The sequence below is a fragment of the Saccharothrix sp. S26 genome (genome assembly GCF_021390395.1).
Lineage (GTDB): Bacteria > Actinomycetota > Actinomycetes > Mycobacteriales > Pseudonocardiaceae > Actinosynnema.
In genome coordinates, this window is sequence record NZ_JAJUWT010000004.1 from 340,383 (window position 1) to 397,876 (window position 57,494).

Genomic DNA, 57,494 nt, shown 5'->3' on the forward strand with positions numbered 1-57,494 from the left:
GAAACCGACGGCTTCTCGCCGGAGCTGCACCTGGACGTGCTGTGCGAGCACGCGCCCGCGCTGCGGGTCGACGCGGTGATCGCGGACGTCGACGCGGTGCCCGTGCCGGACCGGCTGCGCAGGGCCGCCGCAGCTCTCGGCGCTGCGGCGCACCTCGCGCCGATCGCCGTGGCCGGCGCGCCGGACCGGCACGACCCGGCCGCGCTCGCGTCGAGCATCACCCGGGCGTTGGCCGGCCCTGGTGACGGGACCGGCGGGGCGTCGAGTACAACCCTCCAGGAAGACCGGACGAGCAGGGGAGGCGAGGCGCCGTGGCGATGACGTCGGCGGTGAAGGACGAGCTGAGCAGGCTGGCCGTCTCCAAGACCTGCTGCCGCCGCGCGGAGGTGGCCTCGCTCCTGCGGTTCGCGGGCGGCCTGCACATCGTCGGCGGCCGGGTGGTCGTGGAGGCGGAGCTGGACCTGGGCTCCACGGCCCGGCGGCTGCGGCGGGAGATCCACGAGCTGTACGGCCACCAGTCGGACGTGTTCACCATCACCTCGAGCGGCCTGCGCAAGGGCACCCGGTTCGTGGTGCGCGTGGTGAAGGACGGCGAGGGCCTTGCCCGGCAGACGGGCCTGCTGGACCCGCGCGGCCGCCCGGTGCGCGGCCTGCCCGCCCCGGTTGTGTCGGGCGGGGTGTGCGACGCCGAAGCGGCGTGGCGCGGCGCGTTCCTGGCGCACGGCTCGCTGACCGAGCCGGGCCGGTCGTCGTCGATGGAGGTGACCTGCCCGGGCCCGGAGGCGGCGCTGGCGCTGGTCGGCGCGGCGCGGCGGATGGGCATCGGCTCCAAGTCGCGCGAGGTGCGCGGCGCGGAGCGCGTGGTGATAAGGGACGGCGACGCGATCGGCGCGATGCTGACCAGGCTCGGCGCGCACGACAGCGTGTTGGCCTGGGAGGAGCGCCGGATGCGCCGCGAGGTGCGCGCCACGGCCAACCGCCTGGCCAACTTCGACGACGCCAACCTGCGCCGCTCGGCCCGCGCCGCCGTCGCCGCCGCCGCCCGGGTCCAGCGCGCGCTGGAGATCCTGGGCGCCGAGGCCCCGGACCACCTGGCCGCCGCGGGCGCGCTGCGCCTGGCCCACCGCCAGGCGTCCCTGGAGGAACTGGGCCAGCTCTCCGACCCGCAGATGACCAAGGACGCCGTCGCGGGCCGCATCCGCCGCCTGCTGGCGATGGCGGACAAGCGGGCGAAGGAGCTGGGCATGCCCGACACCGAGTCCGCCGTGACGGCGGACATGCTCGACGCCGAGGTCTGATCCCCGGTCAGCGCAGCCCGAGGGCGACGACGAGCGGGTCGACCAACGACCTGACGTAGGTGGCGGTGAGGTGGTTGTCCCGGAAGACCACCACGTTGCCGACCACCGCCGGGCAGGTGTCGGCGCGGCAGATCCAGTCGGTCAGGTCGACCACCCGCACGCCCGGCAGCCCGGTCGCGGCGACGGCCAGCGGGTCGGCCGACGAGCCGACGGCCGTCGATCGGGGCGTGTCGCACTCGCTCGGCCGGTCGGGGTGCCGTTCCAGGCAGGGCAGGACCGGGCGTCCCGGCCGGGGCAGTGCGCGGATCACCGCGACCGGGATGGCCGCGTCGGCCAACGCGCCGAGCACGGTCCGGTAGCCGTCGACCATGCGGGCCGTCGACTCCCACGTCCACTCGAGGTCCTTCAGGTAGGACTGCCGCGACATCGCGGCGGTGAGCACCAGGTCGGGTTTCAGGTCGCGGATGTGGTCCAGCTTCTTGAGGTTCTCCTCGGAGCACTCCGTCAGCGGCGTGCCCGCCTCCGACGGCGGCACGGCCGAGAACGGGCAGCCGTTGCGCACCATCAGGTGCACCTGCCACTGGTCGCCGTCGCGGCGGGCGAACTCGGCCAGCGCGGTGCTGAACTGCGCGGCGTGCGAGTCGCCGACGACGACCAGGGTCTTGGCGGCGTCCGGGTTGCCGATCACGCACGACGCGAGCCCGTCGCCCAGGTCACGGGTGGTGCAGTCGTCGTGCGGCCAGTCCTCCGCGGCCACGGCGGGCACGGGCGCGAGCGGGACGCCGGCGGGCACGGGCAGCGGGCGGTTCGGGTCGAGGGCCAGCGCGCCGGGGTGGTCGGCGTCGATCACCGACCGGCCGCGCAACGCCGCCAACGTCGACTCGGCCGCCGCCCAGCCGCCCGCCGCGACCGCGACGCTCACCGCGACCATCGCCACGCCCAGCCCGTAGGTCGTGCGCCTGCGGTCGGGCTTGCGGCGTCGGAACGGGTCCTCCACGAAGTGCTTGGACAACGCCGCCAGCACCAGGCTCGCCGCGGCGGCGGCCAGCGCCTCGGGTCGGGCCAGGGAGTCGCGCCCGGTCACCTCCAGCACGAACACGATGACCGGCCAGTGCCACAGGTACAGGCTGTAGGAGATGTCGCCGACGTAGGTCAGCGGCCGCAGGCCGAGCACGCGGGCCAGCGACTCCTCCCCAGCGAGGAGCATCGCGGCGGCCCCGGCGGTCGGCAGCGCCGCGACCCAGCCCGGGAACGCCATGCCGGTGGTGAACCGGAACGCGCTCACCAGCACCGCGGCCAGCCCGCCCCAGCCCAGCAGCAGGCGTGCCACCCGGCCGGGCCGCAGCCGGTGCAGTGCCATCGCGGCCAGGCCGCCGACGCCCAACTGCCACATCCGCGTCGGCGTCACGAAGTAGGCCGCGCCCGGGTCCACCGGCGTGTACCAGACCGAGAACGCGAACGACGCGACCGTGATCACGCCGACCGCCACCGCCGCGTACCGCACCGGACCGCCACCCCGCCGGGCCGCCGGCACGGCCGAGGCGAGCAGCACCACCGGGATGACCAGGTAGAACTGCTCCTCGACGGCCAGCGACCAGAAGTGCTGCACGGGCGACGCGCCGACGCCCGCGTGCGCGTAGTCGTTCGACAGCACGGCCAGCAGCCAGTTCTGCGCGTTGGCGGCCGAGAACACCACCTCCCGCAGCACACCCGGCCGGCGGGACTGCGGCAGCACCGCGAACACCGCCGCCGTGACCGCCAGCAGCACGACCGTGGCCGCCGGCAGGAGCCTGCGGATCCGCCGCGCGTAGAAGTCGAGCAGCCCGACCCGCCCGGTGCGCCGGATCTCGCCGGTGAGCGTGCCGATGATCAGGAAGCCGGAGATCACGAAGAACACGTCGACGCCGACGAACCCGCCGGGCAGCCACCCGGGGCGCAGGTGGTAGACGACCACCAGCCCCACGGCCAGCGCGCGCAACCCCTGGATGTCGGCCCGGACGGCGGGCCTGCTCGCGACCCGGGCGGGCGCGAGCGGCGGTTCGTCGGTCACCAGCGCCACTGCCCACCACCCACGGCTCGAGGGAAAAAGCGGCGCAGCTTAACCCGTCCGTGCGCGAGTCCTACGTTCAGAACGCGAGAGTCCTACGCTCAGAACCCCCGAGTTCAACGCTCAGAACGTCACGCTGAGTAACACCCCACGCGCCCTGCACCCCGGTACGCGGCGTCATACGCTGGCGGTGGGCGGGCTCGGCGTCGAGGTGGCATGCGGCCGCACTCCGGGGTCACGAAGCCGCGTGACCGAGTTACCGCCAAGTAACAAGCCGGTCAAGCTGGATTTTCTTGTTCGATAAAGAGATGCTGGTGGTCCACGTGACCAGGGACGCAGGCCGGAGGCTAGGCTGACTCTCGGCTGCCTGGTCAGCCCATGACTGCACGCCCCTGGCGGACAACGCCAGTCGAGTACCGAGGAGACTCACCGTGACGGTTCGCGTAGGTGTCAATGGTTTCGGCCGCATCGGTCGCAACTTCTGGCGCGCCGTTCAGGCCAGCGGGCACGACATCGAGATCGTCGCCTTCAACGACCTCGGTGACGTCAACACCATGGCCCACCTGCTCAAGTACGACTCCATCCTCGGCCGTCTCGACGGCGAGGTGACCGTGACCGACGAGGGCATCGCGGTCGACGGCAAGGTCATCAAGGCCCTGGCCGAGCGCGACCCGGGCAAGCTGCCCTGGAAGGACCTCGGCGTCGACGTCGTCGTGGAGTCGACCGGCTTCTTCACCGACGCCTCGGCCGCGCGCAAGCACGTCGACGAGGGTGGCGCGAAGAAGGTCATCATCTCCGCCCCGGCCAAGGGTGAGGACCTCACCGTGGTGCTCGGCGCGAACGACGACCAGTACGACGGTTCGCAGACCGTCATCTCCAACGCCTCGTGCACCACGAACTGCCTGGCCCCGCTGGCCAAGGTGCTGCACGACAGCTTCACCATCGAGCGTGGCCTCATGACCACGATCCACGCCTACACCCAGGACCAGAACCTGCAGGACGCGCCGCACAAGGACCTGCGCCGCGCCCGTGCCGCCGCGCTGAACATCGTGCCCACCAGCACCGGTGCCGCGAAGGCGATCGGCCTGGTCCTGCCCGAGCTCAAGGGCAAGCTCGACGGCTACGCGCTGCGCGTGCCCGTGCCCACCGGCTCGGCCACCGACCTGACCGTCACCGTGGGCCGCGAGGTCACCGTGGACGAGGTCAACGCCGCCTACAAGGCCGCCGCGGACGGCCCGCTGAAGGGCTACCTGCGCTACAACACCGACCCGATCGTGTCGGCCGACATCGTCACCGACCCGGCGTCGTGCATCTACGACGCGCCGCTGACCAAGGTCATCGGCAACCAGGTCAAGGTCGTCGGCTGGTACGACAACGAGTGGGGCTACTCCAACCGCCTCGCCGACCTGGTCAACCTCGTCGCCAGCAAGCTCTGACCGAACAGGCGGATCACTCGCTGTGAAGACTCTCGACGATCTGCTCAGCGAGGGTGTCTCGGGTCGGCGCGTCCTCGTGCGCGCCGACCTGAACGTCCCCCTCGACGGCGACCGGATCACCGACGACGGCCGCGTCCGCGCGTCGGTGCCGACCATCAAGGCGCTAGTGGACGCGGGCGCCCGCGTCCTGGTCGCCGCCCACCTGGGCCGCCCCAAGGGCGAGCCCGACCCCAAGTTCTCCCTCGCCCCCGTGGCCAAGCGGCTCGGTGAGCTGCTCGGCCAGGACGTCGCGATCGGCACCGAGACCGCCGGCGACGGCACCGTCGTGCTGCTGGAGAACATCCGCTTCGACGCCCGCGAGACCAGCAAGGACGAAGCCGAGCGCGCCGCCCTCGCCGACGAGCTCGCCGCCAAGGCCGACGCGTTCGTCTCCGACGGCTTCGGCGTCGTGCACCGCAAGCAGGCGTCGGTCTACGACGTGGCCAAGAAGCTCCCGCACTACGCGGGCGGCCTCGTGCTGGCCGAGGTCGAGGTGCTGCGCAAGCTCACCGACGACACCCAGCGCCCGTACGTCGTCGTGCTCGGCGGCGCGAAGGTGTCCGACAAGCTCGGCGTCATCGCGAACCTGCTCACCAAGGTCGACCGGCTCCTCATCGGCGGCGGCATGGCCTACACCTTCCTCAAGGCCCAGGGCCACGAGGTCGGCGGCTCGCTGCTCCAAGAGGACCAGCTCGACCAGGTCCGCGGCTTCCTCGCCGAGGCCGAGAAGCGCGGCGTGGAGCTCGTGCTCCCGGTCGACGTGCTCGCCGCCGTCGACTTCGCGCCCGACGCGGAGTTCGAGGTCGTGGCCACCGACGCCATCCCCGCCGACCGGCAGGGCCTGGACATCGGGCCGAAGACCCGCGAGCTGTTCGCCTCCAAGCTCGCCGACGCGCAGACCGTGTTCTGGAACGGCCCCATGGGCGTGTTCGAGTTCGAAGCCTTCTCCGGCGGCACCCGCGCGGTGGCCGAGGCGCTGGTCAAGAGCGACGCGTTCACCGTGGTCGGCGGCGGTGACTCGGCCGCGGCCGTGCGCGCGCTGGGCCTGCCCGAGGACGGGTTCTCGCACATCTCCACCGGCGGCGGCGCGTCCCTGGAGTACCTCGAGGGCAAGGAACTGCCCGGCGTGTCTGTGCTGGAGGCGTGATGGCTCAGCGTCAGCCCCTCATCGCGGGCAACTGGAAGATGAACCTCAACCACCTCGAGGCCATCGCCCTGGTGCAGAAGATCGCCTTCTCCCTGCCGGAGAAGTACTTCGCCAAGGTCGAGGTGGCGGTGCTGCCGCCGTTCGTCGACATCCGGTCCATCCAGACCCTCGTCGACGGCGACAAGCTGCTGCTCAAGTACGGCGCGCAGGACCTGTCGCCGCACGACTCGGGCGCCTACACCGGTGACGTGTCCGGCCCGATGCTGGCCAAGCTCGGCTGCTCCTACGTCACCGTGGGCCACTCCGAGCGGCGCGAGTACCACAACGAGGACGACGCGGTCGTCAACAAGAAGGTCAAGGCAGCCCTCAAGCACGGCATCACGCCCATCTTCTGCCTCGGCGAGCAGGTGGACGTGCGCGAGGCGGGCGGGCACGTCGAGCACTGCACCGACCAGCTCGTGGCGGGGCTGAAGGGCCTCACCGCCGAGCAGGTGCGCGACGTCGTCGTGGCCTACGAGCCGGTGTGGGCGATCGGCACCGGCAAGGTCGCCTCGTCGGCGGACGCGCAGGAGGTGTGCGCGGCCATCCGGGTGAAGCTCGCCGAGCTGTACGGCGAGGACGTCGCTTCGGCCGTTCGGGTGCTTTACGGCGGCTCGGTCAAGTCCGGCAACATCGCCGAGCTGATCGCCCAGAAGGACGTCGACGGTGCTCTGGTGGGTGGAGCGAGCCTGGACGCGGACGAGTTCGCGAAGCTGTGCGCGCTCGCCGCGGGCGGACCTCTACCCTGATGTGATTGACACGCACCTTACCCGCGGTGGTCCACGGTCGGCAGTCGACCGGGTACTCTGTGGCGTCACCTGCCTGACAGCGAGGAAGAAATGATCCTGTTCCTGCAGATCCTGTTGATCGTCTCCAGCCTGCTGCTGATCCTGCTCGTGCTGTTGCACCGCGGGCGCGGCGGCGGTCTGTCCTCGTTGTTCGGCGGCGGCATGCAGTCCAGCCTGTCCGGTTCCAGCGTGGTCGAGAAGAACCTCGACCGGCTGACGTTGTTCGTCGGTGCGGTCTGGGTGATCGCCATCGTGGGCATCGGGCTGCTGATGAAGGTCAGCTGACACAGGGAAAACCACGTGGTGGGGGTGTGAGGGTCGATGGCTGGTGGTAACGCGATTCGCGGTACCCGCGTCGGCGCAGGCCCGATGGGCGAATCGGAGCGCGGCGAGTCCGCGCCCCGACGTCGGGTGTCGTACTGGTGCGCGAACGCGCACGAGTCTCGGCCGTCGTTCGCGGTCGAAGCCGAGATCCCGGAGAACTGGGACTGCCCCCGGTGTGGTCTGCCGGCCGGGCGCGACGAGCAGGCTCCCCCTGCTCCGCCGCGCAACGAGCCGTACAAGACGCACCTGGCGTACGTGAAGGAGCGCCGCTCCGACGCGGACGGTGAGGCGATCCTCGAAGAGGCGCTCACCAAGTTGCGCAAGCAGCGCGAAGAGCCCTGACCGGCTCGGGAACCAACGGCACGACGGCCCTCGCGGGATCACCGCGGGGGCCGTCGTCGTCTCACGCGCGCTTGGCGAACAGGCCGCTGAACTGGCGTCGCACCAGGATCGCGCCGACCAGCAGGAAGAACACCAGGATCACCAGGGTGGACGTCGTGCCGCCGGTGGAGCTGGTCAGCGCCACGTCCACGCTGCCGACCAGCACCACGCCGCAGTCGGCGCGGATCACGTGGCGGCCCGGGTGGATCGTAGTGAACTCGACCCGGGTGCTGAACGTGCCCGAATCGTCCGCCTTGGCCGTGCCGACGTTCTCGCCCAGCGAGCTGAGCCGCACCGGCGAACCGGGGTCGCAGCCCGTGCCCGTGGCGGTCAGCGGGTCGCCCGGCTGGATGTTGTCCTTGTCCAGCGTCAGGGCCCCGTCACCGTCGAACGGCGTCGTGGTGGTGGGTGCGGTCGGTGCGGAGCTGTCGGTCGTGGTCGTCGTCGTGGTTGTCGTGGTGGTGGTCGTTGACGACGTCGTGGTGGTGGTGAGCGGCGGGCGCGTGGTGGTCGTCGTGGTCACTAGGGGAGCGGTGGTCGTGGTGACCGGGGCAGCGGTGGTGGTCGTGGTCGGCCTCGGCGTGACCGTGAAGCCGTCCGTGGGGTTCGACGTCGCCGCGCACACCGGCCGTGCCGTGACCCGGTGCGCGCCCACGCCCGCGTCCGACGGCACGGTCGCCGTGCCCGACCCCGCGCCACGACCCGCGTGCCGCCCGCTGCCGATCACCTTGCCGCCGTCCCAGATGATCCGGACGGTGTAGTCGGAGCAGTCCGGGTCGAGGTACACGCCGGTCCAGCTCAACGTGAACGTGCTCCCCGGCGGACCGGTGTCCGGGTTCGCGGTCGCGACGCCCTGCTGCTGCGCCGATACCGGTGCCGCTACGAGCGCCGTAACGGCATAGGTCAGGGCACCGAGTAGAGCTAATGTTCCTGCCGATCGCATACCCGACTCCCGGACCAGTCCGCCACCCACCGATGAGGTGCCCTTGTGAGACGCATTATGAGCAGCGTCGGTTTACTGCTCCTGTGCGGGATCTTCCTCGGCGTCGCCCCGGCCGGCGCGGCCGGGGACGCGGTCACCATCGACGCCGCGGTGGACGGAACCCAGGTCGGCGAGGGCGAGCTGCTGCTCGACCCGACCCGCGCCTCCCGGATCTCCGTGACCGTCCACAACGGAACGGACACGGTGCGGCACATCAAGACCGTCCGGCTGTCCGGCACCGCGCTCGCGCTGACGTTCTTCTCCTACGACACCACCGTGCCGTTCGACGTGCCGGCCAAGCAGAGCGTCACCCGCGGGTTCGTGCTCGACCTCGGGCAGCTCGGCGCGCAGGCGACCGGCCTGCTGCCCACCGAGATCGAGGTGCTCGACACCAACCGGGACGTGATCGCGTCGATCGGCGTGACCGGGGACGTGCGCGGGTCGGTGTGGTCGGTGTACGGGGTGTTCGGGCTGGCCGTGTTCGGGCTGACGCTGCTGGCGTGGGCGGGCGCGTTGATCGCGCTGGCCCGCCGCCGGCTGCCCGCCAACCGGTGGCAGCGGGCGATGCGGTTCCTGCCCGCCGGCGTCGGCACCGGGCTCGTCGCGGTCATCTCGCTGTCGGTGCTGCGGGTCGTGGCGCCGTCACCGGCCGCGGAGGTCCCGTTCCTGCTGGGCGCGGCCGCGGCGGCGTTCGCCCTCGGCTACCTCACGCCGCACCCGGACGCGGACGACTTCCCGGGCGACCCGATGGGACCCGGTCCGGTCGACCCGGCCGACCCCGAGAGCACGCAGCGCATCACGCGGCCGTTGCCCGGCGGTGTGGCGTGACGGTGTCGGCGAACGTCGTCGCGGCCTTGCCGCAGTACGACATCGGCGCCGAGGTGGGGCGCGGCGGCATGGGCGTCGTGTACGCGGCCGTGCACCGGCCGTTGGGGCGGGCGGTGGCGGTGAAGCGGCTGCCCGGCGTGCTGGCGTCGGACGAGCGGATGAGCGCGCGGTTCGCGCACGAGGCGCGGCTGCTGGCTCGGCTGGACCACCCGCACATCGTGCCCGTGTACGACTACGTCCAGGACCGCGGCGAGCACCTGCTGGTGATGGAGAAGCTCGACGGTGGCACGGTGTGGTCGAAGTTCACCGGTTCAGGTGTCACGCCGGCGCTGTCGTGTGCTTTCGGCCTGGCGATGCTGTCCGGTCTGCACGCCGCGCACGAGGCCGGGGTGCTGCACCTGGACGTGAAGCCGAAGAACCTGCTGTTCACCGCCGGCGGGGTGCTCAAGGTCGCCGATTTCGGGATCTCGCAGGTGGTGAGCGAGGGCGCGACGCTGGTGACGCACGGCGGGCAGGTGCTCGGGACGCCCGCGTACCTCGCGCCGGAGCAGGCGTTGGGCAACCCGCTCAGCCCGGCGGCCGACGTGTACGGGGCGGCGACGGTGCTGTACGAGCTGCTGAGCGGCCGGTTGCCGTTCGACAGCGGCGGTGGGGCGTTGGCGATGATTCAGCGTCACGTCTACCAGCAGCCGCGTCCCCTGACCGAGGTACCGGATCCACTCGCCCGAGTGATCATGCGGGGGATCGAACGCGACCCTCAGTCCCGGTACCGCAACGCGGAGACGTTCGCGGTGGACCTGGCCGGCGCGGCGGCCGAGGTGTTCGGCAGGGACTGGCTGCTGCGCCTGGGCACCCCCGTCCACCTGACCCCGCAGGTCGCCGCCGCGAGCACTCGCCCCGCCGCCGGCCCCGCTGCCTTCGCGGCACGCGAAACCCTCGCTCTCCCGGTCCGCGCGACGCTCGCGGACACCCCGCCGACGCCCGTGCGGCTGGGCGCGGACACCCTCGTCCCGGCCGCCCAGGTGCTGACCGCCCAGGTTCCGGCCGCCCAGGTTCCGGCCGCCCAGGTTCCGGCCGCCCAGGTGCCGGCCGCGCCGAAGCCCACCACCCGGTGGTTCGCGCCGGCGGCCGCCCTGGCCGCGGCGCTGATGATCGCCACCCCGTTCGCCGTGCCGGGCCGCGCCCTGCCGGTCCTGGCCGCCGACCTGAGCAAGCCGGTCCCGGTCGGCGAGGGCGACCCGACCACCGCGCGCCTCACCGTGACCGCCGCCGGCATCACGCTGGCCGACGTCCCCGCCCTGTCCCCCGACCCACCGACCACGTCCCCGTTGACCTTCGAACTCCCGGGCGCGAGCCGCTGGGTCGTGGGCGGCGCGGCGGTGGCCACGGTGACGGCCGACGGCAAGTCCACCGACTACTCCCTCCAGCCGCCCACCCACCCGCTGATCAGCATCATGGGCGCGGGGAGCGCGGTGCTGCTGCTGTTCGCGCTCGCGTACCTCGAGTCGATCCTGCGGTCGCTGCGACGGCGTCCGACGGGCACCGGGGCCGGCGCGTTCGCCATGGCCGCACCGCTGGGGTTCGGGCTGGGGGTCGCGGTGTGGCTGCTGCTGTCCGTGCTGCTGCGCCACACGCCCGACCTGTGGCCGGCGCTCGTGTGCGGCGGGCTGGGTGCGGTGGCGGCGGTGTGCACGGCCGTGGCTGCCCGGCGTTCCGCTGCGCGTTGATCGCGTTCGGCTCGCGCCGGGGGCGTTCCACTCGCGCTCACGGCTGTCGGCTCCGGTCTGTCGGCTCCGGTCTGGCGGGAGGGTTGGCGGCTCCTGGGGTTGGCGGGCTCCGAGTCGGCGGCTCCTCGGGTTCGGAGTCGGCGGGGTTCGCGGTTGGCGGGCTCCCGCGGGTTCGGGGGGTTGGCGGGGTTCGGGGGTTGGTCGGCGGTCCTCGTTGTTTCAACCGACGTTCGAGGTCCAGGATAACGGCGTTTTGGTTGATGGGAGTTCGACAATCACCCGATAGTGGTCCTGGTTGGTCAGTGTTCCAGGGTTCTGACCAGCGGGAACGTTACCTTGACCGCGAAGCCGCCGCTGTCCGTCGGGCCGGCTTCCAGCTCGCCGTCCAGCAACGCCGCCCGCTCCCGCAGCCCCACCAGGCCGTGCCCCCCGCTGGGCAGCGTCACGCCATCCACCGACCCACCGTCCACCGCCCCCACCGGGGCCTCGTTGCGCACCTCCACCCGCAGCTGGTCGGCGTCGGCCACCACCAGCACCGCCGTCGGCGCGCCGCCCGCGTGCTTGCGCACGTTCGTCAACGCCTCCTGCACCGCCCGGTACGCCGCGCCCGACACCGGGGCGGGCAGGTCGGACACCGGACCCCGCACGGTCAGCGTCGCCGGGATCCCCGCGCTGCTCACCAGTTGCGCCAGGTCCTCGACGCGAGGCTGGGGCGAGTCGTCGCCGTTGGTCGTCCGCAGCACGCTCACGAGCTGCCGCAGCTCGTCCAACGTCCTGGTGCTCAACATCCGGATCGTCCCGGCGACCTGCTTGGCGTCCGGGTCGGCCGCCGCCATCCGCAGGGCACCCGCCTGCATCGCGATCAAGCTCACCTGGTGCGACACGACGTCGTGCATCTCCCGCGCCAACCTGGCCCGCTCGTCGGCCCGCACCGCGTGCGCGTGCAGCATCCGCTCCCGCTCCCGGCTCGCGGCCAGCTCGGCGATCCGCGCCGACAACTCCTCCCGCGCGTGCGCGAGCAACCCGATCGCGATCGGCATCCCGGCCACGATGCACCCGTAGATCGCGTTGTGCACGTGGGTCTTCCAGCCCAACGCCACGAACTCGTCCGGCGGCCACACGAAGAACCGGCTCAACCACACCAGCGCGGCCCCGGTGTAGGTCGGCGCCGACAGCAGCTTCTGCCGCGCCAGCACACCGAGCGCGATCATCGCCGCCAACTGCGCCCACCCGGCCAGGAACCCGGGCACGGTGACCAGCACGACCAGGAACGGGAACCGGCGGCACCACGCCACGGCCGCCACCGAGATGACCGACAGCACGTAGTTGTACGGCTCGGCCTCGGGCACGACCCGCAGCCACACGTCCAGCGCCGAGACCCCGACGGCCGCCACGTCGAACGCCAGCCGCCGGTGCCGCGAGGAGAACCGCCCCGACAGCCACCCGACCACCCGCCCGAGCGCCCCGAGCCCGAGCGCCCCGAGAGGGGCAGCACGACGCACCCGCTCGGTCGGAACGCCGTTGACCCGACCGCTCGGCAGCCTTTCGACAGCGTCGCCGGTCAGGGTCCGACCTCCCGTGTCAGCCATCCGCCGGTCCTCACCGTACTGCGCTGCCATCACGCTTGGCATGACCCGCCTTTCCGCCCCGACGTGCGCCGCTCCCACCCGATCACCCTTCGAGATGCTCTGATTACCCGAAAGGGACGGCCGGCGGCAGACAAAATTGCGAGCGCGAACGTCCGGTGAGCGGACAACGTGCGTGTCAGGCGGTCGGGAGTGCGCCACATCACCCCCGGAACGCCGACTGCCGCCGTCCCGGACGACGGGACGGCGGCAGCGGGAGCCGGGTGGCGGTCAGGCCAACGGCGGGGTGAACAGGTCGGGCACCTTCGCCGCGGCGGTCGAGTCGAGCAGCCACAGCGTGCGCCGGCGACCGCGAGCGCCCGCGGCGGGCAGTTGTGCCTCGCCCGCGCCGGTCAGGGCCATGGCGACGGCGGCGGCCTTCGCCGCACCCGTCGTCATCAGCCACACCTCCTGCGCCGCGCGGATCGCGGGCAGGGTGAGGCTCACCCTGGTCGGCGGCGGCTTGGGGCAGTTGCGCACCGCGACCACGCGGCGCTCCTGCTCCCGCACGGCCGGCGACTCGGGGAAGATCGAGGCGACGTGCCCCTCCTCCCCGACCCCGAGCAGGCACACGTCGAACGACGGCACGGAGCCGTGGTCCTCGGGGCGCGCGGCGGCGGCGAGGACGTCGGCGTACGCCTCGGCGGCGGCCTCCGGGTCGTCACCGAACCGCCCGTCCGACGGCTCCATCACGTGCACGCGCGACGCCGGCACCGGCACGTGGTCGAGCAGGGCCTCCCGCGCCTGGGTCTCGTTGCGCTCCGGGTGCCCGGCGGGCAGGAACCGCTCGTCGCCCCAGTACAGGTCGACCCGGGTCCAGTCCACCGCGTCCCGGGCGGGCGTGGCGCGCAGGTGCTCCAGCACGGCGATGCCGGTGCGCCCGCCGGTCAACACCAGCGACGCCGACCCGCGCGCGGTCTGCGCGTCCACCAGCCTGGTCACCAGGCGGGCGGCCGTGGCGGCGGCCAGCAGGTCGCCGTCACGGTGCACCACCACTTCGGGACGGCTCACGAGCCGGCCTTCGCCTTCGCGGCCTTCGAAGCGGCCCGGGGAGCCTTCGGGGACGCCTTGGCGGCGGCCTTCGCACCGGACGCCTTGGCCGCGGCGGCAGCCTTGGCCGGAGTCTTGGCCGGGGCCTTCGCGGGCTTGCCGTCCCCCTTGCCGTCGGTCGACGCCTTGGCCTCCACCGCGGCGTCGGCCTCGACCTTCGCCTCGACCTTCGCCGCGGGCTCGCCGTCCGACTTCGCCTTGGCCGCACCGGACGCGGCACCCGACGCGGCCCGCGCGGGCTTGCGCGTCGCGGGGGCGGGCTTCGCCGGGGTCCGGCCGCGCACGACCTTGCCCAGCGACCGCAACGCCGCCTCGTACACCTCGTCCGGGTCGAGCCGGCGCAGCTCCTCGGCCAGGCAGTCGCGCACCTGGCGGCGCTGCAACGCCACCCGCCGCTCCGGCTGGCCCGGCTGGGTCAGCGCGCCGACCTTGCCGTCCGGGCGCGACAGCTCCACCGGGCCGGACCGGCGCTCCAGCCGCACGTCCACGATGCCCTCACCGCTGGTGGCCTTCAGCCGCTTCACCGGCACCCGCAGGCACCCGGCGAGCCACGCGGCCAGCAGGTCGGTCGACGGCGAGTCGCTCTCCCCGCTCACCTCGGCCTCGGTGACCTTCTCGTACGGCGGCAGGTCGAACGCCGACGCGAGCATCGCCCGCCACAGCGTCAGCCGCGTCCACGCCAGGTCCGTGTCGCCGGGCCGGTAGCCGGACCGGCGCTGCTCCAACGCCCTGATCGGGTTCTTCTCCGCCGCCGTGTCGGTGATCCGGCGCTGCGCGAGCTGACCGATCGGGTCCTCCGCGGGCACGGGGGGCGCCTCGTTGGGCCACCACGCCACCACCGGGGTGTCCGGCAGCAGCAGCGGCACGACGCACGAAGCGCCTTCGTTGGCCAGCTCGCCGTACAGCCGCAGCACGACGACCTCGGACGCGCCCGCGTCGCCGCCGACGCGGATCTGCGCGTCGAGCCGGGGAGCGGCCTTGCGCGCGCCGCGCGCCACCACGATCACCCGGCAGGGGTGCTCGCGACTGGCGTCGTTGGCCGCGTCGATGGCCTCCTCGGTCTTGGTGCCGTCGTCGGTCACGATGACCAGCGTCAGCACCCGGCCGAGGGTGACCGCGCCGCCCTCCTCGCGCAGCCGCACGAGCTTGCTGTTGACCTGCGACGTGGTGGTCGAGGGCAGGTCGATGATCACGGACGCCTCCAGTGCCTGCCGGTGCGGGCCAGCATCTCGTCCGCCGACGCCGGTCCCCAGGTGCCTGCCTTGTACTTCTCCGGCGCGCCGGTGGCGCTCCAGTGCCTGATCACGGGGTCGAGGATCTCCCAGGACAGCTCGACCTCGTCGTTCTTCGGGAACAGCGACGGCTCGCCGAGCAGCACGTCCAGCAGCAGCCGCTCGTAGGCCTCGGGCGAGGACTCGGTGAACGCGTGGCCGTAGCCGAAGTCCATCGTGACGTCCCGCACCTCCATCGAGTTGCCGGGCACCTTGGACCCGAACCGGATGGTCACGCCCTCGTCCGGCTGCACCCGCACCACCAGGGCGTTCTGCCCCAGCTCCTCGGTGGCGGTGTCGTCGAACGGCAGGTGCGGCGCGCGCTTGAACACCACGGCCACCTCGGTGACGCGGCGGCCCAGGCGCTTGCCGGTGCGCAGGTAGAACGGCACGCCCGCCCAGCGGCGCGTGTTCACCTCGCACGTGATGGCCGCGTAGGTCTCGGTGACCGAGTCCTTGGCGAACCCGCCCTCCTCCAGCAGGCCGGGCACCTTCTGCCCGCCCTGCCAGCCGCCGGCGTACTGGCCGCGCGCGGTGGTCTCGTCGAACGGCCCGATCGCCCGGGTCGCGGAGAGCACCTTGACCTTCTCCGCGCGCAGGTCGCTCGGCCGGAACGACACCGGCTCCTCCATCGCGGTCAGCGCGAGGAGCTGGAGCAGGTGGTTCTGGATCACGTCACGCGCCGCGCCGATGCCGTCGTAGTAGCCCGCGCGACCGCCCAGGCCGATGTCCTCGGCCATGGTGATCTGCACGTGGTCGACGTAGTTGGCGTTCCAGATGGGCTCGTAGAGCTGGTTGGCGAAGCGCAGCGCCAGGATGTTCTGCACCGTCTCCTTGCCGAGGTAGTGGTCGATGCGGAACACCGCCTCCTCGGGGAAGACCTCGTTCACGATCCGGTTGAGCTGCCTGGCGCTGGCCAGGTCGTGGCCGAACGGCTTCTCGATGACCACCCGCCGCCACTGGTCGGGCTGGTCGGTGGGCGGCGTGGCCAGGCCCGCGCGCTTGAGCTGGTTGACCACCGTGGTGAACGCGCTGGGCGGCACCGACAGGTAGAACGCGTGGTTGCCGCCGGTGCCGCGGACGCGGTCCAGGTCGGACAGGGTCGCGGCGAGCGTGTCGAACGCGGCGTCGTCGTCGAAGGTGCCCTGCACGAACCGGATGCCCTCGGAGAGCTGGTTCCAGACCTCCTGCCGGAACGGCGTGCGCGCGTGCTCCTTGACGGCGTCGTGCACGACCTGCATGAAGTCCTGGTCGGCCCAGTCGCGGCGGGCGAAGCCGACGAGCGCGAAGCCCGGCGGCAGCAGGCCGCGGTTGGCCAGGTCGTAGATGGCGGGCATGAGCTTCTTGCGCGACAGGTCACCCGTCACGCCGAAGATCACCAGGCCCGAGGGGCCGGCGATGCGCGGGAGCCGCTTGTCCCGCGGGTCCCGCAACGGGTTGCGCTTCGTAGGCGCGCTCACGAACCGTCCTCCTGGATGGCCTCGACGAGCTGCGCGAGCCCGGCGACGCGGTCGGTCAGGTGCAGCCGCAGCACCGGGCGGCCGCGCTCGGCGAGCACCTGGCCGTCACCCAGCGCCTGGGCCAACTGCAACGTGCTGAGGTCGTAGGGCCTGCCCGGCACGTCCAAGTCCTGCTCGGACGCCCCGGTCAGCTGGAGGAACACGCCGTTCTGGTGACCGCCCTTGTGGTACTGGCCGGTCGAGTGCAGGAACCGCGGTCCCCACCCGAACGTGGTCTGCAGGTGTGAACGCTGCGCCAACTCCGGGCGAACGAGGGCGAACGAGGCGTCGTCGACACGGTCGAGGTACGCCTGCACGGACAGGTAGCCGTGCTCGGGCGCGGCGGCGACGAGCGCCCGCAACGCCTCGGCGACCGTCTTCACGTCCGCCGGCAGCCAGCCCTCGCTCGGGTAGGCCTCGATCGGACCGTCCACGAAGGCCGGTTCGACCGACGCGGCGGTGGGCGCGTCCAGCAGCGACCGGGCCGCCTTCTTCGCCGCCTCGACGTCGGGCTGGTCGAACGGGTTGATCTCCAGCACGCGGCCCACCAGCGCCGTCGCGTACTCCCAGACCAGGAACTGCGCGCCGAGCGTGCCCTCGACCGACAGCGTGGACGAGCCGGTGGCCGGTCCGATCGCGACGGTCGTGGCGTCCGTGCGGGCGTCGACGAAACCGGGCGCGCCCGGACCCTCGACGACCACCGGCAGCAGGCCGGTGCCGTTCTTGCCGGTCGACTCGGCGATGAGCTGCTCGGCCCAGTCGCCGAACCCGGCGATGCCGGACCCGGTGTCGGCGAACACCACCTTCTCCGCGCCGTGCGCGTGCGCCACCGCGAACGTGGCCGCCAGCACGACCGCCGGGTTGTCCGGCGAGTCGGCCGACACCAGCGGCGCGGCCGCGGCCGCCTCGTCCAGCAGCGCGCCGATGTCCGCGCCCGCCAGCCCCGACGGCACCAGGCCGAACGCGGTCAGCGCCGAGTAGCGGCCGCCGACGTGCGGGTCGGCCAGGAACACCTTGCGGTAGCCGGCTTCCCGTGACGCGGCCTCCAGCGGCGAGCCCGGGTCGGTCACCACGACGATGCGCGACGCCGCGTCGATGCCCGCCGCGGTGAACGCCGCCTCGAAGATCCGCCGGTGGCTGTCGGTTTCGACGGTGCCGCCCGACTTGGACGACACCACCACCACCGTGCGCTTCAGGTCGCCCGCCAGCGCCTCGGCCACCTGGCCGGGGTCGGTGGTGTCGAGCACCACCAGCGGCACGCCCGCGGTGCCCGTGATCACCTCGGGCGCGAGCGACGAGCCGCCCATGCCGGCGAGGACCACGCGGTCCACGCCCTCGGCGAGCAGCTCGTCGCGCAGCGCGGTGATCTCCGCGACCAGCGGGCGGGACGTCTCGTGCAGCGTTGTCCACGCCAGGCGGATCGACGCCTCCGGCTCCGCGTCAGGGCCCCACAGGGTGGCGTCCCCGGCGGTGAGCCTGCTCGGCGCCGAATCCCGGACCAGGTCGCCGATCACGGTGTCGACCTGGTTCTGGTTGGGTGTGCGGACGATCTCCACGGAGATCACCTCGGTCATGTCAGTCCTGTCCCGTTCTCGGCTGTCAGCCCTTGGCCTGGTTCAGCTGTCCGGTCACCGTGTCGAGCAGTTCGGCCCACGACTTCTCGAACTTGTCGACGCCTTCGGTCTCCAGCGCGACGAACACGTCGTCGAGGTCGATGCCGACCCCGACCAGCCCGTCGAAGACCTCCTGCGCCTCGGCCGCGCGACCGGTGACCTTGTCACCCTCGATCTTGCCGTGATCGGCGACCGCGTGCAGGGTCTTCTCCGGCATCGTGTTGACCGTGTCGGCCACCACGAGCTGGTCGACGTAGCGGGTGTCGGAGTACTGAGGATCCTTCACGCCGGTGGACGCCCACAGTGGACGCTGCGCGCGGGCCCCCTCGGCGGCCAGCGCCTCCCACCGCTCACCGGTGAACGTCTCCTCGTAGGCGGCGTAGGCCAGCACCGCGTTCGCGATGGCCGCCTTGCCGCGCAGCGCGGCCGCCTCGGGGGTGCCCAGCGCGTCGAGCCGCTTGTCGATCTCGGTGTCCACCCGGGACACGAAGAACGACGCCACGGAGTGGATGCCGCGCAGGTCGTGGCCTCCTGCCTTGGCCTGCTCCAGGCCCGCGATGAACGCCTCCATCACGAGCCGGTAGCGCTCGACGGAGAAGATCAGCGTCACGTTCACGCTGATGCCCTCGGCGAGCACCCGGGTGATCGCGGGCAGGCCCTCGACCGTGGCGGGGATCTTCACCAGCAGGTTCGGCCGGTCCACGGCCTTGGCCAGGTCCAGCGCCTCGGCGACGGTGGCCTCGGTGTCGTTGGCCAGCCGCGGGTCGACCTCGATCGACACGCGGCCGTCGACGCCGTCGGTGGCGGTGTAGAGGTCGCGGAACAGGTCGCACGCGTTGCGCACGTCCGTGGTGGTGATCTCCCGCACGGCGGCGTCGGTGTCCGCGCCGCGCGCGGCCAGCTCGCGCACCTGCTCGTCGTAGACCGAGCCGTTGGACAGGGCCGTGGCGAAGATCGTCGGGTTGGTGGTGACGCCGACCACGTGCTGGTCGGCGATCAACCCGGCGAGGTTGCCGGTGTTGAGCCGCTCGCGGGACAGGTCGTCCAGCCAGATCGACACGCCCGCGTCGCTGAGCGCGGCCAGCGGATTGGTGCTCATCTCGTCAACTCCCTGAAGTCTCTACTTGGTCCGGGACAGCGACCGGCGGGCCGCCGCGACGACGTTCTCGGTCGTGAACCCGAACTCGCGGAACAGCGTCTGGTAGTCGGCCGACGCGCCGAAGTGCTCGATGGAGACGATCTCGCCCGCGTCGCCTGCGAACCGGTGCCACGGCTGCGCGATGCCCGCCTCGACCACCACGCGCGCCTTCACCGACGACGGCAGCACCTGCTCCTGGTAGCTCTTGTCCTGCGCGTCGAACCACTCGACGCTCGGCATGGACACCACCCGGGCGGCGACGCCCTCGGCCGCCAGCACCTTGCGGGCCTCCACCGCGATCTGCAGCTCCGAGCCGGTCGCGATCAGGATCAGCTCCGGCTCCTCGTCGCCCTCCAGCACGTAGCCGCCGCGCGCCACGCCCTCGACGGCCTTCTCCTTGGTGCCTTCGAGCACCGGCAGGTTCTGCCTGGTCAGCGCGATGCCCTTCGGGCCCTCGGCGTTCTCGATCACAGCGCGCCACGCGGCGGCCGTCTCGTTCGCGTCGCCCGGGCGCAGCACGGTCAGGCCCGGGATCGCGCGCAAGGCCGCCAGGTGCTCGATCGGCTGGTGCGTGGGACCGTCCTCGCCCAGGCCGATGGAGTCGTGCGTCCACACGTAGATGACCGGGGACTTCATCAGCGCCGCCAAGCGGACCGCCGGCCGCATGTAGTCGCTGAACACGAGGAACGTGCCGCCGTACGGGCGGGTCGGGCCGTGCAGCGCGATGCCGTTGAGGATCGAGCCCATGGCGTGCTCGCGGACGCCGAAGTGCAGCGTGCGGCCATACGGGTTGGCGTTCCACATCTTGGTGGAGATCGACTCGGGGCCGAACGAGTCGACGCCCTTCATCGTGGTGTTGTTCGACTCCGCCAGGTCCGCCGAGCCGCCCCACAGCTCCGGCAGCACGTCCTTGAGCGAGTTCAGCACCTCGCCGGAGGCCTTGCGGGTGGCCACGCCCTTCGGGTCCGGGTCCCACGACGGCAGCGCGTCGGCCCAGCCCTCGGGCAGCTGGTTGTTCACCAGGCGGTCCAGCAGCGCCTTGCGCTCGGGGTTGGCCTGCGCCCACGCGTCGAACGAGCGCTGCCACTCGGACTTGGCCGCCTCGCCGCGCTTGATCACCGCGCGGGTGTGCTCCAGCACCTCGTCGGCGACCTCGAACGTCTGCTCGGGGTCGAACCCGAGGATGCGCTTGACCTCGGCGACCTCGTCCGCGCCCAGGGCCGCGCCGTGCGCCGCGCCGGTGTTCTGCTTGTTCGGCGCGGGGTAGCCGATGATCGTGCGCAGCAGGATGAACGACGGGCGCTCGGTCTCGGCCTTGGCGTTCTCCAGGGCCTCCAGGATGCCCTTGACGTTCTCGCCGCCCTCGACGACCTGCACGTGCCAGCCGTAGGCCTCGTAGCGCTTCGCGGTGTCCTCGGACAGCGCGATGGTCGTGTCGTCCTCGATGGAGATCTTGTTGTCGTCGTAGATGACGGTCAGGTTGCCCAGCTTCTGGGTGCCCGCCAGGGACGACGCCTCGGACGTCACGCCCTCCTCGATGTCGCCGTCGGAGGCGATCACGAAGATGTGGTGGTCGAACGGGCTCTGGCCGGCCGGGGCGTCCGGGTCGAACAGGCCCCGCTCGCGGCGCGCGCCCATGGCCATGCCGACGGCGGAGGCGAGGCCCTGGCCCAGCGGACCGGTGGTGATCTCCACGCCGTTGGTGTGCCGGTGCTCGGGGTGGCCGGGGGTCTTCGAGCCCCACGTGCGCAGCGCCTTGAGGTCGTCCAGCTCCAGGCCGTAGCCGTTGAGGTACAACTGGACGTAGAGCGTGAGGCTCGAGTGGCCCGCGCTGAGCACGAACCGGTCGCGGCCGATCCAGTCCGCGTCGGCCGGGTCGTGCCGCATCACGCGCTGGAACAGCGTGTACGCCAGCGGCGCGAGGCTCATGGCGGTGCCGGGGTGGCCGTTGCCGACCTTCTGCACGGCGTCGGCGGCGAGCACGCGGGCGGTGTCGACCGCGCGCTTGTCCAGGTCGGTCCAATCCTCGGGCAGGTGGGCTTCGGTCAACCGGGCGATGTCATCGGTGACGGACACTGACTTCCAGCTCCAAACTCACTAGGCGGCGGTTGTGACGGCCGGCGTGAACTTAATCGATCCCGTCAGGCCCGATCCGCGGCTACCAAGGTCCGCCGGCCAGCCTAGTCCGACTCGCGGACCCTCGTAGCACTCACGCTCTGTGGGTGTACGCACAGGCGTGGTTGGTGCGTTCAGGGAGTACCCGAACGGGCTGCTCGAACCACCCGCGGTTACGATCGGCACCATCCCCGACCTGTTGAGGAGCGCGACGCGATGAGTGCCGTCACCGAGGCTCCGGCGCGGTCGCCCCGGCAGGTCGTCGGCGCGTACGTGGCGCTGACCAAGCCCCGGGTGATCGAGCTGCTGCTGATCACCACCATCCCGGCGATGCTCCTGGCCGCCCGCGGCCTGCCGCCGCTGTGGCTGATCGCGTGCACCCTGGCGGGCGGCACCCTGGCCGCGGGCTCGGCGAACGCGCTCAACTGCTACGTCGACGCCGACATCGACTCGGTCATGAAGCGCACCAGCGCCCGACCGCTGGCCAAGGACGCCATCCCGCCGCGCAACGCGCTGATCTTCGGCATCGTGCTCGGCGTGGTGTCGTTCGGGTTCCTGTGGCTGACCACGAACCTCATCTCGGCCGTGTTCGCGGTGGCGACGATCCTGTTCTACATCTTCGTCTACACCCTGGTGCTCAAGCGTCGGACCTCCCAGAACATCATCTGGGGCGGCATGGCCGGCTGCATGCCGGTGATCATCGGCTGGTCCTCGGCGACCGGCACGGTGGCGTGGCCCGCGCTGGTGATGTTCGGCGTGATCTTCTTCTGGACGCCGCCGCACACGTGGGCGCTCGCGATGAAGTTCAAGGAGGACTACGCGCGGGCCGGCGTGCCGATGCTGCCGGTGGTGGCCACGGCGCAGCAGGTCACGCGCCAGATCGTCATCTACTCGTGGATCACGGTCGCCTGCACGCTGCTGCTCGCGCCGGTGACGTCGTGGATCTACGTCGTGGTGGCGGCCGTGTCGGGCGTGTGGTTCGCGGTGTTCGCGCACCGGCTGCACGGCGTCGTGCGGCGGGGCGGGTCGACCAACACGATGAAGTTCTTCCACCTGTCGAACCTGTACCTGATGCTCGTGTTCTGCGGCCTGGCCGTGGACGCGGTGATCGGGCTGCCGGTGCTCGGCTGGCCGTTCTGAGCTTGATGCGCTTTCCGCATATTTGCGGATAGCTAGCCTGATCGACATGGCTGTGCAGGGGGATGGACCGCCACCCGATCGGGGGTCGTTCGACAAGGCGACAGTGGACCGCTGGCAGGTCTTCGGAGGCATGGCCGGCGTCGCCGGGCTGGTGCTCTCCGTGCTCGGCGGCATCAAGGACCAGGTGCCGCTGTCACTGCTCGCGGCCGGTGCCGTCACCCTGGTGGGCGTCTGGCTCCTCTACCGGTGGGGTCGCCGACCGGACCAGCAGCTGACCAAGCACTTCGTGGTGCCGGTGCTGCTGACCGTGGTGGGCGCGGTCACGGGCGGCGTGCTCGTCGGCCTCGAACTGCGTCCGACCGATGGCTCCGCCCAGCCTGCCACCACCGGCACCACGACCACCACGACCGCAGGGGACCGCGAGTCCTCCCCGGCCGCGACCACGACCGCAGCGGCTGCCCGGACGACCACAACCACCACTACCACTGCGGCTCCGGTCCCCGAGGGGCAGCTCCGCCGCGGCCAGGTGACGATGAACTACGACTACTCCATCGAGCTGGACTCGACCACCGAGCAGAACGGCGGGGTCACCGCCAAGGCGACGCAGCGGACCGACCTGAAGTACGAAGGCGGCTTCCGGGCCGCGCAAGTCGTCCTCGTGGCGGAGAAGCTCGCCGAGGCGCCGCCCACCTACCAGGAGTGCGTGGCAGCCACGGCCGTGGACGACTACATCGACAGCGACTTCGTCCGGCAGGGCGCGTCCTTCTGCGTGAAGACGACAGAGGGCCGCTGGGCCGGTCTGGTGGTGGTCGACGTCGACTCGTACCGCTGGGTCAAGTTCGACCTCGCCGTGTGGAACACGCCCGGGCAGTGACGCGTCAGGACACCGCGGACAGCAGCTCGTTGACCGTCGGGTCGTCCAGCGACTCCACGATGCACGACCACAGCTCCAGGTTCGCCGTGGCCCACCGCGAGTAGGTGGCCGCCGCCTCCGGGTCGTAGAAGTAGTAGCCGTCGTCGTGCTTGTCCCGCTGCTCGCCGACGATCTTGTGCGCCAGCTCCCTGAGCGTGATCCCGTTCTCCTCCAGGTAACGGGGCGCGAGCACCACCGGCGTCACCGGCAGGGCCTTGAACAGCGTGTCCGCGTCGGACAGCGCCTGCGCCTCCGGGGAGATGTCGCGGTGGCGGGTGCGCATCTCGGCCTCCTCGACGATCGCGTCCACCCGCGCCGCGACCTCGTCCGGCACGCCCGCGCGGGCCAGGATGTCCAGCCGCAGCCACCGGCCGTCCACCGGCAGCGAGTTGCGCCGGACCATGTAGTTGACGTCGTGGACCAGGGCCGCCACCTCGACCAGCGCGGCGTCCGAGCCGTTGCGCCGGGCGAAGTGGACGGCCTTGTCGCGCACGAAGCTGACGTGGTGCCAGCCGTGGAACTGCAGTTTCGCGGCCAGGTCGCGGCACAGCCGCCACACCTCGGCCTCGACCTCGGAGATCGCCTGCGCCGTGACTGTCCTGGTGACAGTACTCATTGGACCCTCCCGTGCCGGGTGGGCCGATGGTAGGCGCGCGCGAAGATCCTTGGCGCGGGTCACAAGTTCTTCGTCAGGTCCTCCAACCTCGCCTCGACCGGCACGTGCCGGTGGCTGGTCCGGGTGTCGGGGTCGAAGCTGAGGCTCCACGGGCTGACCGCCCGCGACTTGACAAGGAACGTCATGGTGTCGTCGGCGGCCTTGGGGATGCGGTGGAACTCGTGGGCGAGCATCGTGCCCGAGGCGCCCTCGTGGGCCTCGGCGCTGCGCAGCAGGGTGGTGGACACGATCTGCGTGCCGCCGTCGGCCACGTCCGCGGTGAAGCGCTCGTGCAGGTAGGAGCCCGACAGGATGGTGGTGCAGAAGTGGTAGCGGTGGTTGTGGATGGAGTCGGCGTAGCCCGGTCGCCAGTCCCGCTGCGGCTTGTACTCGTGCAGCCAGAACGTGAACGGCTCGGCCGGCTCGTCCCGCAGGCACCACGCGAAGTGGGTCGTCGTCTCGCGGGACTTGGCGACCACGCGCATCTCGTCCTGCGGTGAGAGGGCGCGCAGGTGCCCGCGCAGCCTCTCCCGCAGGCCGGGTCGGCCCGCCCACTCGCGGAAACGCCTCTCGACGTGTCCCCAGTGGTCGACGACAGGGGGGTCGGCCACGGTGATGAGCGTGGCGAGCTCCGCGAGGGCGGAGAACCCGGTGAACTCGGTGAGCACGGCTTATCAGCTCCCCAGCTGAGCGGAGGCGGAGAATTCTTTGCGGAATCGGTGGAACTTCTCCTCGAGTGCGCGGAACCCGTCCTCGGTGAGCGGGTTGCCGGTGATCTTCTCGAACAGGGCGAGGAAGTCCGCCCGACTGGTGCCCGGGGTGATGACGACGTGGAGCCCCGCCTTGGAATTGCTGATGCGCAGGAACTCGGCGCGTTCCATCCCGTAGATGAACGAGCCCTCCGCGAACCGCACCGTGCGCGGGTAGAGCCGGATGACGCCCGCGCTGGTGTTGCTGTAGAGGGTGAGCCACACGCTGTCGTCGAACAGCTCCAGCCGGTCCAGCGGCGGGTCCGACACCATCGTCAGGTCGATCCGCGAGCACCGGCCGCGGGCCAGGAACAGGCCGACCAGGCCGATCGAGATCTGCTCGCGCAGCCTCGCCGCGATCGCGTCGTAGTCGCCGTCCGCGCCTTCGTTGCGCAACAGGTAGCGGGCCCGCCCGCTGATCGCGTCGTCGTCGCGCGGGTCGGCCAGCACGGCCCTGAGCTCGCACTCCGACTGCGACAGCAGCAGCCTGCCCGCCGCGTAACGGCCCGCGAAGCCGCGGAACACGTACAGCCGGGTCCGTTCCAGGTCCTGCATCATGACCTGGTTGAACGCCGGGTCGGGTCGTGCGGTCGGCTCGAACACGTGAGTGGGGAAGAACTCGCGGTCCAGCGCCCGGTACTCGGCGGTGAGCTCGCGCAGCGCCCTGCGGCTCTCCTCCACGACCGGGGTGACCAGCGCCCGTTGCGCGGCCGAACTGGTGATCAACGTCTGCCCGAAACCGACCACGGCCGAGATCAACGTGCCGGTGCCGACCGACGTCAGGAACGTGCGCAGCGCTCCTTGATCCATTGTGCTGGAAATGGCCAGGCTGCCGCCGGCAGTGACGACCAGGATGAGCAGGAGCAAACCTGTTCTGGTCCAGAACAATTCCTGCAACAGGTTGCTGCGGACGCCCTCGGGCTCCGCGGACACGATGTCACCTCCTTGGTGGGCACTCGATCGGCCGAATGCTCTCGGTATACGATCAAGTGCGCGCAGTTACTGTACGCGCGAGTACGCAACGGCGGTAGCGGTAATTAGTGGCACATTTGCGGATTGTTTCGTAGATCGACAGCAGCGCACCGTGATCGGCGTTGGGCTGCTGGTGGGGCCGTGGCGCGGCGCGCGGGCGTGAACCCTAAGCTCGGCAACCATGCGTACTGTCGGCCGTACGGCCCTGGCTCTCGTCTCCTTGTTGTCCGCCGGTCTGGCGCTGACCGCGTGCACCGCTAGCGACCGGCCGTCCACCCTCACCAACACCCCGCCCACCACCGCCGCCCAGCCCGAGGCGCAGGAGCCCACCGCGGCCGACCTGCCCGAGCCGAGCGGTCCGCCGTGCGAGGTGTCGCAGTACCAGGTGACGGGCGCGGCGGGGGAGAAGCCCACGATCACCGTCCCGACCGGCTGCACGCCGCAGGACGGCCTCGTGGTCAAGGACCTGACGGAGGGCACGGGCCCGGAGATCAAGCCCGGCTCCACCGCCGAGCTGCACTACGTGCTGGCCACGTTCCGCGACCAGAAGACCCGTGAGGCGTCGTGGGACAGCGGCCGGGCGTTCCCGCTGGAGAACATCGGCCAGGCCCAGGTCATCAAGGGCTGGAACGAGGGCCTGATCGGGCTCAAGGAGGGCGGCCGCCGGCTGCTCGTCGTGCCGTCGGACAAGGGTTACCCCAACGGCAAGGGCGACATCCAGCCGGGCGAGACGCTGATCTTCGTCGTGGACGCGGTCAAGGTCCAGGGCTGAGCCGACCCCGGACGTGAACGAGGGCGGTCCCGCGCCGGGACCGCCCTCGCGCACGTCGGGGCTCAGGGCACGAGCAGCAGCTTGCCGGTGGTGCGGCGGCCCTCCAGGTCCTCGTGCGCCCGCCGCGCCTCGGCCAACGGGTAGCGCCCGCCGACCCGCACGGCCAGCGCACCGTCCACGACGGCCTCGAACAGCTCGCGGGTCCGCCACTCCAGCTCCTCGCGGGTGGCCACGTGCGCGCCCAGCGACGGCCGGGTCAGGAACACCGACCCCGCCTGGTTGAGCCGCTGCGGGTCGACCGGCGGCACCGCGCCGCTGGACGCGCCGAACAACGCCAGCACGCCGCGCGGCTTGAGGCTGGCCAGGCTCCCGTCGAACGTCGTCCGGCCCACGCCGTCGTACGCGGCCGCGACGCCCGCGCCGTCGGTCAGCTCGCGCACCACGGGCGCGAAGTCCACCTGGTCGTACCTGATCACCTCGTCCGCGCCGGCCTCGCGCGCCAACGCCTCCTTGGCCTCCGTGGACACCGTGCCGATCACCCGCGCGCCCCGCGCCTTGGCCAACTGCACCAGCAGCAGCCCCACGCCACCGGCCGCCGCGTGCACGAGGACCGTGTCGCCCTTCTGCACCGGGTACGTCGACGCGACCAGGTAGTGCGCGGTCAAACCCTGGAGCAGCAGCGCGCCCGCCGTGTCGTCGTCCACGCCCTCCGGCACCGGCACCGCGTCCTTCACGGGCACCACGGCCTGCTCCGCGTAGCTGCCGAGGGCCTGCGCCCACGCCACCCGGTCGCCCACCGCGAACCCGGTGACGTCCGGGCCGACCGCGCTCACCCGGCCCGCGCCCTCCAGCCCCGGCCCGAACGGCAGGTCCAGCGGGTAGCGGCCTTCGCGGTGGTAGCAGTCGATGAAGTTCACCCCGGCGGCGGCCACGTCCACCAGCAGCTCGCCCGGACCGGGCGACTTCGCCTCCACGTCGGTGAACTCCAGCGCGTCCGGCCCACCGGTCGCGCGCACCACCACTGCCTTGGGCATGTGTCCGTCCTCCTGTCGCGATGTCCTACGTCAGCACACCAACCGCCGTGACGGCCGGCCTGTTCCGCGTCTCACCCACCGAGAGCGACCCTGCGGGCCAGCCCGAGCGGCAGCGCGCCCGCGCCCGCGATCGTGTCGTGGAACTCGCGCGGCGACCCGGTGAACTCCGACCGGATGCGCTCGATCTCCAACGCGCCGGTCAGGTACGACGGGGCCTGCGTCGGCCACGCGCAGTACCGGCTCACCTCGCCGGCGGCCGTGCCCGGCGTGAGCGACGCCTTCGTGCTCATGAACTCCTCGGCCTCCTCGACACCCATGTCGCCGCAGTGCAGCGCAGTGTCCACGATCATCCGCGCCGCCCGGAACAACCGCGCCTCGACGTGCGCCAGCTCCTGCGCGCGTGCCTTGGCCGCGTCACCGACCACCTCGGCGGTGAAGTAGCCGTGCTCGCGCAGCAGCTTCTCCGCGTACAGCGCCCAGCCCTCGGAGAAGTACGGGGTGCGGAACACCTTGCGCACCGGCCGGTCCTGCGCGGCCAGCCACGACAGGTGCCAGTGGTGGCCGGGGTAGGCCTCGTGCACGGCGATCGTGGCCAGCTGGGCGCGCGAGTTCGTGCGCAGCCGCTGGGTCGTCTGCTCGGCGGTGAACCCGTCCGGCGGGAACGGCACGAAGAAGTGCCCCGTCCGCTGGTCGGTCAGCGGCGGCGGCGACATGTACGACGCCACCGCCAGCACCGGCCGCTGGAACGTCGGCGACGGCACCACCCGGCACTGCTCACCCTCGGCGAACGTCACCAGGCCGTGCTCGACCAGGAACTCCCGCGCCCGCCGGGTCTCCGCCTCGTACTCGGCGCGCATCGCCTCCGGCGTCGGCGGGTGGTCGTCCTGGAACGACGCCATCACCGCGTGCCAGTCGTCGGTCCCGGCCAGCTCGCGCATCTCGGCGTCCAGCTCGGCGTACGCGGCCTTGCCCCGCTCGTGCAGCTCGGTCGCGCCGTACCCCAGCACCTCCTGCTCGCGCAGCAGCGTCGAGTACAGCGCCTCGCCCATCCGCCAGTCGCCACCGGCGCGCTCGGCGAACCCGTCCAGGAACGAGGCCAGCTCGTCGAACGCCCGGGCGGCCGGTTCGGCGGCCTCGGCCAGCTCCGCGCGCAGCGCCGGGTCGGACACCTCGGCGGGCAGCGTCACGGTCAGGAACGCCCGGCCCGTGCGCGCCTGGTCGGCGGCCCGCCTGACGATCCTCGCCGAGGCCAGCCCGGCGTCCAGGTTCGCCCGGCACGCGGCCAGCACGGCGGGCACCTCGGCCAGCCGCCGCACCACGCTCGCCACCAGCTCCGGCTCCGGCCGCAGCCGGTTGAGGAACGCGCTGAACAACGGGTACAGCACCGCGGTCGTGTAGGTCGACGGGTCACGCCGCCACGCCGGCCACGTCGCCTTCGCCCGCACGCCGCGCAGCACCGAGACGACGAGGTCGCGGTCCACCGAGCCCTGGAGGTCGTCCGCCTCGACGGCGGCGAACCGTTCCAGCCACGCGTCCGCGCCGCGCTCGTATTCGGTGAACGCGCTCGCGCTGAAATCGCCGAGGGTGTGGTCGTGGGCCAGTGAGCCGAGCATCGCGGCACTGCCCGGGTTGCGGTCGAAGTGCCAGGCGAGGAACTGTTCGACCAGGTGGGTGAGGTGTGGGGTATCGGTCACGCCCGCAAGCTACCTCGCGACCGGGCGGACCGGGAGGCGGCGCGAATTCCGTTGGAGTTTGCCTGTTGACGCTTTAAGTTCGTCCGCGTCATCAGAGGGGGAATGGCCGTGCAGCACAACAACCCGGAATTCGCCGAGATCGCCCGGCGCGCCACGATCCTGCGCACGCAGGTGGGCTCGGGCGTGCACGGGACCGCCATCGAGGGCACCGACGACCGCGATGAGATGGGCATGTGCGTCGAGCCGCCGGAGTTCGTCATCGGGCTGCGCCGCTTCGAGCAGTACATCCACCGCAGCGCCGAGGAGCGCACCGGCGTGGTCAACACCCCGTCCGGTCCCGGTGATCTCGACCTGGTCACCTACTCGTTGCGCAAGTGGCTGCGGCTGGCGTTGCAGGGCAACCCGACCGTGCTGCTGCCGCTGTTCGCGCCCGAGCACGAGATCGTCACCGTCACCGAGCTGGGCCGCGACCTGCGCGCCAACGCCGACATGGTCGTGTCGCGGCTGGCCGGGAGGCGGTTCATCGGCTACCTGAACAGCCAGCGCCGGCGCATGGTGGACGGCACGGTGGCCCGGCGCGTCAACCGGCCCGAGCTGGTGGCGCGGCACGGCTACGACACGAAGTACGCCGCCCACATGGTGCGGTTGGGCGTGCAGGGCGTCGAGCTGCTGGAGACCGGCCGCATCACGCTGCCGATGCCCGAGCCGTGGCTGACCTGGATCCGCGACCTGCGGCAGGGGCGGCACACGCGGGAGGAGGCGATGGACGCCGCCGCGTCGCTGGAGGCCAGGCTGGAGGAGCTGCTCCTGGACTCGTCGCTGCCCGAGCGGCCCGACTACGCCCGAGCCGACAAGTGGCTGGTCGAGGCCTACGAGTCGACGTGGTCGACGGTGTGGTCGACGTCCTGACGCGGTGTCGTGAGTGCGGTCACGTGCGCGGAAGTTACCGACAGGTTCTAGTCTGGCCGACGTGGCAGAGGACAAGAGGATCGGGCGCGCGGTGAAGACGGCGACGGCGTTCGTGGCCGCGCACGGCAAGCCCGCCCGGGCGGTCGTGGAGAACGTCGGGCGGGCCGGTGCGCGGGTCGTGCTGGTCGGCGACGACGGGGCCATGGGCGACGTGGTGCTGCCGGACGTGGCGTCGGCGGAGGCCGTGGTCGAGGCGGTGGCGGACCTGGAGCGGCACGAGTGGGACCGCGAGACGACGGCCGCGGTGAAGATCGGACCGGCGCACCGGCGCAAGATGGCCGGTCGATGAAGGTCGTCTTCGCCACCTGCGACTCGCTGCCCACCGGTGACGGCGACGACGACGCGCTGCTCGACGCGCTGGCCGACGTCGGCGTGCAGGCGTCGTGGACGACGTGGGGCACGCCGGTGCAGGCCGACCTGGTCGTGCTGCGGTCCACCTGGGACTACACCGAGCGGCTGCCGGAGTTCCTGGCGTGGTGCGACGCCGAGCCCGCGCTGGTGAACCCGGCGTCGGTGGTGCGGTGGAACACCGACAAGACCTACCTGGTCGACCTCGCGCGCCACGGCGTGCCGGTCGTGCCCACGGCGGTGGCCGGGCCGGGCTTCGCCGACTGGCCGGACGGCGAGTTCGTGGTGAAGCCGACCGTCGGCGCCGGGTCGCGGGGCGCGCTGCGCGTCGCCGCCGGCGACCACGGGACGGCCGCCGCGCACCTGGCCGCCCTCGGTGCGCCCGCGCTCGTGCAGCCGTACCAGTCGCACGTGGACTCGGTCGGTGAGACCGCGATGGTGTTCCTGGGCGGCCAGTACTCGCACGCGTTCACCAAGGGCGCGATGCTCACGCCGGACGCCGAGTACGACGAGTCCGGCCTGTACATCGTGGAACGCCTGTCCGGCGCGACGCCGTCACCGGCGCAGCGCCGCGTCGCCGAGGACGTGCTGGACGCCGCCGCCGAGCTGACCGGCCTGCGCCGCGACGAGTTCCTGTACGCCCGCGTCGACTTGATCCCGGGCCCCGACACCGCGCCGCTGCTGCTGGAACTGGAGCTGGTCGAGCCCTCCCTGGGCTTCCGCCAGACCGACGCCACCGCACCGCTCCGGTTCGCCTCGGCGGTCCGCGCGGCGCTGGCCCGGCGCTAGGACCACCCGAAACGCCGAACGCCGCAGCCCACGTGGGGCTGCGGCGTTCGGCACCGCGTCACCTCAGGCCGGAGCCGATCCCGGTCAGCGACCGGACCTCCATCTCGGCCTGCTTGGCCGGGTCGGCCTTCTCCTTGCTCAGGATCGTGCCGAGGTAGCCGCACAGGAACGAGAACGGGATCGACACCAGGCCCGGGTTGCTCAGCGGGAACCAGGCGAAGTCGACGTCGGGGAAGATCGAGGACTTCGCGCCGGACACGGCGGGGGAGAAGGCGAGCAGCACGATGCACGACCCGAGGCCGCCGTACACCGCCCACAGCGTCCCCGGCGTGTTGAACCGCTTCCAGAACATCGAGTAGATGATCGTCGACAGGTTCGCCGACGCCGCCAGCGCGAACGCCAGCGCCACCAGGAACGCCACGTTCTGCCCGTTCGCCGCGATGCCGCCGACGATCGCCAGCAGGCCGACCACGATCGCGGTCAACCGGGCGACCCGGACCTCCGAGCGGGGGTCGGCCTGGCCCTGCTTGATCACGTTCGCGTACACGTCGTGCGCGAACGACGCCGACGCGGTCAACGTCAGACCGGCCACCACCGCGAGGATCGTCGCGAACGCCACCGCGCTCACCACGCCCAGCAGCACCGCGCCGCCGATCTCGTAGGCCAGCAGCGGCGCGGCCGAGTTCTCGCCGCCCGGGGCCGCGGCGATCTCCTTCGACCCGACCAGCGCCAGCGCGCCGAACCCGATGACCAGCGTGCACAGGTAGAAGGTGGCCATCATCCACGTCGCCCACACCACCGAACGGCGCGCCTCGCGGGCGTTCGGCACGGTGTAGAACCGCATCAGCACGTGCGGCAGCGACGCCGTGCCGAGCACGAGGGCCAGCGCCAGCGAGATGAAGTCCAACTGGCTGGTGGGCGTGCCGCCGTACCGCACGCCCGGTTGCAGCACCTCCGGCCCGAGCGGGGTGTTGCGCGACGCCGTCTCCAGGATCGCCGACAGGCTGAACCCGAACTTGCCGAGCAGGAACACCGACATCAGGGTCACGCACATGATCAGGAAGACGGCCTTGATGATCTGCACCCACGTGGTGCCCTTCATGCCGCCCACCAGCACGTACAGCACCATGACGATGCCGACCACGGCGATGATCACCGACTGGCCGACCTTGCTGTGCACGTCCAGCAGCAGCGCCATCAGCGCGCCCGCGCCCGCCATCTGCGCGATCATGTAGAACAGCGAGATCACCAGGGTCACGTTCGCCGCCGCGGCGCGCACCGGGCGCTGCCGCATCCGGAACGCCAGCACGTCGCCGAGGGTGAACCGGCCGGTGTTGCGCAGCCGCTCCGAGATGATCATCAGGCCGAGCAGCCAGGACACCACCCAGCCGATCGAGTACAGGAACCCGTCGTAGCCGTTGACCGCGATGCTGCCGGAGATGCCGAGGAACGACGCGGCGGACAGGAAGTCGCCCGACAGCGCGATGCCGTTCTGCGGCCCGGTGAAGCTGCTGCCCGCGGCGTAGTAGTCCGACGCGGTGGCGTTGCGGGTGCCCGCCCGGTACACGATGTAGAGGGTGATCAACACGAAGACGCCGAAGACGCCGAGGTTGATCGCCGTGTTGCCGCCCATCAGCCCTGGTCCTCCGCGGTGAGCGAGCGGACCGCGTCGACCTGCGGGTCGAGCTTGCGCCGCGCGTAGCGCGCGTACCCCAGCGTCAGCGCGATCGTCGTGACGAACTGGAGCAGCCCGAACAGCAGGCCCAGGTTGATCACGCCCCACACGGGCGTGCCCATCAGGTCCGGCGCGTACGCCGACAGCGCCACGTAGCCCAGGTACCACAGCAGGAACCCGCACGTGGCGGGCACCACGAAGACCGTGATCCGCCGGCGCAGCTCGCGGAAATCACCGCTCGCCTGGAGCGCGACGAAGTCCGGGTCGCCCGCTTCGTCGACCAACAGGGGCGTGCCCGGGTCGTCGAAAGTGGCGAAGCCGCGCCCGCCGCGGGCGGGTCTCGAATCCGTCGGAGGCAGGATCGCCTTCGTCATCAATCCTCCACGGGGATTTGCCTCGCCGCGCACGCGGATGCGCGGGCCGGCGGCGAGCGCTCAGCGTAACCGCGTTGGGCCGTCAGTCAACGACGTGACGCCAACGGCCGCGCCATCGCTGCCTGGTTGACGCCGGACCGTTGCCTCGATCGGCCTCCGATGCACCCACCGTCGTCACGCTGCGCCGATCGGATGAGGACCGACCGCAAGGTCGTTGTCCCACGCCTGTCCACCACCTACTATCCGCCCAGCAACACCCACGCTCGTCGGTCATCAATGCGTCGACGTCGTTCAACTTCGAAACAACTACGGACTTTCCGGGGCTTGTCTGGTGACTGGCGACAACAACGCGCGCGGGCAGTGGTGGAGCGCCGTCGCGGACTGGCGGAATTGGCGCCTGCCCGTCAAGCTCGCCGCCGTCCTGGCGGTGCCCGTGCTCGTCGCCGTCGGCGCGGGCCTGGTGCAGATCCGCGGGTACGTCAAGAGCGCCGACACCTACGCCGCCATGCAGCGCATCGTGACGCTGCGTGCCGGCATCGACCCCTTGATCGCGGGCGTGCAGGCCGAACGCGCGTTCTCCGCGCAGCGGCGCGAGGGCGCGGGCGTCGTCGAGAAGGACTTCCGCGAACTGACCCGCGCCACCGACAACGCCGCCGCCGGTGTGCGGAACCTGATGGAGCGCACCACGACCCTCGGCGAGGTCGCCAACGCCCGGTTCCGCGACGTGATCGTCCAGCTCGACGGCCTGCCCCAACTCCGCGAACGGGTGGTGTCGGGCAGCGTCGACCTGGAAGGCGCGATCGGCGGCTACACCGTCGTCACGCGCGCCCTGCTCGACTTCGACCAGGCCATGGTCGGCGACTTCGGCGACCCGGCCCTGTCCGGCACCGCGACCGCCCTGCACAACCTGGCCATGGCGGGCGAGCAGGTGTCCTGGCAGCACGCCACGGTGCTGGCCGGCATCAGCCGCGGCAGGCTGACCGACAACGAGGTCACCGCGCTGGAGCAGTCCTACACCCGCCAGCAGGACAAGCTGGCCGACTTCTCGGCCGTGGCCACGCCCCAGCAGCAGGCCGACTACCGCAGCACGGTCTCCGGCCAGGAGGTCGACCTGCGCAACAGCCTGTTCCAACAGGTCCGCGTCAACTCCGGCGCGGTGGAGCTGCTGGTCAAGGCCGACGCCTGGAACAGCGGCTCGGAGAGCACCCTCAAGCAGCTCGGCGTGGTGCTGCGCTCCCTGGAGAACCAGCTGACCGCCGCCGCGGGCCGGTTGCAGGACTCCACCAGCGACCGGGCGGGCGCGGCGGCCGTGATCCTGCTGGCGTCGATGTTCGCCGCCGCCGCCGTCGGTTTCGTGGTCGGCAGCTACCTGCTGCGCTCCCTGCGCGCGCTGCGCACCGCCGCGCTGGACGTCGCCGAGCACCGCCTGCCCACCCTGGTCGCGCAACTGCGGGAGAACGCCGCGCACGACGTCACCGTCGAGCCCGTGCCCGTGGACACCAAGGAGGAGCTGGGCCAGTTGGCGCGCGCGTTCGACGCGGTGCACCGGCAGGCGGTCAGCTCCGCCGCCGAGCAGGCCGACCTGCGCACCGGCATGCGCAACGCGTTCATCAACCTGTCCCGCCGCAGCCAGGGCCTGGTCGAGCGGCAGCTCAAGCTCATGGAGGAGCTGGAGCGGCAGGAGGAGAACCCCGAGCAGCTCGCGAACCTGTTCAAGCTGGACAACCTCGCCACCCGGATGCGCCGCAACAACGAGAACCTCATGGTGCTGTCCGGCAGCGACGTTGCCCGCCGCTTCACCCGCCCGGTGCCGCTGGGCGACGTGCTGCGCGCCGCCGCGTCCGAGATCGAGCAGTACCAGCGGGTCGTCGTGCAGACCACGCCGTCGGTGGAGGTCGTCGGCTACGCCGCGGGCGACCTGGTCCGGCTGGTCGCCGAGCTGCTGGACAACGCGACCACGTTCTCCCCGCCGCGCACCCAGGTGATCGTCGGCGGACGGCCCCGGCCCGGCGGTGGCGTGCTCGTCGACGTGGTCGACCTCGGCGTCGGCATGTCGGAGGAGGACCTGGCGCAGGCCAACCGCCGGATCGCGCTGGCCGCGGCGGAGGACAACGGCGAGCTGCCCGTGTCCCGCCAGCTCGGCCTGTACGTGGTCGGCAGGCTCGCCGGGCGGCACGGCATCGACGTGGTGCTGCGCGAGCAGGGCGACGGGTTGCGCGCGGTCGTGGCGCTGCCCGCCGAGCTGGTCCGCGCGACCGGCCCGATGCCCTCGCGCGTGACGCCGTCGGCCATCCCGTCGCCGTCCACCGGGCCGCAGCCCCGCGCCACGGGCCCGCAGCAGGCCGTGCCGCACTCGACCGGCCCGCAGCCGGTCGTCAACAGTCACTCCACCGGGCCGCAGCCCGCCGTGCCGCGCGTGAACGGGCACTCGACCGGTCCGCAGCCGGTCCTGCCGCGCGCCGCCGTGCCGCAGCCCGTGCCGCCGCAGCCGGTCCTGCCGCCCGCGGTGCCGTTGAAGGAGGACGGGTGGAGCCCGTTCCGCGGGCGGACGATCGACCAGCCCGCCACCCCGCCCGCCACGCCGGCGCCCGCGCCGCGGCGGACGGCCTCGACCTGGTTCGGCGGCGCGCCGCTGCCGCCCGGACCGGCGGAACCGGCGCGGCACCGCGCCGCGGACACCCACGTGCGCGGGGAGGCGCCCGTGAACGACAAGCCCGTCAACGACGTTCCGGGGGAACTGCCCAAGAGGCGGCCCCGGACCAATCTGGTGGCCGAACGGCCGAGTGCGCCCGACGCGGTGGCACCCGTAAGGAGGGATCCGCAGGCGACACGCGGTTTCCTCGCCAGCTACCAGACCGGGATCCGGCAAGGTGTGCGGGGATCCGGTGAGAATCGAGCTGGGCAGGAGAACGGATGAGCACGCAGAAGTCGCGGCAGGTCGACCAGTTCGGCTGGCTGGTGGGCAACTTCGTCGATCGCGTGCCCGGGGTGGCCCACGCCGTGGTGATCTCGGTGGACGGCCTGTTGCTGACCGCGTCCAACGGGCTGCCCGACGACCGGGCAGACCAGTTGGCCGCGATCGCGGCGGGCGTGGCGAGCCTGACCGAGTCGGCGGCGAGGTGCTTCGACGGCGGCGGCGTGTTGCGCTCGGTGATCGAGATGCAGTACGGGATCATGCTGCTGATGTCCATCAGGGACGGCTCGTGCCTCGCCGTGCTCGCCGCCCCGGACGCCGACGTCGGCCAGGTCGCCTACGAGATGACCGTGGTCGTGGACCAGGTCGGCCAGCTCTTGACCCCCGAGCTGCGCGCCCAGCTCCACGGTGCGAAGCGGATGATGGCCCGCCCGTCTGCGTGAGGTGGTCATGGACCGGAACGAGGAGCCAGGGGCGTCGGACGAGACGTTCGCCGCCCTGCTCAACGGGTTCAGCCTCGACTCCTCCCGCCGTCGCAAGCAGGAGAAGCCGAGGCCCGAGCGACCCAGCGCCACGGCCGGTGACACCAGGGACACCAAGCCCCACCGGCCGGTCTTCGACGACGACGAGGACGACTTCGAGTACCCGCGCGAGGAGGCGGCGTCGATCGTCCGCGCCTACTCGTGGACCGGTGGCCGCACGACGTCGTCGTTCCAGCTGGAGCTGGAGACGCTGGTGTCGGCGGTGGACTGGGACTACCCGGGCGCCATGAAGTCCGAGTACCACGAGGTGATCAACCTGGTGGCCCGGCCGCGCTCGGTGGCGGAGATCGCCGCCCTGCTGCGCCTGCCGCTGGGCGTGGCCAAGGTGCTGTTGGGTGACATGGCCGAACGCGGCCTGATCGACGTCCACAGCACCGCCTCCACCGACGGCGCCCAACCGGACCTGGGCCTGATGGAGCGCGTCCTGGCCGGCCTCCGCCGCCTCTGACCCCGAGAGTCCTACCTCCAGAACGCGTGTGTCCTACGTTCGGAACGCGTGTGTCCTACGTTCGGAACGCGTGTGTCCTACGTTCGGAACGCGTGTGTCCTACGTTCGCGACCCCCGAATTCAACGTTCAGGACCGGCGCGCCCCCTTTGCGTGATGATCAGCACACGACCTATCGTGCCTTCAGTGCCGACCGAAGTGTCGGCGGTGGAGCCGAGGGGGTCTGATGAGCGTCGGACGGGAAACGCGGCTGTCGGCGTGGATCGAGAGGTTCGCGGCGCACTTCGCCGAGGAGGGGATCCCGCTGATCGGCGGCCGCATCCTCGGCTACCTGCTGGTGTGCCAGCCGACGGAACGGACCGCCGCCGAGCTGTCCCAGGAGCTGGAGGCCAGCAGCGGCTCGATCAGCACGAACCTGAAGTTCCTGGTCAACGCCGGCCTGGTCACGAAGCGGACGCGCCGCGGCAGGCAGGCGGCGCAGTACCGGATCAACGAGAAGCGGTGGGTCGACCTGATCCAGCGCAAGCTCGACGCGTTGGTCAGCGTGCGCGAGCTCACCGAGGCCGGGATGCGGCTGATGAGCGGCGACCCGGAACGCGCGATGCGGCTGCGCGCCGTGGACGACCTCTACACGTGGCTGGCGACGGAACTGCCGGCGGTCTGGGAGCGCAGGCCCGCGTCGTCGCGCTGAGGCCGTTCCCGAGTCGACACCCACAGGGCGGCGGTGGCCACGACCACCGCCCCCGCGCCCAGCACGTGCAGCGACACGAGCACCTCGGGCACACCGGTCCAGTACTGGACCATGCCCAACGCGCCCTGCGCGAGCACCACGGCGACCAGCACGGAGTACGGCCGCCGCGGCACGGGGTGCCCGCGCAACGCGAAGCCGAGCGCGATGAGCATGCCGAGGAACAGGAACAGCAGGTCGGCGTGCAGCTGGGACAACGTGTCCACCGGCAGGTCCAGGCGCGGGGTGGCCGCGTCACCGGCGTGCGGCCCGGCGGCGGTCACGAACGTCCCGGCCAGCAGCAGGAACCCCAGCGTCACCGCCTGCACGACCTGCAACCGCAGCAACGACCGCGGCACGCGCGGCCGGGCCGGCTCGTCACCCTCACCCAGCGCCGCCACCAGCAGCACGGCGAACCAGACCAGCGCCATCGACACCAGGAAGTGCACGCTCACCGTCCACCACAGCAACCCGGTGAGCACGGTGAACCCGCCGATCACGGCCTGGAGCACGACCCCGCCGAACTGCACGAGCGCCAGCACCACGACCCGCTTGCGCCGCGGCCGGTTGAACCACGCGGCCAGCACGCACAGCCCGGCGATGACGCCGACCACGCCGGTCAGCGTGCGGTTGCCGAACTCGACCCACTGGTGCAGCGACGCGACCTCGGGGTGCTCCACCGGCACGAGGCTGCCCTCGAAGCACTGGGGCCAGGTGGGGCAGCCGAGGCCCGATCCGGTCACCCGCACGATCGAGCCGGTCACCGCGATGCCGCCTTGGGCGATCACGACGGCGATGGCGAACGCGCGCTGGAACGTGCTCAGGAAGGTGGTGAACCAGGATGGGACGGACACGACCCGATGGTAGGTACCACCACCTGAGAACCGCCGCCCGGGGGTCAGCTGAGCTTGGTGGTCTTCACCGCCAGCGCGCCGGCGACCACGCCCCAGACCACCAGCACGGCGACGTGACCGAGGTCGGGCGCGGTCCCGTCGACCACGGCGTCGTGCAGGGCGAGGGCCAGCGCGGCTGACGGCAGGGCGTCCACGACGGTCGCGAGCCACGCCGGCAGGGCGGCCACGCCGAGCGCGACGCCGCCGATGAGCAGCAGCGCGAACCACACGATGTTGGCCAGCGCGAGCACGATCTCCGCCCGCAGCGCGCCGCCGAGCAGCACGCCCAGGGCCCCGAACGTCAACGTGCCGAGCACGATCAGCGCCACCGCCCACAGCAGGCCGGTCACGGAGGGTGGCTGCCAGCCCAGCAGCAGGGCGATCACGGCGATGACCACGACCTGCACGGCGACCACGGCCAGCGCCGCGACGACCCGCCCGGTGACGAGCAGCCAGCGGGGCAGCGCGGTCGCGGCGAGGCGCTTGAGCACCCCGTAACGGCGGTCGAAGCCCAGCGCAATCGCTTGCCCGGTGAACGCGGACGAGATCACGGCCAGCGCGAGGATGCGGGCGGTGGCCGAGCCGACGCGCGGGTCGGGCACCGGGATGACGTCCATGAGGCTCATCGCGACCAGCAGCGCCACGGGGATGAGCAGGGTCAGCAGGATCTGCTCGCCGTTGCGGAGCGTGAGCACCGTCTCGGTGCGGGCCTGGGCGAGCAGCATCCGGCCGAGCTTGCCGCGGCCGGGCGCGGGGGTGAACGTGCCGGGCGCGAACGAAGGCGAGTCGGTCACGAGCGCAGCTCCCTGCCGGTCAGCTCCAGGAACACGTCCTCCAGGCTGCGCCTGGCCACGGTCAGCTCCTCGGCCAGCACGCCCTGCTGGGCGCACCACGAGGTGACCGTGGAGAGGACCTGCGGGTCGATGTTGCCGTGCACGAGGTAGGTGCCACGGCTGGCCTCACGCACCTGGAGCCCTTCCGGCAGGGCGTCGCGCAGCAGCGTCAGGTCCAGGCCGGGCCGGGCGCGGAAGCGGAGCTGCCGGTCGTCGGCGTGGTGCTCGGTGAGCTCCGCCGGGCTGCCCTGGGCCACGACGCGGCCCGCGTCGACGATGACGACGTGGTCGGCGAGCGCTTCGGCCTCGTCCATCAGGTGCGTGGTCAGCAGCACGCTCACGCCGTCCGCGCGCAGCGCCGACACCAGCTCCCACACCAGGCGGCGGGCCTGGGGGTCCATGCCGGCGGTCGGCTCGTCCAGGAACACCAGCTCGGGCCGCCCGACGAGGGCGCACGCCAGCGACAGGCGCTGCTGCTGCCCGCCGGACAGCCGCTTGTACGGGGTGCGCACCGACGAGGAGAGGCCGAGCACGTCCAGCAGCCACGCCGGGTCGAGGGGGTTCGCGGCGCACGCGGCCACGAGGCGCAGCATCTCGTCGGGCCGCACGCCGGGGTAGCCGCCGCCTCCCTGCGGCATCACGCCGATGCGGGGCCGCAGCCGGTCGCCGTCGCGCCGGGGGTCGAGCCCGAGGACGCGGACCTCGCCGCCGTCGGCGGACCGGAAGCCCTCGCACACCTCGACGGTCGTCGTCTTCCCCGCGCCGTTGGGTCCGAGGAGCGCGAGGACCGTGCTGGTGTCCAGGGTGAGGTCGAGTCCGTTCACCGCGACGGTCGAGCCGTAGCGCTTGACCAGCCCCGACACTTCCACGGCAGGGTGCTGGGGGTGCGGGCTCACGACGGGGAAGCGTAGGGCGTGGCCCGCCCCACCCCGGTGGTGGGGTCAGCCCCACCAGGGTTCTCCGGGTGGCTTCAGGGTCGTCTCGGGGGTGTTCCCGATATCTTCGGTCACCATTTCCGACCAGGATTTTCCTCGTGGTGGAGATCCGGGGGAAAAGACGGGCGGCGGTGTTGCCGCTGGCTGTCGTGGGGCTCGTGCTGTCGCTGTTCCCGATTGTTTACCTGCACGTGGCGTCGGTCGGTGAGCTCAGCCCGATCGCCCACACGATCAGCGACTACATCTTCGTGGACGACGGCAGCGGGCTGCTCGCCGTCACGTCCGTCACGCTGGCGGCGGCCTCGGCGGGCCTGCTCATCGCCCTGATCCGGTCGGGTTTGCCCAGGCGGGGACCGGTGGCGGTGCTGATGGGGCTGTGGTCGGCCGGGCTGGTGGTGGCCACCGTGTTCCCGACCGACCCGACCGGCACGCCCACCTCGTTCTCCGGCGCGGTGCACCGGTACGCGGGCGCGGTGATGTTCGCGAGCCTGCCGCTGGCCGGGTGGCTGATTTCCCGGACGTTCATCTCCAGCACCACCCTGCGCCGCATTTCCGTGGCTGCCGGCGTCACGTCGGTGGCATTCATGGTCAGTCACGTCTCGGTGGTGTACCCGGGCAGCGGCGCGGTCGTGCTCGGGCTTTTCGAGCGCGTTTTGTTCGCCTTGCTCTACGGCCTGCTGTTCGCCCTGGCCTCCGCCGTCCTGCGCCGCGAGGAGACGTCATGACGTGGCTCGCCGTCCTGCTCGCGGTGCTGGGCGCCGTGTTCTTCGCCTTCGCCGCACGCCTGCAACACGACGCCGTGCGGGCGAGCGAGGGCGCGTTGAAGGTGCTGGAGCTGCTGCGCAGGCCGCGGTGGCTGCTGGGCCTGGTGTTGCTCGTCCTCGGCGCCGGTGTGCACGCGGCGGCGCTGGGCATGGCGCCGTTGAGCGTGGTGCAGCCGGTCGGCGTGGTGGCCATCGGCATCACCGCGGTGCTCGACGGTCGCCGCCGTGAGCTGCCCGCGGTCGCGTGGACCACGTTCGGCGTGGGCGCGCTCGTGCTCCTGGCCGCGGGCAGCGCCACGTCCACCGCGGTCGTGCCGGAGGCCGAGGTGAAGGCCGCGCTGCTGGCGCTCGGCCTGATCGCGGTCCCGGGCCTGGTCGGCGTGCTGTCGACCCGCCCGGCGGTGCGCGCCCTCGGGTTCGGCGCGGCCGGCGGCGTCGCCTACGGCTTCGTGTCCGTGCTCATGCGGTCGGTGTCCCAGGACGTCCAGCAGGGTGGCCTGGCGTGGTCGACCGCGTTCTCGGCGGCGGGCATCGTCGCCGCCCTCGTCGTCGGCGGCTGGTTCATCCAGCACGCCTACGCCAGCGGACCGCCGCACGTGGCGGTCGCCTGCCTCACCGTGGTGGACCCGCTCGTGGCCGTCGGCATCGGCGCGGGGCTGCTCGGCGAGGCGAACCGGACCAGCGCCCTGGTCGGCGCCGCCGAGCTCGTCTGCGCCGCCGTCGCCGTCGGCGGTGTCGTGGCGCTGGCCCGCACCCGAACCCTTCCCGCAGTTCCCACCAGATCGGAGACGACAGTGACCAACGGACGCGCCATGCGGATCGTGATCGCCGCGGAGACGTTCCCCCCGGACGTCAACGGCGCGGCCCGGTTCGCCCACCGCCTCGCCACCGGACTCGCCGGCCGCGACCACGACGTGCACGTCATCTGCACGTCACCGGACGGCGTGGCCCGCACCGAGCGCGCCGACGGGATCACCGTGCACCGGCTGCGCTCGCACCGCACGCCGTTCCACCGCACGTTCCGGGTCGGGCTGCCGTGGGAGGTGCGCAAGGACGTGGGCGCGCTGCTGGACGAGCTGCGCCCCGACCTGGTGCACGTGCAGGCGCACTTCGTGGTGGGGCGTTACGTGCTGCGGCACGCGGCGGCGTCGGGCATCCCGACGGTGGCGACGAACCACTTCATGCCGGAGAACCTGTTCGGCCACGCCCGCGTGCCGGCGTGGTTGCAGGGCATGGCGTCGCGGTGGGCGTGGCGCGACCTGGGGCGGGTGTTCGGGCAGGCCGACGTCGTGACCGCGCCGACGCCGCGGGCCGTGCAGCTGTTGCACGACAACGGGTTCCCGGAGCGGGCGGTGCCGGTGTCATGCGGCATCGACATCGACCGGTACCGGTCACGCCGTCCCGTGCGGCACACCGACGCGCCGACCGTGCTGTTCGTGGGTCGGCTGGACGAGGAGAAGCGGGTCGACGAGCTGCTGCGGGCGCTGGCCCTCGTGCCGCGGCTGCACGCCGAGATCGTCGGCGACGGCTCGTGCCGCGCGGAGTGGGAGCTGCTGGCGCGTGACCTGGGCGTTGCCGACCGCGTCCGCTTCCGCGGCTTCGTGAGCGAGTCCGAGCTGCTGGACGCCTACGCCGCCGCCGACGTGTTCTGCATGCCGGGCATCGCCGAGTTGCAGAGCCTCGCGACGATGGAGGCGATGGCCGCGGGCAAGCCGGTGGTGGTGGCGGACGCGATGGCGTTGCCGCACCTGTGCAAGCCGGGCCGCAACGGCTGGCTGTTCACGCCGGGCGACGTGCGGGGCCTGGCCGACCGCCTGCACGCCGTGACCGCCGACCCGACCGTCACCGCCCGCATGGGCGCGGCGAGCAGCGACCTGATCGCCGCCCACGCCATCGACACCACCCTGGAAACCTTCGAGTCCCTCTACGCCCGCGCCCTGGGCCTGCCCACCGTCCCCCGCACCCCCGCCCTCGCCGCCTAACCCCCGCGCGAGTCCTACCTCCAGAACGCGAGAGTCCTACGTTCAGAACGCGAGTGTCCTACGTTCAGAACACCCGAATTCAACGCTCAGAACGCGAGGTCGGGCCCGCAGCCCGTGCTGAGCGTTGAACTCACGGGTCCTGAACGTAGGACTCTCGCGGCGTGAACGTAGGACTCTCGCGGGTCAGTCGAGGTCGGTGCCCGTGGTGGAGAGGCGGGCGGCGCGGTGGGCGACGCGGTGGCCGGTGGGGGTCAGGCGGGGGTGGCCGGTGGCGTCCAGCTCGGTCAGGAACTTGAACAGCATCCCGTGGCCCTCCAGCCGCTTCAGCAGCGCCTGGTCGACGTCGTCGGGGTCGAAGTCCACGATGGACATCTGCTCCACCAGGGACTTGGCGATCGTCCGCCGCGCCCGCAACGGCACCCACCACGTCGTCACGAGCAGCAGCACGAGCCCGAACGCCAACGCCGTGCCCAGCACCGCCTCCCACCCGGTGAACCGCAGCGAGAACACCTGCACCACCGCCGCCACGAGCAGCAGCACGGACCCGTACACGGCGGCCCACCCGGCGGTCGCGGACGCGGGCGGCTCGGCGGCCTCCGTGTCCCACACCCCGTCCACCTGCCGCCACCGCCGCAGCGAGCTGCCCAGCACGTACGACGTCACCCCGCCGAACAGGATCGCCACCGCCGTCCCGATCACCACCAGCGCCGGGCTCAGGTCGTACAGCCGGTACCGGACCACGGCCCACACGCCGACCACGATCGCCGCCGCCACGAGCACCCGCACCAGCAGTCGGGGCTTCAACCGCACCTTGCCCAGCACGGCCAGCGGCGTGCCCACCGGCGCGGGCAGGCTGCCGATGATCAGCAACCCCACCACGACCAGCAGCACGCCACCCACCGCCACCATGCCCGTCACGGCCTGGTCACCGGTCTCCCCGGACGCCAACGCGTCACGGGTCCGGTCGATCGCCACCGTCACCAGCGGGATCACCGGCGACAGCAGCACCAACCCGTGCAGCAGCGTGCCGGACCGCAGCGCCGCGTAGCCGAACGCGGCCAGCAGCGTGCCGCCGCCGAACGCCGCCGCCGGACCGACCGCCCACGGCGGCAGCAGGTCGAACAGCGACAGCACCAGCAGCGCGCCGCCCAACGCGAACCCGAGCAGCCCCAGGAACTGCGCCAACCGGCCGCCCCTGGTCAACCCGGTGATCGTCCAGTACGGCAGCAGCGCCGCCCCGCGCAACGTCCTGGTCAGCGGTTTCGCCGTGCCCAGCCCGGAGTTGTCGCTGTCGGCCACGGTGACCGCCACCGCCGCGGCCGTCGCCGCCGTCCGGATCACCTGGTCGCTGCTCGCCTCCTGCACCAGCGGCTCGCGCCCGATGCCCGCCCGGTCGAACGCGCTCAACCCCCGCACGCCCACCTCGACCCGGTCCGCGTCCGTGCGCACGGGCAGCCGGGCCAGCAGCGCGGCCTGCTCCTCCAGGAACAGCTCGCCGCGCGAGCGCCGGTCCGCGCCCTCGTGCCGGTCGGCCAGGATCGCGGCGCGCAACGCGGGCAGCTCCTCGCAGATGATCCGCACGTGCAGGCCCCACGCGGCCAGCTCGGCCAGTGCCGCGCACGTCGGCGGGTGGTCGCCGTCCGGGTCCGCGTAGACCTTCCCCAGCTCCGCCTTCGCCCGCTCGACGCACGGCGCGAGCTCGTCCGGCAGGCCGTCGCCGAACAGCTTCACCACCAGCTCGTCCACCTTGGCCGCGGCACGGTCGAGGGGGTCGCCGCCACCGCCGGTCAGCCGGTCCACGCGCAGCAGCCGCTTCGGGTCGAACACCACCTTGCACAGCATCGTGGCGCCGTCGAGCCGGCCCCAGATCCAGTCGTTGACCCGCCAGGACCGCTTGAGGAACCCGGAGAACCGGTGCAGCGACGCGCCACCCGCCTTGTCCTCGGCGGTCAGGCTGTACTCGGCGAACGCGTTGCGCGTCTGCAGGCTGATCTGCACCAGCTCCACGGCCTGGTCGAGGCCGCCGCGGGTGTCGTCGGCCAGGCACGTCGTCGCGACCTCCAGCGCCAACGCCCGCGACAGCCACAGCTCGCCCGCCACCAGCCCCGCCGCGGCCTCGGCGTCGGTGCGCGGCCCGGTCAGCAGCCGGTGCCACGACCGCAGCTCGCCCACCCGCAGCTGCTCGTCGTCGAGCTGGTCGAGGATGTCGTGCGCGTCGCCGAGGACGCCCGCGATCCGGTCCACCTGCTCCCGCACCCGGCTGCCGACGCCGTCCGGCTCGGCCAGCATCTTCTCGGCGAACCGGCGCACCCGCCGTTCCCAGTACTCCTGGTCCAGCTCCTCGGCGCGGCCGGTGGTCCAGTGCTCGTCCAGCTCGACCCGGGCGGCGCGCAGCTTCGCGCGCACGTCGAACAGGTTCGTGCGGGCCATCGCCAGCCGTTCGGCGTCCGGCATCACCCACACCAGGCGCTTGAGCACGTCCATCGCGGCGGAGGCGAGCCGTTCGGCCATCGTGATGCCCCACGGCCAGCCGTGGTCGGGCAACGCGGCCGGCTGTGGTTCGGTCGGCACGTACGGCAGCTTGCCGTGCTCCGCGCGGTACTCCCGCTGCGCCGCCTCGGCCGCCGCGCGGACCCGTTCGAACGTCCAGCCCGCGGCGTTCGCGCCCGGCACCTGGAACTGGCGGGTCGTGACGTCACGGGCGGCGTGCCGCATGCGCACGTCCTCGTAGTGGTCGTGCAGGGTGGCGGCCAGCGCGTACAGCTTCTCGGTGACCGAGCCGCCCGACGCCAGCCGGTCCAGCAGGGCGTTGCGGCCGCCGCGGCGGGAGGCGGCGTTGCGGTTGTGCTCTTCGATGCGGTCGACGTAGGTGCGCCCGCTCTGGCTGGTCAACGCACCCAGCAGCTTGCCGCCGGTGGCGATGGTGCTGGGCAGCGCGCCGTCCACCGGGGCCACCGGTTCCACGACCGCCTCGGGGGCGTGCGGGAACACCAGCAGCATCACCCGCCTCACCGGGCCTTCGGCGGGCATCCGGTCGATGGCCTCCAACGCCTCCTTGGTGGGCGTGTTGACCAGGACACCGCCGTCCACGGCGTACCGGGACCGGTTGTCGGTGTCGTTGGCCCAGGACGCGACCTCGGCCATGTTCGGCTTGTCGCCGTCGGGCGCGCCGGGTGCGACCGGGATGAACGACGGTTCGAACGCGAACGGGAACGACGCGGAGGAGCGCGCGGCCAGCGCGAGGCGGCTGACCAGCGTGGGCAGCTTGTCGGCGGCGAAGTCGTCGCGGCCGTCGGGGTCGCGGCGGAACGAGAAGCTGCCCTGGTGGGTGGCCTGCACGAGGGTCTGGCCGAGGTCGTCGTGGGTGACCGTGGGCACGCCCGCGAGCAGCGTCGTGGTGATCCGCAGGTCGACCGGGCGGTCCTCCTGCGGGGTGAAGTCGGTGGTCAGGCGTTCGAGCGCTTCCTGGAGCCGGGGGAGGAAGAACTCGTCACCCCGGAGCAGGGAGACGGGCTGGCCGCGGAACGGGGTGCGCAGCAGTTGCTCCATCCGTCCCTGCTCGGCCCACAGGTCACGCAGCCGTTCCAGCCGAGCGTTGGCGTTGACCTGGGACAACGCCAACGCGGCCCCGTTGATGCCGCCCGCGGACGTGCCCGTGATGACGTCGGCGCGGGCCGTGCTGCCGACCATGTCCAGCAGGTCGGCGTACGGGCCGTCACCCCGGGTGAGCCGGTCGAGCTCGAGCACGACCCCGCCCATCCACACCGCCAGGCTGACACCCCCGTTGAGCACGACGGCGAACCGGATCTGCTCCCTCGGCACCTCGACCATCAGGCACTCCCTCCCCGCAGCCCCCGGATCCTCCCGCACCCCCTACCTCGCCACCCGCCCCTCCTCAGTTACACGGCGTGTCCTACGCACAGAACGCGCGTGTCCTACGTTCGGAACACCCGAGTCGAGCGTTCAGAACACAGGCCGGCTGACCTGAGCGTTCAACATGGGGTACCGGAACGTAGGACACGCGCGTTCTGGACGTAGGACACGCGCGGTGGGGAAAGGTCAGGCGGAGCCGGGGAGGGGGTCGCGTTTGATCAGGGGGAGCACCTGCTTGCGGGCCACGAAGAGGCACGCGGCGAAGGCGATCAGGGCGGCCAGGACGGCCTGCGGGACGATGTAGGCACGGCCGTCGAACGCCGAGCCCGTCGGCGGCAGGATGACCGCGATCACGGCGCTGGCGGTGGTGGCGAAGACCCGGAAACGGCGTGCCAGAACGGCCGTGGCCAGCGGCAACGCCGCCCACAGCACGTACCACGGTTGCAGCACCGGCCCGAGCACGAGCACCGCGCCCAGGCCCGCGCCGAGCCCGTTCATGGCCTTGATCCGACCCCGGAACGCCTTCCACAGCAGCGTCGCCACGATCACCACCGACACGGCCTGCGTCACCAGCCGCATCAGCACGACCATCGACTCGGTGTGGTTGCCCAGCCCGAGCAGCAGCCCCAGCCCGCCGCCCATGAACCCCATCGCGGTCGGCGGGGACATCCAGCTCTTGACCGTGCTGGCGACGTTCAGCGTCTCGACCCACCCGAACCCGAGCCCGGTGCCCACGCACGTCCCCACCATCACCACACCCGAGATGACCAGCAACAACAACGCCGCCCGCACCAGGTCGGAGAACCGGCCGCCCCACCGCCGCGCGATCATCACGCCCAGGAACCCCAGCGCCAGCGCGGCCGGGATCTTCACCGCCGCACCCATCGTGATCATGGTCGCGCCGAGCACGATCCACAGCAGCTCGTCGCGCGTCATGGGCGTGCCCGGCGTCACGGGCATCCTGCGCAACGCCAGCTCCAGCCCCACCAGCATCAGGCCGATCGCCAGGCCCTCGTTGTGCACGCCCACGACCAGGTGGAACAGCACCAGCGGGTTCGCCGCGCCCAGCCACAGCGCGCTCACCGGCGGCACGCCGAACCGCCGCGCCAGCCGCGGCAGCGCCCACACGATCATCGCCAGGCCCAGCAGCGCCAGCATCCGGTGCAGGAAGATGCCCGGCAGCACGCTGTCGCCGGTCACCATCGAGATGACCCGCCCGGCGGCCAGGAACAGCGGCCCGTACGGCGCGGGCGTCTCGCGCCAGATGTTCGGCACGTTCTTCGTCAGGTCGTGCTCGACGCCCAGCGCCGTGGCGGGGCCCAGCTCGTACGGGTCCTGCCCGTTGGCCGCGATCTGCGACTGCGCCAGGTAGCTGTAGACGTCCCGGCTGAACATGGGCAGCACGAACACCAGCGGCGTGATCCACATCAGCAGCGTGCGGTCGAGCTGGCTGCGCGACACCAGCCGGGGCCTGCCCGGCCGGGCGAACCGGCCCAGCCACAGCCACGCCGACACGATCAGGAACATGCCGGTCCACACCGCGCCCATGGACGCGCTGGGCATCCGCACGAACAGCCCCAGCAGCGGCGTGCCCGGCAACGGGCTGAACACGGGCGCCGCGCCGGACCCGAGGGAGCCGACCGCCATCAGCAGCGCGCCGACGGTGCCCCAGCGGCGGATCACGTCGAGCTGTCGCCGTTCGGGCGCGTCGAGGGGTGCTGCCTCGCCGATCTCGCTCCGGTTCGCCATCACCATTCCGCCCGCCGCCACGTCCGAAGGGTAGCGACCGGCCCCGCCGCGTGACTCGGGTCACCCGATCCCCGCCGATCTTTGCGACCGCCCGCGAAATACGCAACACTGGTGTTGTGAAAAACGCCGGGACCGAATCGACCGCCGTGCCGTCCGGGCACGACGGCCGTACCCGGCACGCCGTCGCACGGCTCCTCCTGGAGCAGGGCCCGGTGACCGCGGCCTCGGTCGCGGAACAGCTGGGCCTGAGCCCCACGGCGGTGCGCCGGCACATCGACGCGCTGGTGGCCGACGGTGAGGCGACCAGCAGGGAGGCCCCGCGGAGGGGTCAGCGCGGCCGGGGTCGCCCGGCCAAGCTCTTCCTGCTGACCGAGCAGGGGCGGGCCCGCTTCGGGCACGCCTACGACGACCTCGCCGTGGCCGCGTTGCGGTTCCTCGCCGAACAGGGCGGGGAGGAGGCGGTACGAACCTTCGCCGAACGACGGGTGTCCGCATTCGTCGACCGGCACCGCGCGGCCATCGTCACCCAGCCCGACGCCGCGGACCGGGCCAAGGCCCTCGCGGTGGCGTTGACCAGGGAGGGCTACGCTGCCTCGGCGCGCCACGTGGGGGCGGGCGAGCAGCTCTGCCAGCACCTGTGCCCCGTGGCGCACGTAGCGGCGGAGTTCCCGCAGCTGTGCGAGACCGAGACGGCGGCGTTCGCCGACCTGCTCGGCACGCACGTCCAGCGCCTGGCCACCATCGCCCGCGGCGATGCCGTGTGCACGACGCACATCCCGAACACACCCCGGATCCCAGATGGAGGGGAGCCCGCATGACTGCCGCTGCCGAGCAGCGCACCACCACAGCCCCGCTCACCCAGGAAGAGACCCTGGCGAGCATCGGCAACTACGAGTTCGGCTGGGCCGACTCGGACGTGGCAGGCGCGAGCGCTCGCCGGGGCCTGAACGAGGACGTCGTTCGGGACATCTCGGCGAAGAAGAACGAGCCCGAGTGGATGCTGGACTTCCGGCTGAAGGCGCTGCGCCTGTTCGACCGCAAGCCGATGCCGACGTGGGGTTCGGACCTGTCGGGCATCGACTTCGACAACATCAAGTACTTCGTCCGGTCGACCGAGAAGCAGGCGGCGACCTGGGACGACCTGCCCGACGACATCAAGAACACCTACGACAAGCTGGGCATCCCGGAGGCGGAGAAGCAGCGCCTGGTCTCCGGCGTCGCGGCCCAGTACGAGTCCGAGGTCGTCTACCACAAGATCCGCGAGGACCTCGAGGAGCAGGGTGTCATCTTCCTCGACACCGACACGGCCCTCAAGGAGCACCCGGAGCTGTTCAAGGAGTACTTCGGCTCCGTCATCCCGTCGGGTGACAACAAGTTCTCCGCGCTGAACTCCGCGGTGTGGTCGGGCGGCTCGTTCATCTACGTGCCGAAGGGCGTGCACGTCGAGATCCCGCTGCAGGCCTACTTCCGGATCAACACCGAGAACATGGGCCAGTTCGAGCGCACGCTGATCATCGTCGACGAGGGCGCGTACGTGCACTACGTCGAGGGCTGCACCGCGCCGATCTACTCGTCGGACTCGCTGCACTCCGCCGTCGTGGAGATCATCGTCAAGAAGGGTGGTCGCTGCCGCTACACGACCATCCAGAACTGGTCGAACAACGTCTACAACCTGGTCACCAAGCGCGCGAAGGCCGAAGAGGGCGCGACCATGGAGTGGATCGACGGCAACATCGGCTCCAAGGTCACCATGAAGTACCCGGCCGTGTTCCTCATGGGCGAGCACGCCAAGGGCGAGGTCCTCTCGATCGCGTTCGCGGGCGAGGGCCAGCACCAGGACGCGGGCGCGAAGATGGTCCACATGGCGCCGCACACGTCGTCCACGATCGTGTCGAAGTCGGTGGCGCGCGGCGGCGGCCGCACCTCCTACCGCGGCCTCGTGCAGGTCAACAAGCGGGCGCACCACTCGAAGTCCACGGTCAAGTGCGACGCGCTGCTGGTGGACAACATCAGCCGCTCGGACACCTACCCCTACGTCGACGTCCGCGAGGACGACGTGTCGATGGGCCACGAGGCCACCGTCTCGAAGGTCTCCGAGGACCAGTTGTTCTACCTGATGTCCCGCGGTCTCAACGAGGACGAGGCCATGGCGATGATCGTGCGCGGGTTCGTCGAGCCCATCGCGCGCGAGCTGCCGATGGAGTACGCCCTCGAGCTGAACCGCCTGATCGAGCTGCAGATGGAAGGGGCCGTCGGCTGACATGGCCGTCACCACCGAAGACCAGCAACACGGCCTGACGGCCCACTCGCACGGTGCAGGTGCTCCCGTCACGTCGCGCGCCGACCACTTCACGTCGTTCGACGTGAACGCGTTCGAGGTGCCCGGGGGTCGCGAGGAGATCTGGCGCTTCACCCCCATGAAGCGCCTGGCGAACCTGCACAACGGCGCCGAGGCGACCGGCACGGCCACCGTCGAGGTCACCGCCGCCGAGGGCGTCGCGGTCGAGACCGCGGCCCGCGGCGACGAGCGGCTCGGCACCGCGGGCACCCCCGGTGACCGGGTCGCCGCCCAGGCGTGGTCGTCGTTCACCGAGGCCACCGTCGTCACCCTCCCCGGTGACGCGAAGTCCGAGCCGACCACGATCACCGTGACCGGCCCGGGCGCGGGCCAGGTCGCCTACGGCCACCTGCACGTGCACGCCAAGCCGTTCGCCGAGGGTGTCGTCGTGATCGACCACCGCGGCTCCGGCGCGTACGCCGACAACGTCGAGTTCGTCGTCGGTGACGGCGCGCACCTGACCGTGGTCGCCATCCAGGACTGGGCCGACGACGCGGTGCACGTCTCCGCGCACCACGCCAAGCTGGGCCGTGACGCCACGTTCAAGCACACCGTCGTCACCCTCGGCGGCGACGTGGTCCGTCTCACCCCGGTCGTCACCTACACCGGGCGCGGCGGCGACGCCGAGCTGCTCGGCCTGTACTTCGCCGACGCGGGCCAGCACCTCGAGCACCGCACCTTCGTCGACCACGCGGTGTCCAACTGCCGCAGCAACGTCGTCTACAAGGGCGCGTTGCAGGGCGAGGACGCGCACACGGTGTGGATCGGCGACGTGCTGATCCGCGCCGCGGCCGAGGGCACGGAGACCTTCGAGCTCAACCGCAACCTGGTGCTCACCGACGGCGCGCGCGCCGACTCGGTGCCCAACCTGGAGATCGAGACCGGCGAGATCGAGGGCGCGGGCCACGCCAGCGCCACCGGCCGGTTCGACGACGAGCAGCTGTTCTACCTCCAGGCCCGCGGCATCCCGGAGGAGCAGGCACGCAGGCTGGTCGTGCGCGGGTTCTTCCACGAGATCCTGCTCAAGATCGGCGTTCCCGAGGTGCGCGAGCGCCTGGAAGCCGCCATCGAGGCGGAACTCGAAGCGGTGGGCGCGTGATCAGGGTGTGCTCGCTGACCGACCTCGACGACCGCAAGCCCGCGGCGTTCGAGGTCGGCGACGAGTACACCCCGGTCGTGCTCGTCCGCGACGGCGAGACCGTGCACGCGCTGCGCGACCTGTGCTCGCACGCCGAGGTCGCGCTCAGCGAGGGCGAGGTGACGCGCAAGGGCGTGGAGTGCTGGCTGCACGGGTCGTGCTTCGACCTGCGCACCGGCCGCCCGTCCTCGCCGCCCGCCACCGAGCCGGTCGACGTGTTCGCCGTCGAACTCCGCGGTGACGACGTCTACGTGGACGTCGCCACCACCACGAACTGACTTCCGCTCGCAACACCAGGAGAACGAAGCACCAATGGCCACTCTGGAGATCAAGGACCTGCACGTCTCGGTCAACACCGAAGACGGAGCCAAGGAGATCCTCAAGGGCGTCGACCTGACCATCAAGGCGGGCGAGACCCACGCCATCATGGGCCCCAACGGCTCGGGCAAGTCCACCCTGTCCTACGCCATCGCCGGCCACCCCAAGTACGAGATCACCTCCGGCAGCGTGCTGCTGGACGGCGAGGACGTGCTGGAGATGACCGTGGACGAGCGCGCCCGCGCGGGCCTGTTCCTCGCCATGCAGTACCCGGTCGAGGTGCCCGGCGTCTCGATGTCGAACTTCCTGCGCACCGCCGCCACCGCCGTGCGCGGCGAGGCCCCGAAGCTGCGCCACTGGGTCAAGGAGGTCAAGGAGGCGATGTCCGACCTGGACATCGACCCGGCCTTCGCGGAGCGCTCGGTCAACGAGGGCTTCTCCGGCGGCGAGAAGAAGCGCCACGAGATCCTGCAGCTCGGCCTGCTCAAGCCGAAGATCGCGATCCTCGACGAGACCGACTCCGGCCTCGACGTCGACGCGCTGCGCGTCGTGTCCGAGGGCGTGAACCGGTACAAGGGGTCCAGTGAGGTCGGCGTCATGCTGATCACGCACTACACCCGGATCCTGAAGTACATCTCGCCCGACTTCGTGCACGTCTTCGCCGCGGGCCGCATCGCCGAGTCCGGTGGCCCGGAGCTGGCCGACAAGCTCGAGGCCGAGGGTTACGTGAAGTACATCGGCAAGCAGGAAGCCGCCAGCATCGGCTGACGTTGCACCTGTCGTGCAACCGTCCGTGAACACGTATCGAGAGGAGGCGTCGGAGCAGTGACCACCACCGCTACTCCACTGGACGTCGTAGGCGTCCGGGCGGACTTCCCGATCCTGGGCCGCACCGTGCGGGAGGGCAAGCGGCTGGTCTACCTGGACTCCGGCGCCACCTCGCAACGCCCCAAGCAGGTCCTCGACGCCGAGCGCGCCTTCCTGGAGACCGCGAACGCCGCGGTGCACCGCGGGGCGCACCAACTGGCCGAAGAGGCGACCGACGCCTACGAGGGCGCGCGGCAGAAGATCGCCGACTTCGTGGGCGTGAAGTACGGCGAGATCGTGTTCACCAAGAACGCGACCGAGGGCATCAACCTGGTCGCGTACGCGATGGGCAACGCCGCCACCGCCGGCCCCGAGGCCGAGCGGTTCCGCATCGGCCCCGGCGACGAGATCGTCGTGACCGAGATGGAGCACCACGCGAACCTCGTGCCGTGGCAGCAACTGGCCGCGCGCACGGGCGCCACGCTGCGCTGGTTCGGCGTCACCGACGAGGGCCGCCTCGACCTGTCCGACCTGGACGAGCTGGTCACCGAGCGCACGAAGGTCGTCGCGTTCACCCACCAGTCGAACGTGCTCGGCACCGTCAACCCGGTGCGGGTGCTGGCGGACGCGGCCCGCGCGGTGGGTGCGCTCACCGTGCTCGACGCCTGCCAGTCCGTGCCGCACGGCCCGGTGGACTTCACCGCGCTCGGCGTGGACTTCGCGGTGTTCAGCGGCCACAAGATGCTCGGCCCGTCCGGCATCGGCGTGCTCTACGGCCGCCGCGAGCTGCTGGAGGCCCTGCCGCCGTTCCTCACCGGCGGTTCCATGATCGAGATGGTGCACATGGCGCGGTCGACGTTCGCGCCGCCGCCCGCGCGGTTCGAGGCGGGCGTGCCCATGACGTCGCAGGCCGTGGCGCTGGGCGCGGCGGTGGACTACCTCAACGCCATCGGCGTGGACCGCATCGCCGCGCACGAGCACCAGCTCACCGAAGCGGCGCTGCGCGGCCTGGCCGCCATCCCCGGCGTGCGGATCGTGGGCCCGACCGACGTGGTGGACCGCGGCGGCGCGGTGTCGTTCGTCGTGGACGGCATCCACGCGCACGACGTGGGCCAGGTGCTCGACAGCCTGGGCGTCGCCGTGCGCGTCGGCCACCACTGCGCGTGGCCCCTGCACCGGCGGATGGACGCCGCCGCCACCGTGCGGGCCAGCTTCTACCTGTACAACACGCTGGACGAGGTGACCGCCCTGGTCGACGCCGTCCGCGAGGCGCAGAAGTTCTTCGGGGTGGCGTGATGCAGTTGCAGCAGATGTACCAGGAGATCATCCTGGACCACTACAAGAACCCCCACGGCCGCGGCCTGCGCGACCCGTACGACGCCGAGTCGCACCAGATCAACCCGACCTGCGGCGACGAGGTGACCCTGCGGGTCTCGCTCGACGGCGACACCGTGCGCGACGTGTCCTACGACGGCCAGGGCTGCTCCATCAGCCAGGCGTCCACCTCGGTGCTGACCGACCTGGTGGTGGGCAAGCCGCTGGGTGAGGCGTTCGAGAAGATGGACGCGTTCGTGGAACTGATGCAGGGCCGCGGCCAGGTGGAGCCCGACGAGGACGTCCTGGAGGACGGCATCGCCTTCGCGGGCGTGGCGAAGTACCCGGCACGCGTGAAGTGCGCGCTGCTGGGCTGGATGGCTTTCAAGGACGCGGTGGCACGCAGCGAGGGAGCGAAGGCATGACCGCCGAAGAAGACGTGGTGCGCGGCATCGAGGGCATGCCCGAACCGCCCGCGCCGAAGGCCGACGTGGCCGCGGTGGACGACGTCGAGGAGGCCATGCGCGACGTCGTCGACCCCGAACTGGGCATCAACGTCGTCGACCTGGGCCTGGTCTACGACATCCGGGTGGACGAGGAGAACGTCGCGCTCATCGACATGACGCTGACCTCCGCCGCCTGCCCGTTGACCGACGTCATCGAGGACCAGACCCGTTCGGCCCTGGTCGGCGGCGGTGGCGGCGGAATCGTCAACGACTTCCGCATCAACTGGGTCTGGATGCCCCCGTGGGGCCCGGAGAAGATCACCGACGACGGCCGCGAGCAACTGCGCGCCCTCGGCTTCACCGTCTGACCCAGGGCATCCATCAGCGCGAAAAAGCGTCCTCGCCGGCTCGGCGAGGACGCTTTTTCGCCCTTCTCCGGCCCGTTCCGGGCGCGTGACCGTCAGCGGGCGTAGACGCGTTCGACGAATTCGGCGATCTGGTTGTCGTTCAGGTGACGGGACAGGTCGGCCTCCGAGACCATGCCGACCAGACGGTGTTCCTCGATGACCGGGAGCCGGCGGATCTGGTGCTCTTCCATCGTGCGCAGGACGTGGGACAGGTCGTCGTCCGCTTCGACCCAGTGCAGGTGACCGGACATCTCGCCCGCCTTCATGGAAGCGGGGTCGCGGCCTTCGGCCACGCAGCGCAGCACGATGTCACGGTCGGTGATGATGCCGTGCAGCTTGTCGTCCTCGCCGCAGATCGGCAACGAGCCGACGTTCAGCTCCCGCATCATCCGCGCCGCGTCACGCAGGCTCTGGTCCTCCTTGATGCACTGGACACCGGTGTTCATGATCTCCCGTGCGGTGGTCATGCCGAACCTCCTTCGTTCGCGTACGACAAGGGTGCCCCCGACCGCCGGGCACACACCTCAGGTCTGCGCCGCCAGCATGCGCACCACGTCCACGAGCGAACCGCGCCGGCGGAACGCCCTGCGTTGCCGCACCGCGCCCGTGCCCTCGATCAGCAGCCGGTCGATGCCGTCGACCACCAGGTCCTCGTCGCCCGCCGCGCGCAGCGCCGGTCGCGTCCAGTCCACCAACGCCCGTGCCATGTCCGCCGCGGGCACCAGCCGACCGGTCAGCGGTTCGATGGCCGCGCCGTCCAGCCCGTCGCGCGCCGCCCGCCACAACGCCGTCCGCAGCTCCAGGTCCGGCACGCGGTGCGCGGGAGTGCCGGACAGCGCCGTCGCCGCGATCGCCCGCACCAAGGCCGCCAGCACCACGGCCTCGTCCACGGTCGCCGCCACGTCGCACACCCGCAGCTCCACGGTGGGGTGGCGCGCCGACAGCCGCACGTCCCAGTAGACCATCGCCGGGTCCAGCGCCGCCCCGCCCGACCGCAGCACGCGCGTGCCCCGGTGGTAGTCCTCCGCCGACTCGAACCACGGTGGCGCGCCCGCCGACGGCCACGGGCTCCACGCCAGGTAGCGCCAGCTCGCGTAGCCCGAGTCGCGGCCCTCGGAGAACGGGGAGTTCGCGCTGAGCGCCAACAGCACCGGCAGCCACTGCCGGAGGTGGTTGCCGATCAGCACACCGGTGTCCTGGTCCGGTATCCCGATGTGCACGTGGCAGCCGCAGATGGTCAGCCCGTCGACCAACGACCCGTACTCGGCGGCGATCGTGCGGTAGCGGTCCGACTCGGTCAACGGCGGTGGCCGGACGCCTCCCAGCACCGGCGTCCCCGTGGCCACGATCCGCGCGCCGTGCGCTTCGGCCAACGTCGCCAGCGCCCGCCGTGCCGCCAGCAACTGCTCCCGCACCTCGGCCATGCTCCAGCAGACCCGGGTGGCGCTCTCCACCTGGTAGAGCGTCATCTCGCGTTGCAGGTCCGGCCCGGCGGCACGGCCTAGCACCGCGCCCGCCAGCGGCACCAACAACCCGGTGTCGGCGTCGACCAGCAGGAACTCCTCCTCGACCCCCACCGACAACGGCAGGTCCGAGACCGCTCGGGGCAGCGGCAGGGCGGTGACCTCGCTCACCAG

General features: G+C 71.8%; 52 protein-coding genes (1 of these 52 only partly in view). 29 read left to right on the forward strand and 23 right to left on the reverse strand.

Annotated features, from left to right (window positions below; all coding sequences use genetic code 11):
• Both yvcK and whiA read left to right on the forward strand, forming a co-directional pair.
• Positions 1-321: the end of a uridine diphosphate-N-acetylglucosamine-binding protein YvcK gene (yvcK, locus tag LZG04_RS08760; protein WP_233815050.1), read on the forward strand. Its footprint begins 711 nt before the window's first position; 321 of the gene's 1,032 nt are visible here — the last part of the coding sequence; its start codon lies off the left edge, out of view; it ends in the stop codon at positions 319-321.
• Positions 312-1,298: a DNA-binding protein WhiA gene (gene whiA / locus LZG04_RS08765; RefSeq protein WP_053721404.1), complete on the forward strand. Its 987-nt coding sequence runs from the start codon at positions 312-314 to the stop codon at positions 1,296-1,298. The genes yvcK and whiA overlap by 10 nt, the downstream gene beginning before the upstream one ends.
• Positions 1,299-1,305: 7 nt before the next feature.
• On the opposite strand, the gene LZG04_RS08770 is transcribed toward whiA, so the two are convergent.
• On the reverse strand, positions 1,306-3,348 hold the full coding sequence (locus tag LZG04_RS08770; RefSeq protein WP_233815052.1) for an acyltransferase family protein: 2,043 nt from the start codon (positions 3,346-3,348) through the stop codon (positions 1,306-1,308).
• 428 nt (positions 3,349-3,776) lie between these two features.
• Here LZG04_RS08770 and gap point away from each other — a divergent pair, with 428 nt between their 5' ends.
• The 5 genes from gap (at position 3,777) to LZG04_RS08795 (ending at position 7,460) form a co-directional block, all read left to right on the forward strand.
• Positions 3,777-4,781 carry a type I glyceraldehyde-3-phosphate dehydrogenase gene (gap, locus tag LZG04_RS08775; protein ID WP_073894620.1) on the forward strand — a complete coding sequence of 335 codons (1,005 nt, stop codon included), beginning with the start codon at positions 3,777-3,779 and terminating at the stop codon, positions 4,779-4,781.
• Between the two features lie 22 nt (positions 4,782-4,803).
• The gene (pgk, locus tag LZG04_RS08780; protein ID WP_233815054.1) at positions 4,804-5,967 is read left to right on the forward strand and encodes a phosphoglycerate kinase; all 1,164 of its coding nucleotides are present in this window, start codon (positions 4,804-4,806) and stop codon (positions 5,965-5,967) included.
• Positions 5,967-6,755, forward strand: coding sequence for a triose-phosphate isomerase (tpiA, locus tag LZG04_RS08785; protein WP_233815056.1), 789 nt, complete (start codon positions 5,967-5,969; stop codon positions 6,753-6,755). Before pgk ends, tpiA begins: the two co-directional genes overlap by 1 nt.
• Positions 6,756-6,845: 90 nt before the next feature.
• The gene (secG, locus tag LZG04_RS08790) at positions 6,846-7,079 is read left to right on the forward strand and encodes a preprotein translocase subunit SecG (RefSeq protein ID WP_077005759.1); all 234 of its coding nucleotides are present in this window, start codon (positions 6,846-6,848) and stop codon (positions 7,077-7,079) included.
• A 36-nt stretch (positions 7,080-7,115) separates the two neighbouring features.
• Positions 7,116-7,460, forward strand: coding sequence for an RNA polymerase-binding protein RbpA (locus LZG04_RS08795; protein WP_015103628.1), 345 nt, complete (start codon positions 7,116-7,118; stop codon positions 7,458-7,460).
• A gap of 61 nt (positions 7,461-7,521) precedes the next feature.
• Here LZG04_RS08795 and LZG04_RS08800 read toward each other — a convergent pair whose 3' ends face one another.
• Positions 7,522-8,301 carry a hypothetical protein gene (locus LZG04_RS08800; protein WP_233815058.1) on the reverse strand — a complete coding sequence of 260 codons (780 nt, stop codon included), beginning with the start codon at positions 8,299-8,301 and terminating at the stop codon, positions 7,522-7,524.
• Between the two features lie 186 nt (positions 8,302-8,487).
• Here LZG04_RS08800 and LZG04_RS08805 point away from each other — a divergent pair, with 186 nt between their 5' ends.
• Both LZG04_RS08805 and LZG04_RS08810 read left to right on the forward strand, forming a co-directional pair.
• A complete protein-coding gene (locus tag LZG04_RS08805; RefSeq protein ID WP_233815060.1) occupies positions 8,488-9,309 on the forward strand; it encodes a hypothetical protein in 822 nt (273 codons plus the stop codon).
• Positions 9,306-11,036 (forward strand): serine/threonine-protein kinase, encoded by a 1,731-nt coding sequence (locus LZG04_RS08810; RefSeq protein WP_233815062.1) that lies wholly within the window; start codon positions 9,306-9,308, stop codon positions 11,034-11,036. The genes LZG04_RS08805 and LZG04_RS08810 overlap by 4 nt, the downstream gene beginning before the upstream one ends.
• A 299-nt stretch (positions 11,037-11,335) precedes the next feature.
• Here the strand turns inward: LZG04_RS08810 and LZG04_RS08815 are convergent, their stop codons facing one another.
• The 7 genes from LZG04_RS08815 to tkt form a co-directional block, all read right to left on the reverse strand.
• Positions 11,336-12,625, reverse strand: coding sequence for a sensor histidine kinase (locus tag LZG04_RS08815; protein WP_233815064.1), 1,290 nt, complete (start codon positions 12,623-12,625; stop codon positions 11,336-11,338).
• Between the two features lie 267 nt (positions 12,626-12,892).
• Entirely contained in the window at positions 12,893-13,672 is a 780-nt protein-coding gene (pgl, locus tag LZG04_RS08820) for a 6-phosphogluconolactonase (RefSeq protein WP_233815066.1), read from the reverse strand.
• Complete coding sequence (gene opcA, locus LZG04_RS08825; RefSeq protein ID WP_233815068.1) at positions 13,669-14,904, reverse strand: glucose-6-phosphate dehydrogenase assembly protein OpcA; 1,236 nt, start codon at positions 14,902-14,904, stop codon at positions 13,669-13,671. The genes pgl and opcA overlap by 4 nt, the downstream gene beginning before the upstream one ends.
• Positions 14,901-16,442: a glucose-6-phosphate dehydrogenase gene (zwf, locus tag LZG04_RS08830; protein WP_233815070.1), complete on the reverse strand. Its 1,542-nt coding sequence runs from the start codon at positions 16,440-16,442 to the stop codon at positions 14,901-14,903. Before zwf ends, opcA begins: the two co-directional genes overlap by 4 nt.
• Positions 16,439-18,055, reverse strand: coding sequence for a glucose-6-phosphate isomerase (locus LZG04_RS08835; protein WP_233815072.1), 1,617 nt, complete (start codon positions 18,053-18,055; stop codon positions 16,439-16,441). The genes zwf and LZG04_RS08835 overlap by 4 nt, the downstream gene beginning before the upstream one ends.
• A gap of 25 nt (positions 18,056-18,080) precedes the next feature.
• A complete protein-coding gene (gene tal, locus LZG04_RS08840) occupies positions 18,081-19,193 on the reverse strand; it encodes a transaldolase (RefSeq protein ID WP_233815074.1) in 1,113 nt (370 codons plus the stop codon).
• A 21-nt stretch (positions 19,194-19,214) separates the two neighbouring features.
• Positions 19,215-21,308, reverse strand: coding sequence for a transketolase (gene tkt / locus LZG04_RS08845; protein WP_233815076.1), 2,094 nt, complete (start codon positions 21,306-21,308; stop codon positions 19,215-19,217).
• A 255-nt stretch (positions 21,309-21,563) separates the two neighbouring features.
• On the opposite strand from tkt, the gene LZG04_RS08850 reads away from it, so the two are divergent.
• On the forward strand, positions 21,564-22,487 hold the full coding sequence (locus tag LZG04_RS08850; protein ID WP_233815078.1) for a heme o synthase: 924 nt from the start codon (positions 21,564-21,566) through the stop codon (positions 22,485-22,487).
• Between the two features lie 46 nt (positions 22,488-22,533).
• Complete coding sequence (locus LZG04_RS08855) at positions 22,534-23,361, forward strand: hypothetical protein (RefSeq protein WP_233815080.1); 828 nt, start codon at positions 22,534-22,536, stop codon at positions 23,359-23,361.
• A 4-nt stretch (positions 23,362-23,365) separates the two neighbouring features.
• Here LZG04_RS08855 and LZG04_RS08860 read toward each other — a convergent pair whose 3' ends face one another.
• Genes LZG04_RS08860 through LZG04_RS08870 form a run of 3 tightly spaced genes read right to left on the reverse strand, consistent with a single transcriptional unit; the run spans position 23,366 to position 25,737 of the window.
• Positions 23,366-24,016, reverse strand: coding sequence for an HD family phosphohydrolase (locus tag LZG04_RS08860; protein WP_233815082.1), 651 nt, complete (start codon positions 24,014-24,016; stop codon positions 23,366-23,368).
• 59 nt (positions 24,017-24,075) lie between these two features.
• A complete protein-coding gene (locus LZG04_RS08865; RefSeq protein ID WP_233815084.1) occupies positions 24,076-24,723 on the reverse strand; it encodes a hypothetical protein in 648 nt (215 codons plus the stop codon).
• A 6-nt stretch (positions 24,724-24,729) separates the two neighbouring features.
• Positions 24,730-25,737, reverse strand: a complete 1,008-nt coding sequence (locus LZG04_RS08870) for a hypothetical protein (protein WP_233815087.1) — start codon at positions 25,735-25,737, stop codon at positions 24,730-24,732.
• Between the two features lie 220 nt (positions 25,738-25,957).
• Here LZG04_RS08870 and LZG04_RS08875 point away from each other — a divergent pair, with 220 nt between their 5' ends.
• On the forward strand, positions 25,958-26,548 hold the full coding sequence (locus LZG04_RS08875) for an FKBP-type peptidyl-prolyl cis-trans isomerase (protein WP_233815089.1): 591 nt from the start codon (positions 25,958-25,960) through the stop codon (positions 26,546-26,548).
• Positions 26,549-26,610: 62 nt separating this feature from the next.
• On the opposite strand, the gene LZG04_RS08880 is transcribed toward LZG04_RS08875, so the two are convergent.
• A complete protein-coding gene (locus tag LZG04_RS08880) occupies positions 26,611-27,582 on the reverse strand; it encodes a quinone oxidoreductase (protein ID WP_233815091.1) in 972 nt (323 codons plus the stop codon).
• A gap of 71 nt (positions 27,583-27,653) precedes the next feature.
• On the reverse strand, positions 27,654-29,276 hold the full coding sequence (locus tag LZG04_RS08885; RefSeq protein WP_233815093.1) for a DUF885 domain-containing protein: 1,623 nt from the start codon (positions 29,274-29,276) through the stop codon (positions 27,654-27,656).
• A 102-nt stretch (positions 29,277-29,378) separates the two neighbouring features.
• Here LZG04_RS08885 and LZG04_RS08890 point away from each other — a divergent pair, with 102 nt between their 5' ends.
• From LZG04_RS08890 to LZG04_RS08900, 3 genes are all read left to right on the forward strand, one after another.
• Positions 29,379-30,185, forward strand: a complete 807-nt coding sequence (locus LZG04_RS08890) for a DNA polymerase beta superfamily protein (protein ID WP_233815095.1) — start codon at positions 29,379-29,381, stop codon at positions 30,183-30,185.
• 61 nt (positions 30,186-30,246) lie between these two features.
• On the forward strand, positions 30,247-30,534 hold the full coding sequence (locus LZG04_RS08895) for a hypothetical protein (RefSeq protein ID WP_233815097.1): 288 nt from the start codon (positions 30,247-30,249) through the stop codon (positions 30,532-30,534).
• Entirely contained in the window at positions 30,531-31,382 is an 852-nt protein-coding gene (locus tag LZG04_RS08900; protein WP_233815099.1) for a RimK family alpha-L-glutamate ligase, read from the forward strand. Before LZG04_RS08895 ends, LZG04_RS08900 begins: the two co-directional genes overlap by 4 nt.
• 58 nt (positions 31,383-31,440) lie before the next feature.
• On the opposite strand, the gene LZG04_RS08905 is transcribed toward LZG04_RS08900, so the two are convergent.
• A complete protein-coding gene (locus LZG04_RS08905; protein WP_233815101.1) occupies positions 31,441-33,015 on the reverse strand; it encodes a cation acetate symporter in 1,575 nt (524 codons plus the stop codon).
• The gene (locus tag LZG04_RS08910; protein WP_233815103.1) at positions 33,015-33,431 is read right to left on the reverse strand and encodes a DUF485 domain-containing protein; all 417 of its coding nucleotides are present in this window, start codon (positions 33,429-33,431) and stop codon (positions 33,015-33,017) included. The genes LZG04_RS08905 and LZG04_RS08910 overlap by 1 nt, the downstream gene beginning before the upstream one ends.
• A gap of 331 nt (positions 33,432-33,762) precedes the next feature.
• Here LZG04_RS08910 and LZG04_RS08915 point away from each other — a divergent pair, with 331 nt between their 5' ends.
• From LZG04_RS08915 to LZG04_RS08930, 4 genes are all read left to right on the forward strand, one after another.
• Positions 33,763-36,348 (forward strand): nitrate- and nitrite sensing domain-containing protein, encoded by a 2,586-nt coding sequence (locus tag LZG04_RS08915; RefSeq protein ID WP_233815106.1) that lies wholly within the window; start codon positions 33,763-33,765, stop codon positions 36,346-36,348.
• Positions 36,345-36,788 carry a roadblock/LC7 domain-containing protein gene (locus LZG04_RS08920; RefSeq protein ID WP_233815108.1) on the forward strand — a complete coding sequence of 148 codons (444 nt, stop codon included), beginning with the start codon at positions 36,345-36,347 and terminating at the stop codon, positions 36,786-36,788. The genes LZG04_RS08915 and LZG04_RS08920 overlap by 4 nt, the downstream gene beginning before the upstream one ends.
• 7 nt (positions 36,789-36,795) lie before the next feature.
• Entirely contained in the window at positions 36,796-37,335 is a 540-nt protein-coding gene (locus LZG04_RS08925; protein ID WP_233815110.1) for a DUF742 domain-containing protein, read from the forward strand.
• A 224-nt stretch (positions 37,336-37,559) separates the two neighbouring features.
• On the forward strand, positions 37,560-38,024 hold the full coding sequence (locus LZG04_RS08930; RefSeq protein ID WP_233815112.1) for a GbsR/MarR family transcriptional regulator: 465 nt from the start codon (positions 37,560-37,562) through the stop codon (positions 38,022-38,024).
• Here the strand turns inward: LZG04_RS08930 and LZG04_RS08935 are convergent.
• The 3 genes from LZG04_RS08935 to LZG04_RS08945 form a co-directional block, all read right to left on the reverse strand.
• Positions 37,961-38,914 carry a heme A synthase gene (locus tag LZG04_RS08935; RefSeq protein WP_233815114.1) on the reverse strand — a complete coding sequence of 318 codons (954 nt, stop codon included), beginning with the start codon at positions 38,912-38,914 and terminating at the stop codon, positions 37,961-37,963. The two genes, LZG04_RS08930 and LZG04_RS08935, sit on opposite strands and share 64 nt — an antisense overlap.
• Before the next feature lie 44 nt (positions 38,915-38,958).
• The gene (locus tag LZG04_RS08940) at positions 38,959-39,678 is read right to left on the reverse strand and encodes an ABC transporter permease (protein WP_233815190.1); all 720 of its coding nucleotides are present in this window, start codon (positions 39,676-39,678) and stop codon (positions 38,959-38,961) included.
• Positions 39,679-39,743: 65 nt separating this feature from the next.
• Positions 39,744-40,682: an ABC transporter ATP-binding protein gene (locus LZG04_RS08945; RefSeq protein WP_233815116.1), complete on the reverse strand. Its 939-nt coding sequence runs from the start codon at positions 40,680-40,682 to the stop codon at positions 39,744-39,746.
• A gap of 137 nt (positions 40,683-40,819) precedes the next feature.
• Between LZG04_RS08945 and LZG04_RS08950 the strand changes: the two genes are divergently transcribed.
• Positions 40,820-41,446 (forward strand): DUF998 domain-containing protein, encoded by a 627-nt coding sequence (locus LZG04_RS08950; protein WP_233815118.1) that lies wholly within the window; start codon positions 40,820-40,822, stop codon positions 41,444-41,446.
• Positions 41,443-43,467, forward strand: coding sequence for a glycosyltransferase (locus tag LZG04_RS08955; protein WP_233815120.1), 2,025 nt, complete (start codon positions 41,443-41,445; stop codon positions 43,465-43,467). Before LZG04_RS08950 ends, LZG04_RS08955 begins: the two co-directional genes overlap by 4 nt.
• A gap of 183 nt (positions 43,468-43,650) precedes the next feature.
• On the opposite strand, the gene LZG04_RS08960 is transcribed toward LZG04_RS08955, so the two are convergent.
• Positions 43,651-47,298 (reverse strand): patatin-like protein, encoded by a 3,648-nt coding sequence (locus LZG04_RS08960; RefSeq protein WP_233815122.1) that lies wholly within the window; start codon positions 47,296-47,298, stop codon positions 43,651-43,653.
• 228 nt (positions 47,299-47,526) lie between these two features.
• Complete coding sequence (gene mptB / locus LZG04_RS08965; protein WP_233815192.1) at positions 47,527-49,095, reverse strand: polyprenol phosphomannose-dependent alpha 1,6 mannosyltransferase MptB; 1,569 nt, start codon at positions 49,093-49,095, stop codon at positions 47,527-47,529.
• Between the two features lie 110 nt (positions 49,096-49,205).
• Here mptB and LZG04_RS08970 point away from each other — a divergent pair, with 110 nt between their 5' ends.
• From LZG04_RS08970 to LZG04_RS09005, 8 genes are read left to right on the forward strand one after another with little or no spacing between them, the layout of a single operon-like run.
• Positions 49,206-49,907: a metalloregulator ArsR/SmtB family transcription factor gene (locus LZG04_RS08970; protein WP_233815124.1), complete on the forward strand. Its 702-nt coding sequence runs from the start codon at positions 49,206-49,208 to the stop codon at positions 49,905-49,907.
• Positions 49,904-51,349, forward strand: a complete 1,446-nt coding sequence (gene sufB, locus LZG04_RS08975) for a Fe-S cluster assembly protein SufB (RefSeq protein ID WP_233815126.1) — start codon at positions 49,904-49,906, stop codon at positions 51,347-51,349. The genes LZG04_RS08970 and sufB overlap by 4 nt, the downstream gene beginning before the upstream one ends.
• Before the next feature lies 1 nt (position 51,350).
• Positions 51,351-52,526 carry a Fe-S cluster assembly protein SufD gene (sufD, locus tag LZG04_RS08980; RefSeq protein WP_233815129.1) on the forward strand — a complete coding sequence of 392 codons (1,176 nt, stop codon included), beginning with the start codon at positions 51,351-51,353 and terminating at the stop codon, positions 52,524-52,526.
• Entirely contained in the window at positions 52,523-52,843 is a 321-nt protein-coding gene (locus tag LZG04_RS08985) for a non-heme iron oxygenase ferredoxin subunit (protein WP_233815131.1), read from the forward strand. Before sufD ends, LZG04_RS08985 begins: the two co-directional genes overlap by 4 nt.
• Positions 52,844-52,877: 34 nt before the next feature.
• Positions 52,878-53,651: a Fe-S cluster assembly ATPase SufC gene (sufC, locus tag LZG04_RS08990; RefSeq protein WP_233815133.1), complete on the forward strand. Its 774-nt coding sequence runs from the start codon at positions 52,878-52,880 to the stop codon at positions 53,649-53,651.
• A gap of 57 nt (positions 53,652-53,708) precedes the next feature.
• The gene (locus LZG04_RS08995; protein WP_233815135.1) at positions 53,709-54,986 is read left to right on the forward strand and encodes a cysteine desulfurase; all 1,278 of its coding nucleotides are present in this window, start codon (positions 53,709-53,711) and stop codon (positions 54,984-54,986) included.
• A complete protein-coding gene (sufU, locus tag LZG04_RS09000) occupies positions 54,986-55,429 on the forward strand; it encodes a Fe-S cluster assembly sulfur transfer protein SufU (protein ID WP_053721365.1) in 444 nt (147 codons plus the stop codon). The genes LZG04_RS08995 and sufU overlap by 1 nt, the downstream gene beginning before the upstream one ends.
• Entirely contained in the window at positions 55,426-55,818 is a 393-nt protein-coding gene (locus tag LZG04_RS09005; protein WP_073894741.1) for a metal-sulfur cluster assembly factor, read from the forward strand. Before sufU ends, LZG04_RS09005 begins: the two co-directional genes overlap by 4 nt.
• A 92-nt stretch (positions 55,819-55,910) precedes the next feature.
• On the opposite strand, the gene LZG04_RS09010 is transcribed toward LZG04_RS09005, so the two are convergent.
• Both LZG04_RS09010 and LZG04_RS09015 read right to left on the reverse strand, forming a co-directional pair.
• On the reverse strand, positions 55,911-56,324 hold the full coding sequence (locus tag LZG04_RS09010) for a CBS domain-containing protein (RefSeq protein ID WP_233815137.1): 414 nt from the start codon (positions 56,322-56,324) through the stop codon (positions 55,911-55,913).
• A 57-nt stretch (positions 56,325-56,381) separates the two neighbouring features.
• Positions 56,382-57,491: a glutamate--cysteine ligase gene (locus LZG04_RS09015; RefSeq protein WP_233815140.1), complete on the reverse strand. Its 1,110-nt coding sequence runs from the start codon at positions 57,489-57,491 to the stop codon at positions 56,382-56,384.
• Between the last annotated feature and the right edge of the window lie 3 nt (positions 57,492-57,494).

Coding starts and splice junctions, on each gene's coding strand:
- tpiA (WP_233815056.1), top strand. CDS start 5,967: ATGGCTCAGCGTCAGCCCCTCATCGCGGGCAACTGGAAGATGAACCTC.
- secG (WP_077005759.1), top strand. CDS start 6,846: ATGATCCTGTTCCTGCAGATCCTGTTGATCGTCTCCAGCCTGCTGCTG.
- LZG04_RS08795 (WP_015103628.1), top strand. CDS start 7,116: ATGGCTGGTGGTAACGCGATTCGCGGTACCCGCGTCGGCGCAGGCCCG.
- LZG04_RS08815 (WP_233815064.1), bottom strand. CDS start 12,625: ATGGCTGACACGGGAGGTCGGACCCTGACCGGCGACGCTGTCGAAAGG.
- LZG04_RS08835 (WP_233815072.1), bottom strand. CDS start 18,055: ATGACCGAGGTGATCTCCGTGGAGATCGTCCGCACACCCAACCAGAAC.
- tal (WP_233815074.1), bottom strand. CDS start 19,193: ATGAGCACCAATCCGCTGGCCGCGCTCAGCGACGCGGGCGTGTCGATC.
- LZG04_RS08850 (WP_233815078.1), top strand. CDS start 21,564: ATGAGTGCCGTCACCGAGGCTCCGGCGCGGTCGCCCCGGCAGGTCGTC.
- LZG04_RS08855 (WP_233815080.1), top strand. CDS start 22,534: ATGGCTGTGCAGGGGGATGGACCGCCACCCGATCGGGGGTCGTTCGAC.
- LZG04_RS08860 (WP_233815082.1), bottom strand. CDS start 24,016: ATGAGTACTGTCACCAGGACAGTCACGGCGCAGGCGATCTCCGAGGTC.
- LZG04_RS08875 (WP_233815089.1), top strand. CDS start 25,958: ATGCGTACTGTCGGCCGTACGGCCCTGGCTCTCGTCTCCTTGTTGTCC.
- LZG04_RS08880 (WP_233815091.1), bottom strand. CDS start 27,582: ATGCCCAAGGCAGTGGTGGTGCGCGCGACCGGTGGGCCGGACGCGCTG.
- LZG04_RS08890 (WP_233815095.1), top strand. CDS start 29,379: ATGGCCGTGCAGCACAACAACCCGGAATTCGCCGAGATCGCCCGGCGC.
- LZG04_RS08900 (WP_233815099.1), top strand. CDS start 30,531: ATGAAGGTCGTCTTCGCCACCTGCGACTCGCTGCCCACCGGTGACGGC.
- LZG04_RS08905 (WP_233815101.1), bottom strand. CDS start 33,015: ATGGGCGGCAACACGGCGATCAACCTCGGCGTCTTCGGCGTCTTCGTG.
- LZG04_RS08910 (WP_233815103.1), bottom strand. CDS start 33,431: ATGACGAAGGCGATCCTGCCTCCGACGGATTCGAGACCCGCCCGCGGC.
- LZG04_RS08920 (WP_233815108.1), top strand. CDS start 36,345: ATGAGCACGCAGAAGTCGCGGCAGGTCGACCAGTTCGGCTGGCTGGTG.
- LZG04_RS08925 (WP_233815110.1), top strand. CDS start 36,796: ATGGACCGGAACGAGGAGCCAGGGGCGTCGGACGAGACGTTCGCCGCC.
- LZG04_RS08930 (WP_233815112.1), top strand. CDS start 37,560: ATGAGCGTCGGACGGGAAACGCGGCTGTCGGCGTGGATCGAGAGGTTC.
- LZG04_RS08940 (WP_233815190.1), bottom strand. CDS start 39,678: ATGCTGCTCGCCCAGGCCCGCACCGAGACGGTGCTCACGCTCCGCAAC.
- LZG04_RS08955 (WP_233815120.1), top strand. CDS start 41,443: ATGACGTGGCTCGCCGTCCTGCTCGCGGTGCTGGGCGCCGTGTTCTTC.
- LZG04_RS08960 (WP_233815122.1), bottom strand. CDS start 47,298: ATGGTCGAGGTGCCGAGGGAGCAGATCCGGTTCGCCGTCGTGCTCAAC.
- mptB (WP_233815192.1), bottom strand. CDS start 49,095: ATGGTGATGGCGAACCGGAGCGAGATCGGCGAGGCAGCACCCCTCGAC.
- sufB (WP_233815126.1), top strand. CDS start 49,904: ATGACTGCCGCTGCCGAGCAGCGCACCACCACAGCCCCGCTCACCCAG.
- sufD (WP_233815129.1), top strand. CDS start 51,351: ATGGCCGTCACCACCGAAGACCAGCAACACGGCCTGACGGCCCACTCG.
- sufC (WP_233815133.1), top strand. CDS start 52,878: ATGGCCACTCTGGAGATCAAGGACCTGCACGTCTCGGTCAACACCGAA.
- sufU (WP_053721365.1), top strand. CDS start 54,986: ATGCAGTTGCAGCAGATGTACCAGGAGATCATCCTGGACCACTACAAG.
- LZG04_RS09005 (WP_073894741.1), top strand. CDS start 55,426: ATGACCGCCGAAGAAGACGTGGTGCGCGGCATCGAGGGCATGCCCGAA.
- LZG04_RS09010 (WP_233815137.1), bottom strand. CDS start 56,324: ATGACCACCGCACGGGAGATCATGAACACCGGTGTCCAGTGCATCAAG.